The 56162-nt window shown below is 64.6% G+C and carries 55 protein-coding genes, 1 tRNA gene and 1 pseudogene (2 of these 57 only partly in view); 24 read left to right on the top strand and 33 right to left on the bottom strand.

Going from position 1 to position 56162, the window contains the following annotated elements; translation table 11 throughout:
- Nucleotides 1-350: the 5' end (the start) of a type I DNA topoisomerase gene (gene topA / locus KBX07_RS04220; RefSeq protein ID WP_256023140.1), read on the bottom strand. Its footprint begins 2566 nt before the window's first position; the window shows 350 of its 2916 coding nt (coding positions 1-350); its start codon is at nt 348-350; its stop codon lies off the left edge, out of view.
- A 124-nt stretch (nt 351-474) separates the two neighbouring features.
- On the opposite strand from topA, the gene KBX07_RS04225 reads away from it, so the two are divergent.
- Nucleotides 475-1110 carry a DedA family protein gene (locus tag KBX07_RS04225; RefSeq protein ID WP_370687267.1) on the top strand — a complete coding sequence of 212 codons (636 nt, stop codon included), beginning with the start codon at nt 475-477 and terminating at the stop codon, nt 1108-1110.
- A 62-nt stretch (nt 1111-1172) separates the two neighbouring features.
- Here KBX07_RS04225 and KBX07_RS04230 read toward each other — a convergent pair whose 3' ends face one another.
- A complete protein-coding gene (locus KBX07_RS04230; RefSeq protein WP_256002147.1) occupies nt 1173-1376 on the bottom strand; it encodes a cold-shock protein in 204 nt (67 codons plus the stop codon).
- A gap of 152 nt (nt 1377-1528) precedes the next feature.
- Between KBX07_RS04230 and KBX07_RS04235 the strand changes: the two genes are divergently transcribed.
- Nucleotides 1529-3895 (top strand): DEAD/DEAH box helicase, encoded by a 2367-nt coding sequence (locus KBX07_RS04235; protein ID WP_256023142.1) that lies wholly within the window; start codon nt 1529-1531, stop codon nt 3893-3895.
- A 34-nt stretch (nt 3896-3929) separates the two neighbouring features.
- Here the strand turns inward: KBX07_RS04235 and KBX07_RS04240 are convergent, their stop codons facing one another.
- The 7 genes from KBX07_RS04240 to ssd all read right to left on the bottom strand — a co-directional run bounded on the left by KBX07_RS04240 (nt 3930) and on the right by ssd (nt 8697).
- A complete protein-coding gene (locus tag KBX07_RS04240; protein WP_256023143.1) occupies nt 3930-4277 on the bottom strand; it encodes an Rv3654c family TadE-like protein in 348 nt (115 codons plus the stop codon).
- Nucleotides 4277-4585: a hypothetical protein gene (locus KBX07_RS04245; protein WP_255996235.1), complete on the bottom strand. Its 309-nt coding sequence runs from the start codon at nt 4583-4585 to the stop codon at nt 4277-4279. The genes KBX07_RS04240 and KBX07_RS04245 overlap by 1 nt, the downstream gene beginning before the upstream one ends.
- A gap of 16 nt (nt 4586-4601) precedes the next feature.
- On the bottom strand, nt 4602-4853 hold the full coding sequence (locus KBX07_RS04250) for a DUF4244 domain-containing protein (RefSeq protein WP_256018293.1): 252 nt from the start codon (nt 4851-4853) through the stop codon (nt 4602-4604).
- Between the two features lie 161 nt (nt 4854-5014).
- Nucleotides 5015-5692, bottom strand: a complete 678-nt coding sequence (locus KBX07_RS04255; RefSeq protein ID WP_256023145.1) for a type II secretion system F family protein — start codon at nt 5690-5692, stop codon at nt 5015-5017.
- The gene (locus tag KBX07_RS04260) at nt 5689-6150 is read right to left on the bottom strand and encodes a type II secretion system F family protein (protein ID WP_256023147.1); all 462 of its coding nucleotides are present in this window, start codon (nt 6148-6150) and stop codon (nt 5689-5691) included. The genes KBX07_RS04255 and KBX07_RS04260 overlap by 4 nt, the downstream gene beginning before the upstream one ends.
- Nucleotides 6151-6487: 337 nt before the next feature.
- Nucleotides 6488-7633: a TadA family conjugal transfer-associated ATPase gene (locus KBX07_RS04265; protein ID WP_256023148.1), complete on the bottom strand. Its 1146-nt coding sequence runs from the start codon at nt 7631-7633 to the stop codon at nt 6488-6490.
- Complete coding sequence (gene ssd, locus KBX07_RS04270; RefSeq protein ID WP_256023150.1) at nt 7633-8697, bottom strand: septum site-determining protein Ssd; 1065 nt, start codon at nt 8695-8697, stop codon at nt 7633-7635. Before ssd ends, KBX07_RS04265 begins: the two co-directional genes overlap by 1 nt.
- A 442-nt stretch (nt 8698-9139) precedes the next feature.
- Here ssd and KBX07_RS04275 point away from each other — a divergent pair, with 442 nt between their 5' ends.
- From KBX07_RS04275 to KBX07_RS04285, 3 genes are all read left to right on the top strand, one after another.
- Nucleotides 9140-9997: an HAD family phosphatase gene (locus KBX07_RS04275; protein ID WP_256023152.1), complete on the top strand. Its 858-nt coding sequence runs from the start codon at nt 9140-9142 to the stop codon at nt 9995-9997.
- Nucleotides 9998-10139: 142 nt separating this feature from the next.
- Nucleotides 10140-10718 carry a phage holin family protein gene (locus KBX07_RS04280; RefSeq protein ID WP_005287193.1) on the top strand — a complete coding sequence of 193 codons (579 nt, stop codon included), beginning with the start codon at nt 10140-10142 and terminating at the stop codon, nt 10716-10718.
- A gap of 68 nt (nt 10719-10786) precedes the next feature.
- On the top strand, nt 10787-11704 hold the full coding sequence (locus tag KBX07_RS04285) for an alpha/beta fold hydrolase (RefSeq protein ID WP_256023153.1): 918 nt from the start codon (nt 10787-10789) through the stop codon (nt 11702-11704).
- 3 nt (nt 11705-11707) lie between these two features.
- On the opposite strand, the gene KBX07_RS04290 is transcribed toward KBX07_RS04285, so the two are convergent.
- From KBX07_RS04290 to nth, 4 genes are read right to left on the bottom strand one after another with little or no spacing between them, the layout of a single operon-like run.
- Nucleotides 11708-12895, bottom strand: coding sequence for a MarP family serine protease (locus KBX07_RS04290; RefSeq protein WP_256023154.1), 1188 nt, complete (start codon nt 12893-12895; stop codon nt 11708-11710).
- Nucleotides 12895-13626 carry a CoA pyrophosphatase gene (locus tag KBX07_RS04295; RefSeq protein ID WP_256023156.1) on the bottom strand — a complete coding sequence of 244 codons (732 nt, stop codon included), beginning with the start codon at nt 13624-13626 and terminating at the stop codon, nt 12895-12897. The genes KBX07_RS04290 and KBX07_RS04295 overlap by 1 nt, the downstream gene beginning before the upstream one ends.
- A complete protein-coding gene (locus KBX07_RS04300) occupies nt 13627-14229 on the bottom strand; it encodes a TlpA disulfide reductase family protein (RefSeq protein WP_256023157.1) in 603 nt (200 codons plus the stop codon).
- Complete coding sequence (nth, locus tag KBX07_RS04305) at nt 14226-15053, bottom strand: endonuclease III (RefSeq protein ID WP_255996246.1); 828 nt, start codon at nt 15051-15053, stop codon at nt 14226-14228. Before nth ends, KBX07_RS04300 begins: the two co-directional genes overlap by 4 nt.
- A 366-nt stretch (nt 15054-15419) precedes the next feature.
- Between nth and glxR the strand changes: the two genes are divergently transcribed.
- Entirely contained in the window at nt 15420-16103 is a 684-nt protein-coding gene (glxR, locus tag KBX07_RS04310) for a CRP-like cAMP-activated global transcriptional regulator GlxR (RefSeq protein WP_256023159.1), read from the top strand.
- 33 nt (nt 16104-16136) lie between these two features.
- Here glxR and KBX07_RS04315 read toward each other — a convergent pair whose 3' ends face one another.
- The 4 genes from KBX07_RS04315 to KBX07_RS04330 form a co-directional block, all read right to left on the bottom strand.
- Nucleotides 16137-16958, bottom strand: coding sequence for an MBL fold metallo-hydrolase (locus KBX07_RS04315; RefSeq protein ID WP_256023160.1), 822 nt, complete (start codon nt 16956-16958; stop codon nt 16137-16139).
- A 10-nt stretch (nt 16959-16968) separates the two neighbouring features.
- A complete protein-coding gene (locus KBX07_RS04320; RefSeq protein WP_255996244.1) occupies nt 16969-17424 on the bottom strand; it encodes a RidA family protein in 456 nt (151 codons plus the stop codon).
- Between the two features lies 1 nt (nt 17425).
- Nucleotides 17426-17578 (bottom strand): DUF4177 domain-containing protein, encoded by a 153-nt coding sequence (locus KBX07_RS04325; RefSeq protein WP_005287216.1) that lies wholly within the window; start codon nt 17576-17578, stop codon nt 17426-17428.
- Between the two features lie 66 nt (nt 17579-17644).
- On the bottom strand, nt 17645-18004 hold the full coding sequence (locus tag KBX07_RS04330; protein WP_256023162.1) for a WhiB family transcriptional regulator: 360 nt from the start codon (nt 18002-18004) through the stop codon (nt 17645-17647).
- 207 nt (nt 18005-18211) lie between these two features.
- Between KBX07_RS04330 and KBX07_RS04335 the strand changes: the two genes are divergently transcribed.
- Complete coding sequence (locus tag KBX07_RS04335; RefSeq protein ID WP_256023163.1) at nt 18212-20617, top strand: transglycosylase domain-containing protein; 2406 nt, start codon at nt 18212-18214, stop codon at nt 20615-20617.
- Nucleotides 20618-20629: 12 nt separating this feature from the next.
- Here the strand turns inward: KBX07_RS04335 and KBX07_RS04340 are convergent, their stop codons facing one another.
- Nucleotides 20630-21079 (bottom strand): GatB/YqeY domain-containing protein, encoded by a 450-nt coding sequence (locus tag KBX07_RS04340; protein WP_255996242.1) that lies wholly within the window; start codon nt 21077-21079, stop codon nt 20630-20632.
- Nucleotides 21080-21103: 24 nt separating this feature from the next.
- Here KBX07_RS04340 and KBX07_RS04345 point away from each other — a divergent pair, with 24 nt between their 5' ends.
- Both KBX07_RS04345 and KBX07_RS04350 read left to right on the top strand, forming a co-directional pair.
- Nucleotides 21104-22000, top strand: coding sequence for a metallophosphoesterase (locus KBX07_RS04345; protein WP_256023165.1), 897 nt, complete (start codon nt 21104-21106; stop codon nt 21998-22000).
- A 117-nt stretch (nt 22001-22117) separates the two neighbouring features.
- Nucleotides 22118-22194, top strand: a tRNA-Pro gene (locus tag KBX07_RS04350).
- A gap of 167 nt (nt 22195-22361) precedes the next feature.
- Here KBX07_RS04350 and KBX07_RS04355 read toward each other — a convergent pair.
- From KBX07_RS04355 to KBX07_RS04365, 3 genes are all read right to left on the bottom strand, one after another.
- A complete protein-coding gene (locus KBX07_RS04355) occupies nt 22362-25496 on the bottom strand; it encodes an alkaline phosphatase (RefSeq protein WP_005287230.1) in 3135 nt (1044 codons plus the stop codon).
- Between the two features lie 248 nt (nt 25497-25744).
- Complete coding sequence (locus KBX07_RS04360; protein ID WP_256003913.1) at nt 25745-25969, bottom strand: hypothetical protein; 225 nt, start codon at nt 25967-25969, stop codon at nt 25745-25747.
- Nucleotides 25970-26060: 91 nt separating this feature from the next.
- Entirely contained in the window at nt 26061-27629 is a 1569-nt protein-coding gene (locus KBX07_RS04365) for a hypothetical protein (RefSeq protein WP_256023166.1), read from the bottom strand.
- 231 nt (nt 27630-27860) lie between these two features.
- Between KBX07_RS04365 and KBX07_RS04370 the strand changes: the two genes are divergently transcribed.
- From KBX07_RS04370 to KBX07_RS04395, 6 genes are read left to right on the top strand one after another with little or no spacing between them, the layout of a single operon-like run.
- Nucleotides 27861-30764 (top strand): DUF4040 family protein, encoded by a 2904-nt coding sequence (locus tag KBX07_RS04370; RefSeq protein WP_005287238.1) that lies wholly within the window; start codon nt 27861-27863, stop codon nt 30762-30764.
- The gene (locus tag KBX07_RS04375; RefSeq protein ID WP_005287241.1) at nt 30761-31150 is read left to right on the top strand and encodes a cation:proton antiporter subunit C; all 390 of its coding nucleotides are present in this window, start codon (nt 30761-30763) and stop codon (nt 31148-31150) included. The genes KBX07_RS04370 and KBX07_RS04375 overlap by 4 nt, the downstream gene beginning before the upstream one ends.
- Nucleotides 31150-32700, top strand: a complete 1551-nt coding sequence (locus KBX07_RS04380) for a monovalent cation/H+ antiporter subunit D family protein (RefSeq protein WP_256023168.1) — start codon at nt 31150-31152, stop codon at nt 32698-32700. The genes KBX07_RS04375 and KBX07_RS04380 overlap by 1 nt, the downstream gene beginning before the upstream one ends.
- Nucleotides 32700-33101, top strand: coding sequence for a monovalent cation/H+ antiporter subunit E (locus tag KBX07_RS04385; RefSeq protein ID WP_256023170.1), 402 nt, complete (start codon nt 32700-32702; stop codon nt 33099-33101). The genes KBX07_RS04380 and KBX07_RS04385 overlap by 1 nt, the downstream gene beginning before the upstream one ends.
- Entirely contained in the window at nt 33101-33367 is a 267-nt protein-coding gene (locus tag KBX07_RS04390; RefSeq protein ID WP_255995917.1) for a cation:proton antiporter, read from the top strand. Before KBX07_RS04385 ends, KBX07_RS04390 begins: the two co-directional genes overlap by 1 nt.
- Nucleotides 33367-33804: a Na+/H+ antiporter subunit G gene (locus KBX07_RS04395; protein ID WP_255995916.1), complete on the top strand. Its 438-nt coding sequence runs from the start codon at nt 33367-33369 to the stop codon at nt 33802-33804. Before KBX07_RS04390 ends, KBX07_RS04395 begins: the two co-directional genes overlap by 1 nt.
- A 129-nt stretch (nt 33805-33933) precedes the next feature.
- On the opposite strand, the gene KBX07_RS04400 is transcribed toward KBX07_RS04395, so the two are convergent.
- Complete coding sequence (locus tag KBX07_RS04400) at nt 33934-35502, bottom strand: catalase (protein ID WP_255995915.1); 1569 nt, start codon at nt 35500-35502, stop codon at nt 33934-33936.
- A gap of 202 nt (nt 35503-35704) precedes the next feature.
- Nucleotides 35705-35827: pseudogene (locus KBX07_RS04405) on the bottom strand (NYN domain-containing protein); the annotation flags it as partial.
- A 197-nt stretch (nt 35828-36024) separates the two neighbouring features.
- Between KBX07_RS04405 and KBX07_RS04410 the strand changes: the two are divergent.
- The gene (locus KBX07_RS04410) at nt 36025-36582 is read left to right on the top strand and encodes an RNA polymerase sigma factor (protein ID WP_256017996.1); all 558 of its coding nucleotides are present in this window, start codon (nt 36025-36027) and stop codon (nt 36580-36582) included.
- Here KBX07_RS04410 and KBX07_RS04415 read toward each other — a convergent pair.
- From KBX07_RS04415 to KBX07_RS04425, 3 genes are all read right to left on the bottom strand, one after another.
- On the bottom strand, nt 36579-37610 hold the full coding sequence (locus tag KBX07_RS04415) for an aspartate-semialdehyde dehydrogenase (protein WP_255997160.1): 1032 nt from the start codon (nt 37608-37610) through the stop codon (nt 36579-36581). The two genes, KBX07_RS04410 and KBX07_RS04415, sit on opposite strands and share 4 nt — an antisense overlap.
- Nucleotides 37611-37656: 46 nt before the next feature.
- On the bottom strand, nt 37657-38922 hold the full coding sequence (locus KBX07_RS04420; RefSeq protein ID WP_256023172.1) for an aspartate kinase: 1266 nt from the start codon (nt 38920-38922) through the stop codon (nt 37657-37659).
- Between the two features lie 131 nt (nt 38923-39053).
- The gene (locus KBX07_RS04425; protein WP_256023173.1) at nt 39054-39950 is read right to left on the bottom strand and encodes an acetamidase/formamidase family protein; all 897 of its coding nucleotides are present in this window, start codon (nt 39948-39950) and stop codon (nt 39054-39056) included.
- 133 nt (nt 39951-40083) lie between these two features.
- Between KBX07_RS04425 and KBX07_RS04430 the strand changes: the two genes are divergently transcribed.
- The 6 genes from KBX07_RS04430 to KBX07_RS04455 all read left to right on the top strand — a co-directional run bounded on the left by KBX07_RS04430 (nt 40084) and on the right by KBX07_RS04455 (nt 47237).
- The gene (locus tag KBX07_RS04430) at nt 40084-40965 is read left to right on the top strand and encodes a DMT family transporter (protein WP_255995908.1); all 882 of its coding nucleotides are present in this window, start codon (nt 40084-40086) and stop codon (nt 40963-40965) included.
- 197 nt (nt 40966-41162) lie between these two features.
- On the top strand, nt 41163-43001 hold the full coding sequence (leuA, locus tag KBX07_RS04435; RefSeq protein ID WP_256023175.1) for a 2-isopropylmalate synthase: 1839 nt from the start codon (nt 41163-41165) through the stop codon (nt 42999-43001).
- Between the two features lie 103 nt (nt 43002-43104).
- Nucleotides 43105-44199: a hypothetical protein gene (locus tag KBX07_RS04440; protein ID WP_256023177.1), complete on the top strand. Its 1095-nt coding sequence runs from the start codon at nt 43105-43107 to the stop codon at nt 44197-44199.
- On the top strand, nt 44193-45218 hold the full coding sequence (locus KBX07_RS04445) for a DNA polymerase III subunit epsilon (RefSeq protein WP_255995904.1): 1026 nt from the start codon (nt 44193-44195) through the stop codon (nt 45216-45218). Before KBX07_RS04440 ends, KBX07_RS04445 begins: the two co-directional genes overlap by 7 nt.
- An 11-nt stretch (nt 45219-45229) precedes the next feature.
- Nucleotides 45230-46510 carry a Mur ligase family protein gene (locus KBX07_RS04450; RefSeq protein WP_256023179.1) on the top strand — a complete coding sequence of 427 codons (1281 nt, stop codon included), beginning with the start codon at nt 45230-45232 and terminating at the stop codon, nt 46508-46510.
- Nucleotides 46503-47237, top strand: coding sequence for a glutamine amidotransferase (locus tag KBX07_RS04455; protein ID WP_256023181.1), 735 nt, complete (start codon nt 46503-46505; stop codon nt 47235-47237). The genes KBX07_RS04450 and KBX07_RS04455 overlap by 8 nt, the downstream gene beginning before the upstream one ends.
- Before the next feature lie 153 nt (nt 47238-47390).
- Here the strand turns inward: KBX07_RS04455 and recR are convergent, their stop codons facing one another.
- The 5 genes from recR to KBX07_RS04480 form a co-directional block, all read right to left on the bottom strand.
- A complete protein-coding gene (gene recR, locus KBX07_RS04460; RefSeq protein ID WP_005287289.1) occupies nt 47391-48026 on the bottom strand; it encodes a recombination mediator RecR in 636 nt (211 codons plus the stop codon).
- Nucleotides 48027-48160: 134 nt separating this feature from the next.
- On the bottom strand, nt 48161-48517 hold the full coding sequence (locus tag KBX07_RS04465) for a YbaB/EbfC family nucleoid-associated protein (protein ID WP_255995899.1): 357 nt from the start codon (nt 48515-48517) through the stop codon (nt 48161-48163).
- 60 nt (nt 48518-48577) lie between these two features.
- Complete coding sequence (locus KBX07_RS04470; RefSeq protein WP_256023183.1) at nt 48578-51061, bottom strand: DNA polymerase III subunit gamma and tau; 2484 nt, start codon at nt 51059-51061, stop codon at nt 48578-48580.
- A 48-nt stretch (nt 51062-51109) separates the two neighbouring features.
- Nucleotides 51110-52492, bottom strand: a complete 1383-nt coding sequence (locus KBX07_RS04475; RefSeq protein ID WP_256023185.1) for an FtsX-like permease family protein — start codon at nt 52490-52492, stop codon at nt 51110-51112.
- A gap of 5 nt (nt 52493-52497) precedes the next feature.
- Complete coding sequence (locus tag KBX07_RS04480; protein WP_256023187.1) at nt 52498-53172, bottom strand: ABC transporter ATP-binding protein; 675 nt, start codon at nt 53170-53172, stop codon at nt 52498-52500.
- Between the two features lie 83 nt (nt 53173-53255).
- Here KBX07_RS04480 and KBX07_RS04485 point away from each other — a divergent pair, with 83 nt between their 5' ends.
- Both KBX07_RS04485 and KBX07_RS04490 read left to right on the top strand, forming a co-directional pair.
- Nucleotides 53256-53942 (top strand): sensor histidine kinase, encoded by a 687-nt coding sequence (locus tag KBX07_RS04485; RefSeq protein WP_256023189.1) that lies wholly within the window; start codon nt 53256-53258, stop codon nt 53940-53942.
- Entirely contained in the window at nt 53930-54577 is a 648-nt protein-coding gene (locus KBX07_RS04490; protein ID WP_255997171.1) for a response regulator transcription factor, read from the top strand. The genes KBX07_RS04485 and KBX07_RS04490 overlap by 13 nt, the downstream gene beginning before the upstream one ends.
- A gap of 18 nt (nt 54578-54595) precedes the next feature.
- Here the strand turns inward: KBX07_RS04490 and KBX07_RS04495 are convergent, their stop codons facing one another.
- Together KBX07_RS04495 and KBX07_RS04500 are read right to left on the bottom strand one after the other, a co-directional pair.
- Nucleotides 54596-55117, bottom strand: a complete 522-nt coding sequence (locus KBX07_RS04495; protein WP_256003955.1) for a suppressor of fused domain protein — start codon at nt 55115-55117, stop codon at nt 54596-54598.
- Nucleotides 55117-56162: the 3' portion of an aminotransferase class I/II-fold pyridoxal phosphate-dependent enzyme gene (locus KBX07_RS04500; protein ID WP_256023191.1), read on the bottom strand. The gene runs 226 nt beyond the window's last position; the window shows 1046 of its 1272 coding nt (coding positions 227-1272); the start codon falls outside the window, past its right edge — the gene reads right to left on this strand; the stop codon is at nt 55117-55119. The genes KBX07_RS04495 and KBX07_RS04500 overlap by 1 nt, the downstream gene beginning before the upstream one ends.

Here is a 56162-nt window from a genome sequence, read left to right on the forward strand (position 1 = left end):
GGCTTGAGCACCTCGAGCAGGTGCCAGGCAATGGCCTCACCCTCACGGTCCGGGTCTGTTGCCAGCAACAGTTTGTCGGAGCGCTTCAGCTTGTCTTTGAGGTCCGTGACCTTTTTCTTCTTGTCGGGGCTGACCACGTAGATCGGCTGGAAGCCGTCCTCGGGGTTCACTCCGAGCTTGGCCCACGTTTCCTTCTTGTACTTGGCGGGAATGTCAGCGGCGCGGCCGGGCAGGTCGCGGATGTGGCCCACAGATGCTTCAACGAAGTAGTTGTCGCCCAAGTATTTTTGGATCTTCTTCGCCTTGGTCTGTGACTCCACAATGACCAGTGTTTTGCCGTTATCCGTCACGCCGGGTGACTCCTTAAACCTCTCGAGCTGATTCTCTATGACAACTACCACGGAATATAAGGTCTTTGTGACTGATCATGAAAACTTCCCTGAATAAGTTCCACGCGAAGTACACTTTCCTGACATGGCTGAGATGATCGATTCGCTGATCCAATTCTTGGAGCAGTTGATGACCATGCCTATCTTCTATCCGCTGCTAGGCCTGCTCATCACTGTCGACGCTCTGTGCCCGCTCGTCCCCAGCGAAACCGTCCTCAACTTGGCGGGCGCCTTCTCCGCCTCCCAGGGTGTGCCGGACGTCAAATGGGTCATCGGGGCCGCCATGATCGGCGCGCTGATCGGCGACAACCTGTGCTTCATGCTGGGTGGGAAACTGATCCACTTTGTCAACCGCCTGGACCCAGACTCGAACGCCGGCCGCGCCATCGAATGGGTGCGGGACAATATGAACCAGCACGGTCCTGTCACCATCATCGTGGCACGGTTCATCCCGTGGGCGCGGTGGGTGGCCACGATTCTGCTGGGCTCGGTGCGCTTCAGCTGGTTCAAGTTCTTCTTGTACGACACCATCGGCGTGGTGCTGTGGGTCTTCATCGGCGTTGGCGTGGGGTACCTCGGCGGCACGATCCTGTCGGACTTCCCGCTGCTGGCCATGATCGTCGGTGTGATCCTCGGCTCGCTGGTTGGCCTGGGCATTCAGCGGCTGCAGTCGCATCTGTTGGACTGGCGCGATGTCCGACGCGGTGTCTCAGTGATCTAAGAGGCCCGCACACGCAAAAACGGCGCCCGAGTGGGGCGCCGTTTTTTGACCGTCGACAAGCGTTAAAGCGCGCGGACCTGCTGTGCCTGCGGACCCTTGGTGCCTTCGCCGATCTCGAACTCGACCTGCTGGTTCTCTTCGAGGGTGCGGAAGCCGCTGCCCTGGATCTCGGAGTAGTGGACAAAGACGTCAGAAGAGCCGTCATCAGGGGCGATGAAGCCGAAGCCCTTTTCGGCGTTGAACCATTTCACAGTTCCTGTTGCCATTGTGGTTAACCTTTCGTAGATGCTTGGAGCTCGCGAGCACCCGGTAAGGCGCACACAATCTGCGACCACCGACCAGTGTGCCATGACTTGGCCAATCACGCCGGGCGAGCCGAAAAGTTTTCCGTATCCTAATTACCGTTGGAGGGATCCGCATGGATGTGATGGCCCAAGAGCTGCTCGAAGGGCTCACTCGCGCATGCCCGCAGGGCACCATCACGCATGCGCGCACCGTCCCCGGACGCCCCGCGCGCCATGTTGAATGGCCGCAGTGGACAGATGAGGCGCTGCGCACGACGCTTATCGACGCTTCCATCACCCTCCCGTTTTCCCACCAGGCCGAATGCGCCCAACTCGCGTGGGACGGCCGCGATGTGGTGGTGGCTACTGGGACGTCGTCAGGCAAATCTTTGGGTTACCAACTGCCGGTGCTGACGACGCTGGCGGAGGATCCGACCGCGTGCGCGATCTACCTGACGCCGACGAAGGCGCTGGGATCCGATCAGCTGATGGCGGTGAATACCCTCATTAAGGGTCATCCGGTGTTGGGTGGGGCTGGTTCCGCCCCTATCAACCCCGCACCCTACGACGGAGACACACCTACCGAGGCTCGTCCCGTGGTGCGGGAGACCACCCGCTTCGTGTTCACCAACCCCGACATGCTGCACGCCGGCATCCTCTCCGGCCACCCGAAGTGGGCCCGGCTGCTGCGCCACCTGCGGTACGTCGTGGTGGACGAATGCCACTCCTACCGCGGCGTTTTCGGTGCCAACGTCGCGCTGGTGCTGCGTCGCCTAGACCGAATCGCCCGGGCCTATGGGTCGCGGCCAGTGTTCGTGTGTGCTTCTGCAACGGCCACTGACCCCGCCGTCCACGCGTCCCGTCTGACCGGCCGCGATGTGACCGCTGTGACAGAGGATGGCGCCCCCACCGGCGAACGCACCTTCGCCTTGTGGGAGCCCGGTTTCATCGAGGGTGCCGAGGGCGAGAACGGCGCCCCCGTCCGCCGCGCCGCCACCACAGAAGCAGCCACGATCATGGCGGACCTGGTCGGGGCCGGTGCCCGCACGCTGACGTTCGTGCGCTCCCGGCGCGCTGCCGAGATCGTGGCGATGCGCGCGGCTGAGGATTTGGTTGCCGCCGGCCGGGCCGACTTCGCCCAGCGGATCGCCTCCTACCGCGCTGGGTACCTTGCTGAGGACCGTCGCGCGTTGGAGCGGGATCTCGACAACGGTGACGTGCTCGGCATGGCCACGACGAACGCGCTGGAACTCGGCATCGACGTCGGCGGGCTCGACGCCGTGGTCATGGCGGGGTTCCCCGGCACCGTGGCCTCCTTCCGGCAGCAGGCGGGCCGGTCGGGCCGGCGCGGGCAGTCGTCCCTGGTGGTCATGGTTGCCCGCGACGAGCCGATGGACACCTACCTGGTCCACCACCCTGAGGCCTTGTTGGACCGGCCGGTGGAGAATAGCGTGTTCAACCCGTGGAACCCGTTCATTCTGCGGGGGCATGTGTATTGCGCGGCCGTCGAGAAGCCGCTCACGCCCGATGAGGTGGCAGCCAGCGACAGCATCGCCCGCACCGTCGCCGAGCTGGAAGAGCAGGGTTTCCTGCGTCGCCGCGCCAAGGGCTGGTTCGCCGTGCCGCAGTTGGACGGACCCATCACGCCGGAGTCGGCGCATGCCTCGGTGAGCCTGCGCGGCGGCACTGGTGAAGAGGTCATGATTGTCGATGTCACCGACGGCCGCCTGCTGGGCACCGTCGATTCCGCCCGCGCCATGTCGCAGGTGCACGACGGGGCTGTCTACGTCCACCAGGGCGAATTCTTCGTCATTGAAGAGCTCGACCTGGAGGGCTACGTCGCGCTCGCCCGCCCGGAGATGCCCGACTACTCCACGATGGCGCGGTCCACCACGGACATCGCTGTCATCGGCACGGTGGACAAGGTCAACCCCTCGCCTGGGTTGTGGGTGGCCAGCGTGGATGTGGAGGTCACGGACCGGGTGACGGGGTACGTCGTCAAGCTTTCCGACGGCACCACCTCCGAGCACATCCCCCTCGACTTCCCACCGCAAACCCTGGTCACACGGGCGGTGGCCTACACGATCGACCCGGTCGTGCTCGACGAGCTGGGTATCGCCGCGGGCGACGTCCCCGGCACCTTGCACGCCGCAGAGCACGCCGCGATCGGCCTGCTGCCTCTGCTGGCCACCTGCGACCGGTGGGACATCGGCGGCGTATCCACCGCCCTGCACCCGGACACGATGCTGCCCACCGTGTTCGTGTACGACGGCCACCCTGGCGGCGCCGGCTTCGCCGACGAGGGCTACGCCCGCTTCCACGAGTGGATCGCCGCGACCTACGATGCCGTGAAGTCCTGCGGATGCGCTACTGGTTGCCCGTCGTGCGTGCAATCGCCGAAGTGCGGCAACGGAAACCAGCCGCTGGATAAAGCGGGCGCGCTGAAGTTGTTAGGCGCGCTGGTCACCATGACAGCTGGGTTGAGCGACCGCGTGCGCTGAGCCCCTGGCTACCGGTGGCCCGGCAGCACCGCGGTCACAGCGGCCCGGCACGCGCCGTCGCTTCGGCATGTCTCGCCCCACCCGCCGTGCGCACGGCAGCGGTGACGATCACGTCCGCACCGTCGATCGTGCAGGTGCGTACCTCCGCGTCGTTCAAGCTCGCGGTTTTCTCCGCAGTGGAGCACACCTGCGACGCGGTATGTCCCGTGTAGAGCGCAGTTGCCCCGGCGACGGCAGCGAGGTCCGCCGCCACCTGCGCCCGGTGCGTGCCGGCGGTGTGGCTGACCAGGCTGGCCACCACCATTGCCAAGCTGACCACGGCAGCGACGATGGAGGCGGAGAGGATGGTGGCGTGGCCGCGGTCGTCGATAAGCGTGCGCATCAGCGGAACTCCACCGGATACACCGCGGTAGCGCGCATCGGGCGGATAGTCGCGGGGACCTCCGCCGTCACGCGCACGACCTCGGCATCCTCGGTGACAGTGACGCTGATCCCGTCCCGCGGCGGGGTGTAGGTGATGCCGATGGCGTGGGAGCGCGCCGCCGCACCCGCGACGTCCACAGCCGTGATGTAAGAGGCCATGGTGGAGATCCCCGCCACGATCGCCGCAGCCACCGTGACCAACACGGCGAGCGACAGCGCGGCCTCGATCGTGACGGAACCGCGGTCAGCGACGAGCACCTTTCTCATCAGCGCCACCCTCTACCTAACTCGGTGTGTTGGACAGCGCGTCGGTGATGATGCCCTCGATCGCGCTGACCACCCCGTCGCCGTTGATCACCATGTACAGCACCGCGGCGAGAGCGGCTGCGGCGAGACTGCCCATGGCGTATTCGATGGTGGACATTCCGCGCTCGTTGCGCAGGGCAGCGGCACCTGAGGCTGCACGTTGGGATGCTCGTGCGTAGGCGCGCAGCGTGGCGGCGTTGAGCTTATCGACGGCCCCACGCAGGCCCATCGGCGCGGACTGGATGTTGTTCTCGGTGGGATTGATGATGGCTGCAGTCATGATCGTGTCTCCTTTTCTGATGACGGTGTGTCTTGAGAGTTGTTTGCTTGGTTCGTGCTGGTTTTTCTGGTTCCTGGGTTGTGCGCTGGTTATCTCCGTTCTCTGGTCTTTCATCCACCCCCGAACATGTCTGACCCCAACCCGATGACCACGGGCGCGAGCCCGAGGACGAAGAACGCCGGGAGGAAGAACGCGGCGAGCGGAATGCTGATGAGCACTCCGGCGCGTTCTGCGGCCGCCGTTGCGTCGTCGGCTGCGTCAGCGCGCAGGGACTCGGCGATGCGGTCGCAGGAATCGGCTACCGCTGATCCTGAGGCGTGCGACAACGTGACCGTCGACGCCAGCTCTTCGCATCCTGGGACGCCGTGCATGACGGCCCATGCGCGTTCGGGTTCAATCCCGAGTTCGCTGTAGGCCACAACGCGGCGCCAGAGCTGCCCCAGCTGCGTGAGCTGACCCGATTCCCCCGTGTCCCCCACGTTTTCCCCCTCGTTGCGTGCTTCATCCTGGCCACCCTGTTGGTAGCTTTCTGCCACTGCGGCGGCTGCCGCGGCGGCCGGTAACCCCGCGCGGAAGCAGGCGGCGAACAATTCAATGTCGCTGGCGATGCGGTGCTTGTCCCACCGCTTTTGCTGCTTCCCCCATCGACTGGTGTTGCCGGGCCCGTCGCGCGGGGCCTTCGGGTCCCGGGTGGACTCACCAATCCGGCCCGCTGGTCCCACCCCAGGCAGAGCAAGTGCCCCGGCGAGGAAGGCTGTCGCCAGCACCGTGCTTATCGACGCACTCATCCCGCCGCCCTCCCGATGATCGCCTGCGACGTAGCGAACCCGGCGCAGACGAGCGCTGTTCCCACCAGCAGCAACAGGCCGCCGAGCCCTCCGCCGGTGAGTAAGGCCACCGGACGGGCACCCATTGCTTGCCCCATGAGGATCCCCGCCAGCGGCAGCACGGACAGGACCACTGCAGTTGCCCGAGGACCCGCCAGCGCCGCCGTAGTGGCGTTGCGGTGCCGCACAGCGTTGTCCAGGCGGGACCGCGCGCTGCCGAGCAGGTCCGCAACGGGAATGCCCAGCTTGGCCGATAATCCCCACAGGACACCGACATCCCGCAGCTCAGGCAGGGGTGACGCCGCCAGGATCGCCGCACCCGATCCGCCGCTTCTCGTGTGGGCGGCCACGCGGCGCAACTCGCTGGCAAGATCCGCTGGAGCGTTGTCGGCAGTCTGCTCTCGGCGGCCCGGGCGCATGCCTCGGCTACGCTCGATCCAGCGCGTAAGGCTGCGACCAAGTGGCCGAGGTAACCGGCAGCGGCAACGGCACGGTCGTGGTGGGCGCGGCGCCGGCGGGCCGCCACCACCGAGTGGATGGCTGTCGCCCCGGCGACACACACGCTGAGCAGCAGCGTCGCCCGGTCCGTCGCGAGCACTGCAAGCACAGCCACCACACCACCGATCCCCACCAAGGGACGCAGGGCCGCCTGAGTCATCGGGGCGGATCTTTGACCGATGCGCAGTGCAGGACGCGCAGGCGGCACGCACAGGGCCAGGGCGAGCAGCAGCGCAGCCGGCCACGAAATCACTGAGATCACGGCTGCACCCCCAGTTCCGTGCAAAGCTCCCGGTACCCGTCGCGCTGCCCGGCGCGCGAATCCCACACGACCCGCGGCACCACCGGGTTGCCTTCCAGCACACCGATCTGGTGGACAATGCGTCGGCCGTCGCTCTCCCGGCGCATCACGATCACCACATCCACCGCCGCTGCCAGCTGCGAGTGCAGCGCTTCCCGGTCGAGCCCGCCGAGCACCGCCAGAGCTTCCAACCGGGCGGGCACCTCATCGATGGAGTTGGCGTGAACAGTCCCCGCACCCCCGTCATGGCCTGTGTTCAGCGCGGCGAGAAGATCGACAACCTCCGCACCACGGATCTCCCCCACCACGATCCGGTCGGGCCGCATGCGCAGCGCCTGTCGCAGCAAGTCGGCAATAGTGATCTCACCTGCGCCTTCCGTGTTCTTCCCGCGCGAGGTCAGGTTGACCACGTGCGGGTGCGCCGGAGTCAGCTCCACAGTGTCCTCGATCACGACGATGCGCTCGTGCTGCGCGACCTGCGCGAGCATGGCCGCCAGCAGCGTCGTCTTGCCTGTCCCGGTGCCACCGACAACCAGAAAAGCTTTTCGCTTATCGACGACTCCCCTCAGCACCGCCTCCCTTTCCCCATCCACAGCCCCAGAGGAACGCAGCTGGTCCAACGTGGCCGTCTTGCTGCGCAACACGCGCAGGGAAATGCAGGTGCCGCCCGCGGAGGTGGGGGCGAGGATGGCGTGGAAGCGTAAGACGGTGCCGTCGATACGTGAAAGGTGTCCGTCGGCGTACGGCTTCGCGCTGTCGAGGCGGCACCCGCAACTGGCGGCTAGGCGCGTGGCTAGGCGGCGCACAGCATCGTCGGAACCCAAGCTCATGTCCGCGCGCTCCAGCCCACTGCCGCGGTCGAAGAAGATGTCATCGGGGCCGTTGACGCAGATGTCGGTGACCCCGTCCATGGCGAGCAACGTCTCGAGCGGCCCTGCTCCGGTTGTTTCGTCGCGCAGAGCACGCATGATGTCCAGCACGTCGAGGTCACTGATGACCACTGCCTCTTCACGGATGAGACCCGCGAGTTCAGCCGGTGACGTGAGAGACGGGTCGTCAGCAAGGCGGCGTTGCACGGCGGCGATGATGTCTGCGCGCTCCATTAGCTCGCCGCCTTCAAAATCGTTCGAGCTGCCGCGGTGAGTGATCGCGGCAGGCGCACCGGCAACCCGCCGACTTCGACTGCGCGGACGAGCTTCGGAACGTGCTTGACTTCCGCCACCACCTCCGTGCTGGTCACGTTCTCCATCTCCTCGGCGGTCATTCCGGACCAGCCTCGGTGCCGCAGCACAATGGACACGGGAATGTTCGCGCCCCGGCATTCCGCGGTTATGAGCGCGGTGGCAGCGGCCGCTCGGACCTCTGCCGGCGCAAGGATGAATGCGTGGTCGCACCGGTTGGGCAGCCCGTCTGCAGGCGCGTCAACGACGGTCAGTCCGCCCGTGCCCAGCGCTGTGACGACCCGGTCGAGGTCCCCCGCGGCCACGCGGCTAATCCCCGCCGCTTCGGGCACCACCGTCCGGGCCCCGGTGAGCACCCCGATCCCGTCCTTCGTCACCGGCAGTGCCTGGCGCAGTTGTGACCGGTCCACACTGCCTTGGCCGATGTCGAGGTCACCCCAGCGCGCACCGACAACGTCCTCGACGCCGAGCAACAGGTCGATCCCGCCGGAGTAACGGTGGGCGTCGACGATAACGGGTTGTACCTCCGTCGACGCTGTGCGGGCAACGGCCGCCGCGAAGGTGGACGTTCCCGCACCACCAGCCGCGCCGATGAACGTCAGTACTGTGCCCGTCGTCGCAGTGCGGGCACTGGCAACCCCGGTTGCCGCGCGCAGTGCTAACTTCCCAATCGCTCCGAGGAGGTCGGCAGCCTCCGCCGGCAGCGCGAATGAATCGGCCGCGCCCGGTGGAGCCTTGTCGGTTGTTCCACCGGTGGTGTCGCTGCGCAGGTGGAACACTCCGTGGCGCTCGGGAAGGCCGGTGAGGGCGGGGAGGTTCTCGTCGTCGATAAGCACGGCGAAGGCGCGGGAGTGGTGGCGGGTGATGTCGGCGGGACTGTGGGCGTCGATCAATGGGCGGCCCGTTGCGGCCGCGAGGTGCGTTGCCTCGGGGTGCACGATCGGGTCGCCGACGGCGATGAGGATGGGTGCTGTGTCGCTGCGCATGGCTTCACTGTGAGCGCTGCCAACCCCCAGCTCAAGCGGTTGCTTTCGGCCCTGTGGACAACCCCCGTTTTCGCGGACGTGTCACCATTTTTCTGTGGATAGATCTGGCGCTTACCGCGCATTGTGCGCACTGCAGTGACCACAACTAAGGGGCCAGGGAACCGGCCGCTGCGGCGACAGCATGCGGAGAGAATAAGAGACGGCCCGCGCTATCGGGGGGGGTGCGCGGGCCGTCTTACCCGGCCACAGGGGGGGATCGGGCCGGGGCCGGCCACACTGTATATCGGGGCCGTGCAGATCTGATTATGGCATATAAATTCGATTCTGCACAAGACCCAAACTCAGATAGTTCGAAAAATATTTCGAAGCCCCCGTACAAACGCATGTGAGCTGGCTGTTTTCCGCGGCAAGTTGGGCAGTTTGTGGATGTAGAATCATTCGCATGACAGATACTGGCCCGGATCACAGCGCCGCAGCGTCACCAGCGTCACCGCAACGCGTCGGCGAAGGCACGGGTGAGCGCGTGGCCGCGTTCTTCGACTTGGACAAAACAATCATCGCCACCTCGTCGGCCTACGCCTTCGGTCGCGGGTTCATGGACAACGGGTTGATCACACGCCAGGAGGCGTTAGAGCTCTACCTGTCCAAGACGTCGTATATGTTCTCCGGCCACTCCAGTGCGAAGATGGATGCGACCCGCGACCGCATGGCGGCGATGGTGAAGGGCTGGCCAGTCGAGCAAGTGCGCGACGTCGTTGCCGACACCATGGTGAGCGTGGTCACCCCAGCGATTTACTCCGAGGCCCGGGAACTCATCGACTACCACCGCGCGCAGGGCCACGACCTAGTCATCCTGTCCGCATCCGCGTCCATCCTGGTGGAGCCGATCGCGGCAGAGTTGGGCATCGAGACAATTGTGGCAACAGAGGCGGAGGTCAAAGACGGAAAGCTCACCGGCGAGATCACCCACTATCTCAAGGGCGACGCGAAGGCGGATGCGGTGCGGCGCCTCGCCGACGAGCGCGGGTATGACCTTGCGCGCAGCTACGCGTACTCCGATTCGCTTACCGACGTCCCCATGCTCGCGATGGTCGGCCACCCCGTCGCCGTGAACCCCGACCGGGGGCTGCGCAAGCATGCGGCAGCAAACGGCTGGGACATCCGCAGCTTCAAGAACCCGGAGCCCCTCTTCCCCTCCCCCGGCGCGAAGGAGATCGGTATCGGCGCCGGAATGGTCGCCAGCGTCGCCGCCCTGACTGCTTTCGGCGTGTGGCTAGCCCAGCGCCGCAAGAGCGCTTAAGGCCCAGCGTTACCTACGTCACGCATTCAGCGGGAATGTCATATACAGTAGACTTCCGTTGAGATAGGTTGAAAAAGGCTCAAAGCAAGGTTGAGAATCTGCCTGCAATGGGCGGGGCCCACCCGAGGAAGGTTTTAGAACAGTGAGCAACGACGGGATGTACACCAGCGGATCGACCAGCTACAAGGCGAAGATCGATTCCATCCCCCTGCGCGACACGGACGTGACGCAGCCGGGCGCGGACTCTTTGGGCACCCTGGTGTCCAACGCCACCGAGCAGGTTTCCAGCCTTGTCCGCAACGAGATTGAACTGGCTAAGACCGAGGTTGTCGGTGAGGCTAAGAAGGCAGCGATCGGCAGCGGCATGCTCGTCGCCGCCGGTGTGATTGCACTGTTTTCCACCTTCTTCTTTTTCTTCTTCCTGGCCAAGCTGATTGCCATCTGGACGAATGACGCATGGGGCTTCGGCATCGTCTTCCTGCTCATGCTCATCACCGCAGGCATCCTCGCCCTGGTGGGCGTGAAGCGCTTCCAGGCGATGAAGAAGCCGGAGAAGACCATCCAGTCCGTCAACGAGCTCAAGGGCCTCGTCCCGGGCCAGGCACAGAAGAACCTGGAGAAGGACACCTCCGAGCTGTACACCTCCTACGGCACCGGCACCACTGTTCCGGCTGGCTACCCCACCGCGCAGGGCACCGGCTCCACCAAGGTGACCGACTAAGTACCGCTTAATTTTTAGCTGTTTAGCCCGCGCATTGTCGCGGGCTTTTCGCTTATCGACGCACCCCCATGAAACAACCCATCTCCCCGAACACTGTCGCCCTTCCCGGCCCGTTTGAGCACGTCATGCTGCACACCCGCGGCATTCGTCTGCACGCAGTTGTCGCCGGGGATCCGCGCGACCCGCTCGTGTTGCTCATTCACGGCACATTCGGAGCGTGGCTGGACTTCCGCCACGTGATTGAACCGTTAGCTCAGGAGGGGTTCCACGTCGCGGCCGTGGACATGCGCGGTTACGGGATGTCGGACAAGCCCCCGTCGCGCCCCGGCGACGATACGTTGTTGGCCGTCGGGGACATCGACGGCATGATCACCGCCCTCGGGCACGAGCGCGCGCACCTTGTCGGCCATGACACTGGAGGGGCGTTGAGCTGGGTGTATTCGGCCGCTTACCCACACCGCGTCGACAGTCTCGTCGCCGTGTCGGCAGCCCACCCCTACGATCTGCGCAGCTACATGCGCCGGCGGCCATGGCAGCTGATCTACATGACCACGCGCGTGGCTATCGGATGCCTCCCCAGCTGGTTCCTGCGCTGGTTCGCAGGAGCGATTCCGCAGGTGTGGCGCAGCGAGCTGACCATCAACACCCAGCCGGGTTTCCACCGGTCCGACGCGTTCACTGAGACCCTCGCTCTGCGCGTGCAGGCCGCCAGCATCCACAACGCACTGCGCGGGATCATTCACAACTCCCGCATGCTCACACCGAAACTCATCTCGCTGCCGAACAAAGCCAACGCCAACGCGCCAACCCTCGCTCCTGTGCTGCTCATCCACCCGCCCCAAGACGTGTGGACGCGTATCGACGAACTCTCCAGCGCCCGCACCCGCGGCCCCCTGGCCCGCACGAGCATCCCCGGGGCGAAGAACGTGCCCCACGTGGAGAACCCACAGGGCTTCGTTGAGGCCCTCACGAACTTTCTCTCGTGAGCGTCATGCCACGCATGCTTGCGTATCGACGGCCGCGGTCAACCCCACGTACTCCCCCACCACACGCTGCACCTGGTCCATGGTGAGCGCGAAACCAGTCTCGGAGCCGTCGACAGCCGTGCCGAAAATGACCCCGACCACGGCGCCGTCGGGCGCGATCACCGGGCCGCCGGAGTTGCCGGGGCGTACGTCCCCGCGCAGCGTGTAGGCCTCCCGCTCCGTGCGCCCGGTGGCGTAAATGTCCGGGCCGGACACCATGATGCGGTCCCGCACGCGCGCCGGGGACGCTGTGAACGGGTTGGTGCCGGGATAGCCCAGGACGACGACATCATCGCCGGTATGGGCTGGGTCCTGCGCGATCCGCACCGGCTCAATGCCTAAGTTCGGGATGTGGAGGACCGCGAGATCCACCTCCGGGTCGAAGAACACCACGGTGGCCTGTTTGACCCCTACCACGGTGTCCAATTCGACCTCGTCGGTGCCGGCAACGACGTGGGCGTTGGTGATCACGTAGTCCGGTGCGGCCACGAACCCGGACCCCGACATGTGCCTGCTGCAGCTCGTCGAGTCCCCGAGGACATGCACCACTCCGGCGCGCGCCGCGTCAATGATGGCCGGGACGACCGCCTCCGGATTCACGGCCTCAACGTCTGCGCCCGCTCCTTGGAAGGGGGAGACTAAGGGAGGCAGGCCGGTGACGTCGATAAGCGCGGCGATATGCTCAGGCACCTTGTTGGCCCAGCTCGGTGCGACGCTGTCGATGGCGGTGAGCACGCGGGATTCCCGCACGCCTTTACCCAGCGAGCCACCGGCGTTGGCGGCCACCGGGATGGCCACGAGCCACACCATCACTACCGCGATGACCAGCTGCAACAATGCGCCCACTGCGGAGTCCCACCGCTGGGTCGTTTTGGAGCGCATCCGTTCCCGCAGCCCTGAGCCGACTGTTGTGCCCACGATGTTTCCCAGCGCGACGAAGAGCACCACCGTGGCCAGCAAAAGGAGCACGCGAATGCTGGTGACATCCGCAAGGTCCACGACGAAGGCCGACACCACGATGCCCACGACCAGACCCGCGGCAATTCCCAGCGCGGCGAATCCGGCCGAGAAGGCACCATGCCGCCAGCCGCTGCGGAGCGACGCTAGGAAAATGACGCCAAGGAACACGTCTACAAGGATCGCTGCGGTCACTAGAAACCGTGCCCTTCACCGTTGCGCGACGAGCGCAGGGCATGCCGCAGGTCGACAGCATCCTTGTGCTCCCAGGGTTCCTCCCACCCGGCCTCGCGGATCATGACCGACAGCAGCGAGGCCGTGAACCCCCACACCACGTAGCCGTGGAGCTCGAAGGCGGGCCCGGACCAGCCCAACCGGGCGACACGGAAGCGGTTGTCGGGGTTGATGAGGTTGCTGAGCGGGACGAAGAAGACATCGTCATTCTCATTGGGGCTTGCAGACCACACCTCCCCCGGCTCCTGCGCATACGCCAACACGGGGTTCACTGGGTTGCCCGATGGGCCCACTGCGATGGTCTCAAGGACCGCCAGCGGCACGACGCGCTCGGGCTGCAGGCCCGTTTCCTCCCGGGCCTCACGCAGTGCCGCGTCGATCGGGCCGGAGTCCTGCCGGTCCACCTTCCCGCCAGGGAAGGCCATTTGGCCGGAGTGGTTCCGCAACGACGGCGTGCGGTGCGTGATGAGGATCTCTGCGTCATCCGGCAACGTCGCCGCCTCGGGATCACCCGTGAAGCACATGAGCACGGCTGCCCGCTTCGATTTCTGGGACGCAAACCGCATGTGGCCCTGCATCTTCGTGACCAAGCTGGCACTGCCCGGCGCGGACAGCTTGTGGGTCAGCGGGTCCAGCCACTGGGGCGCACGCTCCGGCTGCAGCATCGCGGACATCTCGGGAGTCTCAGACATTTAGAGCACCTCCTCGACGGCCGCGGCAATGTCATCGGCGTCGGTAAACGGCGTGGGCACCACGCCAGCAGTCTCCTGCCCGCGCAACACCACCAGCACCGGCACGACCGGGGGCAGCTTCAGCTGGGCAGCGAAAAGGTTCTCGGTGTCCTGGTAGCTCGGAAGGGTCACGCCAAGCTCGTCGAGAAGCGCGGCGCCGGCCTGCGCGTCCCCGTCCGCGTGCACGCCGACAACGCTGTATTCGGGGTGTGCGTCCGCGAATTCCTGCAGCGCAGGTAGCTCCTCACGGCACGGTTCGCACCACCACGCCCACAGACTGACCACCGTAACCTGGTCATCGGCCACAGCCCCGTCCGCTGAAGTCGCCCCCAAGCAGGGCAGCTCCACCCCACCGACAGTCCCGGTCGGGCAATCAGGTCGGCTGCCGGCTTCTATTTCGCTCACAGTGTTGGTCACGGTGCTGCGCTCCCCCGCGCCCTCCTCACCTTCGGGCGCTGCGCTGTTCGAGCCCAGCTGCCCCCTCAGCATCGACACCGCGCCGACCACCACCAGCGCCGTTGCGGCGAGGATGGCGAGCACGCTGATCAGCACACTGCGCTTCACTCGCTCTCACCCCGCCCCATCATGTCCAGGATGTGCTCGCGCTCCGGCCCGGTCACCAACTTCTCAGCCTCGTCCCACTCAACAGGGCCCGTTCCGAAACTCGGGCAGTCAAACGCCACCGGGCACGCCCCGCACGCTGGTTTGCGGGCATGGCACACGCGCCGGCCGTGGAAAATGATCCTGTGCGAGAACATCGTCCACTCACGCTTCTCAATCACGCTGGCAATCGCGTGCTCGATGGCGACGGGGTCGGTGATAGATGCGTCGATAAGCATCATGCGGTGCACCAGGCGCTGAAAATGCGTGTCCACGGTGAGTCCCGGCATCCCGAACGCATTGCCGCGGACCACGTGCGCTGTCTTGCGGCCAACGCCGGGCAGCTTCACCAGATCCTCGATCGCGGTAGGCACGTCGCCGCCATGCTTATCGACGAGCGCCTCCCCGATCCCCTTCAGATGCCCCGCCTTCGCGCGGAAGAACCCTGTCGGTCGGATGATCTCTGCGATCTCGTCGACGTTGGCCGCCGCGTAGCTCGCCGCGTCGGGGTAGCGCCGAAACAGCTCCGGTGTGACAGAGTTGACGCGCACGTCCGTCGTTTGCGCACTGAGTACGGTGGCAATGAGCAGCTCGAGCGGATTGGTGAAGTCCAGCTCCGCGTGCGCATCCGGGTAGGTCGCGGCCAGCGTGCGGTTGATTCGCCTTGCGCGACGGGTGCGCCCCAGCTCAGTCTCTGTACCTTTTGACGCGGGGTGCGCGCCGGGGCGGCGGAAGCGCACTGGCGTGACGGAGCCTGCTGGACTTCCTGCTGCATCTGGGGCGGACATGCACACAACTATAGCGATGGGTGCCACCGGCTCCGCTCCGAGGAACTACCATAGGGAACCATGATGAGTGTTCTCTTCGCGCTTTTGGCCCCGCTGTTCCTCGCCGTGTTCGTTGTGGCCATGGAACGTCTCGAAGTCGCTGTCGTGCACCCTGCCTAGAAGCGGACTAAACACGGCCTCAACGCGGTCTAAATGCGCATTTTTTATTTTGGGGTAGGAGTAAACCCGCATGATTCTCCGCCTGTGCCCCAGTGCGCGTGATAGAGTCGCACAGTGTGACGTGGCGCGTCTGCCGGGGTCGCGGTGACTGATTCCACATCCTGGAACGCTCGGCTCGCGGGTAAGCGCCAAGTAGAAGGAGCGCACATGGACGACGTACAGGAGACACTGGCACGCGCCGGCATTTTCCAAGGCGTGGACCCCGCTGCAGTGACCAACCTCATCGGTGACATGCAGACGGAGACGTTTCCCCGCGGAACCACCATCTTCGACGAAGGTGAGCCGGGCGACACCCTGTACATCATCATCGAGGGCAAGGTGAAACTTGCCCGCCACGCCCCCGACGGCCGCGAGAACTTGCTGTCCGTCATGGGGCCGTCCGACATGTTCGGCGAGCTGTCCATCTTCGACCCCGGCCCGCGCACCTCCTCCGCAGTGTGCGTGACCGAGGTCCAGGCAGCCACGATGGATTCCGAGATGCTCAAGACATGGATCAACGAGCACCCGGAGATTTCTCAGCAGCTGCTGCGCGTTCTTGCGCGCCGTCTGCGCCGGACCAACGCGTCCTTGGCGGACCTCATCTTCACTGATGTCCCGGGCCGCGTGGCCAAGACGCTGCTTCAGTTGGCCAACCGCTTTGGCACCCAAGAGGGAAGCACCCTGCGCGTCAACCACGACCTGACTCAGGAAGAGATCGCCCAGCTTGTCGGTGCCTCCCGCGAGACAGTGAACAAGGCGCTGGCCACCTTCGCGCAGCGCGGCTGGATCCGCCTGGAAGGCAAGTCCGTCGTCATCGTGGACACGGAGCACCTCGCCCGCCGCGCGCGCTAGCCTCCCGGGGGGGCTTGCGCCGCGTGAGCCTATTTAGGCTTCCTTGCCCTCGAGGTAGCGCAGGGCCACACGGGTGGACTGTTCTGCGGCACCGCGCAGGACCGGATCAACATCGTCATACATCGCATCAACCAGCTCGTTGATGCTCACATCTGCACCGCGCTCGGCGCGCACCTTGCGGATCTGGTCCAAGCGGTACTCGCGGCGGTCAATGTACTTGCGGGCGAATGCGGACAGGTCCTCGCCTTCCGGGCCGTGGCCCGGCAGAAGCTTAATGCCTGCGCCGTCTTCCTCGAGCTTGCTCAAGGAATCCAGGTATCCACCCAAGTCACCGTCCGTCTCCGAGATCATCGTGGTGTGGCGGCCGGCGATCGTGTCACCGGTGCAGATGCCCTCCAGCGTCGAGTCCGGGGAGTCCGGGTCGCCGGAGTAGATGTAGAAGCACACCGAGTCACCCGTGTGGCCGGGGGTGTGCACGACCTTGATGCGCGGAGTGATGCCGTCGACGGCGATGATTTCGCCGTCTTGGAGGGGCTCGCCACCGTTGCAGTAACGCTCGTCGAAAGCGCGGACCGGAGCGCCCGTGAGCTGACGGAACCGGTGAGCGCCGTCAGCGTGGTCGTGGTGGCGGTGCGTCAACAGCACCAGAGCGACCTTGTCGGCCGACGACTGGAGCACGTTGAGGTGGCCTTCATCTTCCGGGCCCGGATCGATGACAATGCTGTACTCATCCTCCGGGTCGCGGATAACCCACGAGTTCGTGCCCTCCAGTGCTGCGTAGCTGGGGTTCATCGCCAGCACGACGGCGGCAGACGGGGTGACAGGACGCAGTTGGCTATAAGCGGGATGCTGCATGTTTCCCACCCTACGCCACCTCGACTATGAGCTCGAGCTCCACTGGGGCGTCAAGCGGCAGAACCGCGACACCGACAGCCGAGCGAACGTGCGCGCCGGCATCGCCGAAGATCTCCCCGATCAACTCCGATGCCCCGTTGATCACACCGGGCTGGCCGGTGAAATCAGGTGCGGAAGCTACGTAGCCAACCACCTTCACCACGCGCGTGACGGCATCCAGCCCCACTTCCGCATCGACCGCGGCGAGAGCATTGAGCAGGCATGTCCGAGCGTATTCGTAGGCATCCTCGGCAGAGACCTCCGCGCCGACCTTGCCGGTCGCAGGAAGCGCGCCATCAACGAACGGCAGCTGGCCCGAGGTCCAGACCTGGTTGCCCACCCGCGTTGCGGGCACGTACGCCGCAACGGGGGCGGCGACGTCGGGGAGGCGGAGACCCAAAGCGCTGATACGCGAAAGGGCACTCACCTTAGAGCTCCCGCTTCATGTAGGCGACGACATTCTCCGGGTTCGGGCCGGGCGTGACAGCGACAAGCTCCCAGCCATCCTCACCCCAGGTGTCCAGGATCTGCTTGGTGGCGTGCGTCAGCAGCGGAACGGTGGCGTATTCCCATTTAGTCATGCCGCCACTCTAGCCGTTCGCCTCCGTTGCAGCGACGATGTGGCATCGCTGGAGCGACGTCAGGAGTTACAGCCCGACGATCTCCTCGCCCGCTGCGAGGTGCGCAGCCCAGTCGGTCACGTGCGGGTTCTTACGCAGCACGGCGCGGCGTTGACGCTCGGTCAGGCCACCCCACACGCCGAACTCGACCTTGTTGTCCAGGGCATCTGCGCGGCATTCCATCTGGACCGGGCAACGGCGGCAGATCGCGGCGGCTTTGCGCTGTTCAGCACCGCGAACGAAAAGGGCATCCGGGTCGCCGGCGCGGCAGACGGCGAGTGTGACCCACTCGCCACGCTCAAAAGAATCGACCTTGGGCGGAGAAGTTCGTGCGGAAGCGGATAGTACCGGCTTATCAAGCGAGCGATTGCGAATCGTTGCGGTCACGAAAATCTCCTTCCCATAGCCCCAGTTTTCGGGACATAGAAACAACCCTGGCAAATTCCTCTTTGCCTGCTTTAGGAAAGACAATCGAATTCATTGCGCTTTCCGAATGTAAGTGTATTCACCCCCTGGGATTATTGTCGAATAGATCACACGAGCGGGGGTAGGCACCGATTCCCCTGTGGGGGTCTAGGCCGTAGTGTATGAAAGGTGTCTTCACTAGGTTCCCTGGGAAAACTGCTCCTCGGCGTCGTTGCCGCGGGTCTCGCAGTGGTGCTGTGTCTTGCCCCCGTCGTGGGGATCAGCGGGGCTGCTGTCGCTCGCGTCGATGAGACGATGCAGTCCAATCTCGCCGACTTAACCGACGGGTCCGCCCCCGGCGTGACCACGATCACCGATAAGAACGGTGAGCCCATAGCGTGGATCTACAACCAGCGCCGTTATGACTTGAAGCCGGAGCAGATCAGCCAGTCCGCCAAAGACGCGTTGGTCGCCATCGAGGACCGCCGCTTCTACGAGCACGACGGCGTGGACATGCAGGGTTTTGCCCGCGCGATGGTCACGAACGTGCTGGCAGGCGGCGTGGAGGAAGGTGCCTCCACAATCAACCAGCAGTACGTGAAGAACTATCTTTTGCTTGTCGACGCTGAGAATCCCGAAGAGCAAACGGCCGCCGTCGAACAGTCGATTCCGCGCAAGTTGCGCGAGATGCGCATGGCATCCGACCTGGACAAGCAGTTGCCCAAGGAAGAAATTTTGGCGCGGTATATGAACATCGTCCCCTTCGGCAACCACGCGTACGGCATTGAGGCCGCCGCGCGCACTTACTTCGGCATCTCTGCCGCCGAGCTCAACGTCCCGCAGTCTGCACTGCTCGTCGGCATGCTGCAGTCCGCTGAGATGCTCAACCCGTACACGAACCCCGACGGGGCGAAGGAGCGCCGCAACACGGTGCTGCAGGCAATGGTCACCTCCGGCTACCTCGCGCAGGATGAGGCCGACCGTTTCAAAGGCGAGCCCCTCGGAGTCCTCGAAGAACCCGCCTTGTTGCCGGAAGGCTGCATCTCTGCGGGTTCCGCGGGCTTCCTGTGCGATTACGCGTTGGAGTACCTCGCAGGCAAGGGTCTGCCCATGGAGGAGCTGGAACGCGGCGGCTACATCATTACGACCACGCTGGACCCGGGAGTTCAAGAGGTCGCGCACAACGCCGCCGCAAGCGCAGTTAGCCCGGGCCAGCATGGCGTCGCCGAGGTGATCAATGTCATCGAGCCCGGCGAAAACTCCCGCAACATCTTGGCAATGACCTCCTCGCGCACCTACGGCCTGGATGCCGACGAAAGCCAAACCGTTCTGCCGCAGACATCCAGCATGGTGGGCAATGGTGCTGGGTCTGTGTTCAAGATCTTCACCGCCGCAGCAGCCCTGGAGCAGGGATACAACCTCGACGCCAAGCTGCCGGTGCCAAAGCGTTCCGTGAAATACGGCATGGGAACCGGCGGTGCTACCGGGTGTCCGTCTGGCGCGTACTGCGTGGAAAACGCAGGATCCTATCCCAGCGAGCTGACGCTTCGCGACGCCCTTGCAAAATCCCCCAACACCACGTTCATCGAGCTTCTCGAGGAAGTCGGCGTGGAAGCGACCGTCGACATGGCCGTGCGCTTGGGGCTGCGTTCCTACGAGGATCCGGGCAGCTTCGACGAGGACCATTCCATCGGGGACTACTTCCGCCAGAACAACCTCGGCGCCTTCACACTTGGCCCCACCGCCGTGAACCCGTTGGAGCTGTCCAACGTTGGGGCAACGCTGGCGTCCGGCGGTAAGTGGTGCGAGCCTAACCCGGTGGCCAAGGTGGAGGACCGGCTCGGCCAGGAAGTGTTCATCGAGCGCCCCGACTGCGAGGAGGCTGTCTCCCCCGAGCTCGCCTCCGGCCTGGCCAACGGCATGGCCCAGGACACTATTAGCGGCACCGCGAAAGACGCGGCTGCGGCATACGGTTGGAGCGGCCCCGTTGCCGCCAAGACGGGAACGACGGAATCGCACCAGTCCTCGGCATTCCTCGGCTTCAACAACGCTTTCGCTGCCGCCACCTACATCTACAACGACGGCACCCAGACCACCCCGCTGTGCTCAGGTCCGGTCCGCCAGTGCAACTACGGCGATCTCTTCGGCGGTAAGGAAGCGGCCCGTTCGTGGTTCCAGATGGCCACGCAGATTCCGGGCGTGCAAGGAGCTGGGCTCCCCACCCCGAGCCCGCTGTATGACCCTGCTTCGCGCAACGACCTGTTCGACAGCGTCGTCGGCCTCCAAGCCGCCGAGGCTCGCTCCCAGCTAGAGGCAGCTGGGTTCAAGGTCCGGGAGACGAAGGGCACCGCCACCGGCAAACCCGAAGGCGAAGTCGTCGAGGCCCGCACTCCTGAAAACGCAGGCGAAGGCGCTGTGGTCACTCTCGTCGTCTCGGACGGCTCCCCAGCGCGGAACAACCCGCCCAACCGCAGGGACACCCGCGATGACCGCAGCCGCGACGATGACGACGAAGCCTCCCGCTACCGCGACGACCTCGAAGACGAAATCGGCCGTTTCGCCGACGATCTTGCGGACCTGTTCGGCGACCTATAGCGCCCGCTTCGGCTACGACAGTCGCGCCTTGACTGCCGCAGACAGCCGCTTGCCGTCGGCGCGGCCAGCAGCCTTCTCGGTGGCGGCCTTCATAACCTGCCCCATCTCTTTCATGGAGGTGGCGCCGGTGTCGGCGACTGCTTCGTCGATAAGCGCTGCGAGCTCGTCGTCATCGAGCTGCTTGGGCTGGTATGCCTCGAGCACGGCGACCTCGGCGAGCTCAGCGTCGGCGAGGTCCTGACGATCATTCTGCTGGTAGATCTCCGCCGACTCGCGGCGCTTCTTGATTTCACGGGCGACGACCTTGAGCACAGCAGCGTCGTCAAGCTCGTGCTTGGCGCCCTCCGTCTCCTCGGTCTGGATCGCGGCGAGCAGCATGCGGATCGCACCCGTGCGCTCCTTCTCCTTCGCCTTCATGGCTTCTTTGAGGTCGGCGCGGATCTGATCTTTCAATTCACTCATGGCTGCCAGGGTAGCCTTGTTCCAATGAAGAAGATCGCACAAGCGCTCGGCGCGGTGACAGCCCTTGGCTTATCGACGCTCGCCTTCGGCCACAGCGAACTGACCAAATTCCGCCTGAAAACCTACGAGCTGCCCATCCTTCCCCCGGGCGTGGATGACTTGCGCATTCTCCATGTCTCCGACCTGCACATGATCCCCGGGCAGAAGACGAAGATCGCGTGGGTCTCCGCACTCGACGCACTCGACCCCGACCTGGTGGTCAACACCGGCGACAACCTCTCGGACGAGCATGCCGTGCCTGACGTGCTGGCCGCTCTCGAGCCGCTGCTCAACCGCCCCGGCGTGTTCGTCTTCGGCACGAACGACTACTGGGCACCGCGACCCGTCAACCCAGTCAAATACCTTCTGGACGCCAAGCGCGAGCCCAGCTACGTGGACCTGCCGTGGAAGGGCATGCGCGCCGCATTCATCGAGCGCGGCTGGCAGGACGCCACCCACAAACGCCTCGAATTCAAGGTTGGGGATGTGCGCCTGGCCATTGCAGGTACCGACGACCCCCACCACGACCTCGACGACTACTCCCTCATCGAAGGCGCCCCCAACCCCGATGCCGACCTCGCCCTTGGCGTCACCCACGCGCCCTACAGGCGGGTACTGGACCAGTTCGATGCCGACGGCTACCAGCTCGTCCTCGCCGGCCACACCCACGGCGGGCAGATCTGCCTGCCCGGCGAACGCGCAATCGTGACCAACGCCGACATCGACCGCGAACGCGCCTCCGGCCTCCACCGCTACCGCGACATGTGGCTCGAAGTCTCCAACGGACTGGGCACCTCCAAATTCGCCCCCGTGCGTATTTTCTGCCGGCCGTCCGCGGCGCTGTTGACGCTCACCGCTCGGGAGGATGCTCGGGACGACTAGTGGCCCGTCCGCCGCTCGAATCAGGCGCAGATCAGGGCCGCAACAGCCGTAACCAACAGGCGTTTTGGAGCTTGCCGGATGGTGGACTAAAGTACCCCGGGTACTCATTAAGTGCACCGGGATATGGCGCAGCTTGGTAGCGCGCTTCGTTCGGGACGAAGAGGTCGCAGGTTCAAATCCTGTTATCCCGACCAAATTGAGAAAGAAGCCGCTGGATTTCAGCGGCTTCTTTTTTCGTTCTGCCCAGGCACCGCAATACAGAAGCTCCCCGCTAGTCGGGATCTGCGTTCACAGTCCGACCAGCGGGGAGCAGGTCTGCGGCTCGGGGCCGCATATCAGCGGAGGTGCTACCCGCGCAGCGTTAGAACGGCAGGGTCTTACGGAAGTTCTCAAACATCTCGCGTGCCTGCGGGAACAGCGGACTCAGAAGAGCAACCACCCCCAGCAGAGCGGCAAGAACGCCGAAGAACACACCAATGGAAGAACCAGCCGAGTTAGCCGAAGAGCTCGAGGAGCTAGACGAGCCGGAGGAGCCAGAAGAGCTGCCGTCGATAGGCTGATCAGTGTCGACGCCCACGGCGTTCATCGCGCCGAAGAAGATGTCGGTCTCGTCGATCTGGCCGGTGAAGTTCGCCGCCCCCGGGCCGGAAGCCGCAACGCGGACCTGAGCACCGGTGTGCTGCTGGCCGCCGAGGGCGTCCTTCGGGTCGTTCGACTCCGCGGTGGAGTACAGCAGGGACATGTCAGCGTCGTCCGCGGTCTTCAGTTTGGTGGTCAAGCCGGCGGTCGGTTTCTGGTTGTAGGTGATCATCGGGGTCTGGGCGTGGTCGGCAGTGGCGACGATCAGGGTCGGCTCACCGGTCTCCTCCACCCAGTCTTGGACGACCTTGATGGACTCGTCCCACTGGCGGATCTCGCCGATCATGCCGCAGGCGTCGGCACCGTGGCTGGCCTTGTCCGGGGACGCCGCCTCAATGTGGAGGACGAACCCCTTGTCGTTCTGAAGCAGTTCCAGGGATTTGCGGGTCATGGCCGCAAGCGTCGGGATATCGTCGGTGTACTCGGGGTTAGCCTCGCAGCGCTGTGCTTCCTTCATCGCGCCATCTTCCGTCGGAACGGTCTCCTTGTAGATGCGCGGCATGTGGCTCGGGGAGAAGAGGCCCAGGACTGGCTTGTCGGAGTTCTTCACTGCGTCGAGGCTCTTAGCGTCGTTGACGATTTCGAAGCCGTTGTCGCGCGCATTGTCCAGAACGGTCTTGCCCTTGGTCCAGGTGGTGTCGCCGTTCTTGCCGTCGACCATCACCTCGGTGTCGAAGTACTCGGCACCGCCGCCGAGGGTGACGTCGGCGCGGACGTCGACAAGCTGCTCGGAGATGGAGCCGAGACCACCGTTTTCGCGGCGCTGTGCGTCTTGCGCTACCTTCTTCTCGCCGGATGGCGCGTAGTCCGCGCGGTCCAGGGCGTGGACGGCGAATGCCGCCGGGGTGGCGTCCTGAATCTCCGCGGTGGAAACGTTGCCGACCTTCATGCCGGCAGCCTTTGCAAGCTCAGCCATGGTCGGAACCGGCTTGCCGTTGTTGTCGATGCCCAAACCGCCGTTGTAGGTCTTGATGCCGGAGTAGAGGGCGGAACCGGACGCAGCGGAGTCGGTGACGTAATCCGGCTTGCCGGTCTCCCTATTCAGGGAGTACGTGGTGTGGTAACCGGTGTACTCGAGGTTGTCCACGGCCTCGAAACGGCCGTTAGCGCCGTGCAGGTAGTTGCGGGCGGCGGTGATGTCGGCGTCGGCGGTGCCGTCGGCAAGCATGATCACGACGTTCTTCGCCTTGGAGTCGTCGAGGCCTTGGCCCTTCTTGCCGAACTTCGTGCAGTCACCGACCTGCGGAGCCTCACCTGGTTCGAGCTGGTAGCAGAGTTCCCCGTTAGCCTCGTTGCGGGCAGTGAAGTCGCGCGCCACCGGGTTCGTGTTGACCTCCCAATCGCCGAGGCCGAGCGCGTTGGCCATGACGTAGAAAGCGTCGGTCTGGTCGATCTGGCCGAAGACGTTCTCGGACGCCGGGCCGTACGCGGCGATGCGCACCTGGGCACCGGTGTGCTGCATGGAGAAGTCGCCCTCCTCGACCTTCGGGACGGGAACGGTGCCGAATGCGACGGACATGTTGGTGTCGTCGTGGGTGTGAAGGCGGGTGGTCACAGCCGGGGAATCCTGGCCGTCGGGCACGATCTGCGCAGTGTGGGCGTGGTCCGCGGTGACGACGACTAGGGTGTCGCCGTCCTTCTTGGCGAAATCGACAGCGGTGGCCACCGTGTCCTCGAGGCGCTTGAGCTCACCGATAAAGCCGCAGGCGTCGCCGTCGTGGTCGGCCTTGTCGATCGAAGCGGACTCGACCTGGAGGAAGAAGCCCTTCTCCTCGTTCGGCTTGTCCAGCAGCTCGATGGCCTTAGTGGTCATGTCCGCCAACTCCGGCTCGTTGCCGATATTGGCTTCCTTACAGGTTGTGGGCTCAGCGGTCGCGCCACCCTTGGCCGGCGTAGAAGACTCGAAGCGGCGGGTCATGTTCTTGTCATGGAACAGGCCCAGAACCGGCTGATCCTGGTTCGCTTCAGTGACTGCTGCGAGCTCGTCGCGGGTACGCACGATCTTGTAGCCGTTGGCTTCGGCGTTCTCTGCGACGGTCTTGTCTTTCTCCCACTTGGTGTTGAACTTCGCGTCACCTTCGAGGAACGGGTTGGTATTGTCGCTGTCCGCCATCACCTTGGTGTCGAAGTACTTGGCGCCGCCGCCGAGAGTGACGTCCGCGCGGGTGTCGATGAGCTGCTCGGAGATGGAGCCGATGCCGCCGTTCTCGCGGGCCTCATCGCCCTTGACCGGCTTCGAGTCACCGGACGGCGCGTAGTAACTGCGCTGCGAAATGTGGGACCCCATGGAGGCCGGGGTGGCGTCCTGGATCTCGGAGGTGGTCACGTTACCGGTGCGCATGCCGGCGTTCTTAGCCATCTCGAGGAGGTTGACGTGGGCGTCCTTCTTGATGTCCACGCCAAGAGCACCGTTGTAGCTCTTGGTGCCGGTCGCCCAACCGGTAGCGGAAGCCGCGGAGTCGGTGACGTAGTTCTTCTTGCCGTCTTCGTCGATGGCGAAGGTGGTGTAGGCACCGGTAGCGGTGAGGTTGTCCAGACCGTCGAAGCGGCCGCCGGCACCGAGCAGGTAGTTACGGGCCGCGGTGATTTCCTGGTGCCCCATGCCGTCGCCGACGATCATGATGACGTTCTTGGCTTTTTCGTCGGAACGGCCCTGGCCGCCTTTGCCGAACTGGGCGCATTCGCCAGGCTGCGGAGCCTTGACGTTGCCGTTGCCGTCGATGGAGATACACGACGGCTTGCCGTTGTAGCCCTCGTAATCGAGATCAATCGCTGCTTGAGATGTAGGTGTCGTGGCAACGGTGAGAGCAATGACGCCCACACTCGCGGCCACGGATTTCCATGTTGCTGCGCTCATGAAGTCTTCCTGTTCGCTGTAGTCGCTGCTGATCCGGGAAGGTGCCGGTGACTGGGAAAATAAGAACTAGATGGATTGGAAGCCATCCAATTCCCCACTTAAACACAGCTGCAATACAGTAAGGTGACATTCAGGCGAACAGTTGATTGCTAGATCCTTGGAGGCCTTACGGGCTCGGGATTGGCTTTGTGCATGGTCACGTGCAACCGTGCACAAAGCGATTCTCGTCCGGGATTTTTACGCCTGTCCTAGCGGGCGCAGGTGGCGGTGTTCTCGGCGTCGAGGCAGTCGTGCTCGAGCGATTCGGCGTGGAGCCAGCCGAACCGGCCGTGGAGGATGATCTCGTCGTAGCACTTCGAGCATCGGCGCACGGAGTTGGGCGAATGGCGGTAGCCGTTGACGGGCCCGAGCACGTCGGCGGTGAGCGCTCGACCTTCCCGCTCGAGGATCTGGCGGGCGTTGATGGTGGTCATGCGCGACTCCTTTGTTCAGTTATGCGGCGTCCACCCGGTTTCGGGGAACAGCAGGAGCCTACTTAATGGCCTCGACGAAGAGGGGCGCACGTTAGCGCTTGTGTTCGATAGCTTCGTCGACGTCGAGGACGGCGGTGTCATCGTCGAGCTCGTCGAAGTCGGATTCTTCGTAGTCCGCGCCATCGTCGTAGTCGTCGTCCGCGTAGCCGGCGTCGGCGGCGTCATAGGCGGACACGACGGCGGGGCGGCTCGCGCGCATCGCCACGAGCCCAAGCACAGCGAGCAGCGCGGACAGCCCGATGCCGGTCCACATGGCGGTGGCGGATCCGCCGTTACCCGCCGCAGAGATGGCGGCTGTGGACCAGTGCATCGGGAGCGCCTGCGAAGCGGCGCTCCACAGCAAAGAGACCTCACCGGTGGCAGCGGTGGACCACACCCAGCCGACCACACCCACCTGCAGCAGAGCCAATACGCCGGCGGCACCACCGCCGCCAATGGTGCCGAACGCAGAGCGGAGAATCCAGGTCAGCCCTGCCGAAGCCAGGGTGCCAAGGACCAGGGCGGAACCGGCGATCGCCAGCGCGGCTGCGGACAAGTTCGTGCCCAGGATGGCCACGAGAATGAGCCCGGCCGACGCACTGAAGGCGGTGCCCAGGCCCAGGATGATCCACCGCGCGCGGGGGCGGGATCCCGCGTAGGCCGCTAAAGCGGTGACAACTCCGCCGAGGATCGCCAGAGCCGAGACAAGCATCGCGGCCAGCGGAGCTAGAGCGGATGCCGGTGCGGGTGCTGCTTGCCCGTCCGCGCCAGCCGCGGTGCCGGTCGCCGTACCAGCTGCCCCGGCAACGGGAACAGGTGCCGGCAGGGCGCGCTGGATCGCCCCGATGTTGTCTTTGGTGGTGTTGGCCATCTCGTCGACCTTGGTGCCGCCGTCGGCAAGCTGGTTCACGCCGTCGGTCGCCTCCTTGACCTTGCCGTTCATCTCGTTGAGGCCCTTGGACAGTTCGGAAGCTCCGTTGGTCGCAGAGTAGATGCCGTCGTGGTAGGCGTAGCCGGGGGTGGACAGTTGGTTGGCCAGCTCGCGGGAGCCGTCGCGAAGCTCGGTGAGCTGCGTGTTCATGTCTTCCGGCAGCTCAGCGGTCTCGACCTGGCCGCGCAGGTCTTTGAGTTGCTTCCGGAGGTCGACGACTTGCGGGTCGCGGTTGTTCGCGGTGGCCTTGATGGTGTCGTCGATGGCCCCGAGGATCTGGCCGCGCACGGCTTCGAATCCAACTACCTGGTCCACGGCACCGCCGACGGAGTCAGCGACGCGGGTGGCGCCGTCAGCGAGTTGGCCGGTACCGGCCTGAATTTCCACCATGCCCTTCGATAGCTGGTCCGCGCCGTCGCTCGCGCTGCGCACGGCTTCCGCGAGCTCGCCGGAGCCATCCTTGAGCTGGTCCGTACCTTCTTTGAGTTGCTTTGTGCCCTGAGTGAGGAAACCGGCTTCGGCGGAGGCGTCACCGGCGGCGCGGCGGGCATCGACAAGCTGATCGGGCCCGGCGTAGGCAGCCGGGGCACCAGACGTGTCGTCCCCCGTGGCCCACGTGGATGCCGGATTCATTGGGGTGAATGCGGCGACCAACAGCACAGCAAAAGCCAGGACAACGTTCCATTTCATAGAGAGAAAGGTAACTGTTGTGGCTACTGGGGTGCGCGTGACACGCGGGAATAGGCAGTCCCCGCCATTTCCGGCCCCACCCCCTCGCATTCACTCGACATGTTGATCCCGCCCATCCCTGTTACCCTATGAACTGTTTTGTCCTGGCTGAGGGTTTCTTAGCGTGGATTCCCGCCAGCGCCACGACACTGCATGACCCCCTGCCGCTCCAACAAAACGGAAATACAGCCTATGGCTTTGCTAATCGCCCTCGGGATTGTCGCCGCGACAGTGGTGGCCTCCCCCGTGCTCGTGCGCGTGATGGATCGCCGCGTCGGGTGGGTCGCCGGACCCGCCATGTTCGCTGCGGCGGCCGTGATAGCCAACGCGTTGCGCGCCGGCACCCCTGTGACCTACAACCTTGTCTGGGCTAATGACCTTCTCGGGGAGGGCACTGCGGTGTCCTTCGCCTTGCGCGCCGACGGCCTGAGCGCCTTCTTCGCCCTGCTTGCCCTTATCATCGGCGGTATCGTGCTGATCTACTCGGCCGCGTACCTGCCAGAGAAGGACGGCAACACCAGCTTCTACACCATCATGACGGCATTCACGCTGTCCGTGTTGCTGCTCGTGCTTGCAGACGATGTCGTGCTCCTCTTCATCGGGTGGGAGCTCGTCTCCATTGCGTCGTTCCTGCTTATCGCCCGCTCTGGATCGTCGGGTGAGGCCGGCTCGTTCCGCACCCTCGCCCTGACGTTCTTCGGCGGGTTGACGCTGCTGGCGGGCCTGGCCCTGGCTGCGACCTCGACGGGCACAACGCGCCTGCACGAGATCCTCGCCTCCGACGTGTGGGCCGACAACCCGCGCCTGACCACCATTGTCGCAGTGCTCATCGCGTGCTCCGGCTTCACCAAGGCCGCGCAGTTCCCGTTCCACTTCTGGCTCCCGGAGGCCATGGCGGCCGCGACACCCGTGTCGGCGTTCCTGCACGCCGCTGCCGTGGTCAAGGCCGGTATCTACCTGCTGGTGCGGTTCTCCACGATCTTCCACGACACCCCGACGTGGAACATCCTGCTCACCGTCACTGGCCTGGGCACGGCACTCATGTCGGCGATCTTCGCCATCACGAAGACGGACCTGAAGCACCTCACGGCGTACTCGACGGTGTCCCACCTGGGCTGGATTGTCGCGGCGATCGGCATCGGCACCCCGCTTGCGCTTGCGGCCGCATTGACGCACACGCTCGCGCACGCGCTGTTCAAGTCCTCGCTGTTCATGCTTATCGGTGTCATCGACCACGAGACGGGCACGCGCGACATGCGCCGCCTGGGCAAGCTCTACGACAAGATGCCGTGGACCTTCGGTTCCGTCATCGTTGCCGCCGCGTCCATGGCCGCTGTCCCGCCGCTGTTCGGCTTCGTGTCCAAGGAATCCATCCTGGAGGCCTTCCACGAATCGCCCTACGGCACCGTGCTGCTCATCCTCGCTGGTCTCGCCGCCTTCCTCACCTTCGTCTACTCCGCGAAGATCGTCTTCGGCGCCTTCGTCGACGGCGAGCGCGACATGAGCGAGGTCCACGAAGCACCGGTCAGCTTCTGGCTGCCAGCCGCCTTCCCGGGACTGATGTCTGTTCCCGCGGTGTTCGTGCTTTCGCTTATCGACGGCCCCATCACCGCCGGCGTCAACGCCATCATCCCGGATGCGGACTACCACTCCCACCTGGCACTGTGGCACGGCATCACCGCGCCGTTCATCGTGTCCATGCTGGTTCTCATCGCAGGTGTGGCCTTCATCTTCTTCCGCAAGCCAGTGTGGAAGGCCCTGGAGAACAAGCAGCTGCTGCCGTTCACCGGTAACGATGTCTTGGCTGGCATCGTGGACCGCTCCCGCGACCTGGGCATGTTCTTCGGCAAGATGGCCGGCACCTTCAACCCGTCGAAGCACCTCGTGTGGCTCATTGTCACCACGCTGGGGTTGGGCGTGGTCACGCTGCTGCTTACCGACGGTATCGACGGCGTGCCGCTCGCACCGCGCACCGAAGGCCTGGACAACTACTGGGACATCCTGCCGCTGGCCATCATCGGTATCTCCGTCCTCGGCCTGGTCCTGACGAAGAAGCGCATGACGGCCGCGGTCTTCCTGGGCACCGCCGGCGTGGGTATGAGCCTGCAGATGATGCTGCTCGGCGCCCCCGATGTGGCTCTGACCCAGTTCACGGTGGAATCGCTCACCGTCGTGGTCATCATGATGGTGCTGCGCTACCAGCCGCGGCTGTTCCCGCCGGTCCCGGCGCGCCGCAAGGCATGGGCCGGGGCACTGGCAGTTCTCACCGGCATTATCACCTTCGCCGCTGTCTACTCACTGACGGGTCGCCGCGACCGTTCCGAGTTGGCCAACTGGTACCTCACCGAAGGCGTCGAGGTGACCAGTGCCGACAACATCGTCGCCGTGATCATCGTTGAGTTCCGTGGCTTCGATACCTTGGGCGAGCTCTCCGTGCTGGGCATGGCCGCCGTGGTCATCGCGGCGGTGACCAACTCGGTACCGCGCTACCGGTTCGAGGCCGGAACCCGCCCCGCACCGTTTGGCCAGTCGCAGCTCAACACGATGCCGCTGCGCAAGGTGGTCACGCTCACCATGCCGATCTTGGTGATCCTCAGCGTGCTCATCTTCTTCCGCGGCCACACCGCCCCAGGCGGCGGCTTCATCGCCGCGCTGGTGCTGGCCACCGCGTTCGTGCTCAGCTACATGTCCAAGGGCCGTGATGAGAACGTGGTCAAGCCGATGACCCCGGTCTATCTCACCGGCATCGGCATCATCGTCGCTATTAGCTCCGGCTTCCTCGGCTTCATCGAGGGCGGCTTCATGTACGCCATCCACGGTGAGATCGCCGGGGAGCACATGACCACCTCCCTCATCTTCGACGCCGGTATCTACCTGGCCGTCCTCGGCATGCTCACCATGGCGATCAATGACCTTGGCGGGTACCTGCGCCCAGGCACCGACAGGGAGAATCTGGACTACCGCCGCGACGAGCACAACCCGCTGCCGGATATCCCCGAGCCGGAGGAACCGGAGCACCCGACAGAGTCGTATCCGGCGCCGCTGTATCCGTCGACAAGCGAGCGTGAGGCACGCGAGGAAAGGGCACGAGCATGATTTACGCACTGACAATCGCAATCCTCATGGCCGGGGCGGTCTACCTGGTGCTGCAACGCGGCATGGTGCGCATCGTCTTCGGCATGTCGCTGTTCGGCCACGCGTCGAACCTGACCATTCTCGCCGCCGGCAACGGCGCATGGCGAGGGGAGGCGTTTCCTTCCTCCACCGGTCTCGAAGACATGTCGGACCCGTTGCCGCAGGCGTTCGTGCTGACCGCCATCGTCATCGCGATGGCCACCACGACGATCCTGCTCATGCTCGCAGCACTCGGCCGCGACGACGACACCCTGGACAACATTCTCGACGCTGAACAGGCAGAAAAGATCGGCCCCGGTGCGCTCACCACCACCGGCCGCACCGCTTACAGGGGGGTGCGCAAGTAATGGAGATCAACGCAATCCTGCCGGTCTTTGTCGCGCTGCCGCTGATCGTCGCGGCCATCGCGGCGCTGTCGCCGTTCAAGCCGCTGAACGACGCCCTGGGCATCATCATCCCCACCATCAACCTGATCGGCGGACTGTGGCTGTTCGGTTACACGGCCGAGCACGGCGCTATCGGCCACGTCATCGGCCTCTACCAAGGCGGGGCGGGCATCTCGTTCGCCGCCGACCAGTTCTCGGCGATCATGCTGATCACAACCATGACGGTGGCCGTGATCTCCAACTGGTTCGCCATCGTTTCCGGCGACACCAAGCCGCGGTACTACGTCCCGTTGGCGCTGGTGCTGATCACCGGTGTCTCTGGCGCCCTGCTCACAGCGGATCTGTTCAACTTCTTCGTCATGATCGAGGTCATGCTGCTGCCGTCCTACGGCCTGATCGCGATGACGGGAACGCGTTTCCGTCTGTCCTCGGCTCGCCTGTTCGTGCTGGTGAACCTGGCTGCGTCCACCCTGCTGGTGATGGGCGTCGGTTATGTCTACGCCGTCACCGGCGCGGTGAACATCGGTGCTTTGCAGGGCGCGGCGGCCGGCAACGGCCCGGTCACTGTCGCGATGGGGCTGATTGTCATCGCGATCAGCGCCAAGGCAGCTGTGTTCCCGCTACACACGTGGCTGCCGCGGACATATACGTCGACAAGCGCTGCGGTGATGGGCTTGTTCTCCGGACTGCACACCAAGGTCGCGGTGTACATGCTGTTCCGCATCTGGGTGGTCATCTTCGACATGGACCCGCGCTGGAACTGGCTGATCATCGCCGTCATGGTCGTATCCATGCTCGTCGGCGCCTTCGCCGGTCTGGGCGAAGCCACCATCCGCCAGGTGCTGGGCTACCAGATGGTCAACGGCATGCCGTTCATCCTCATCATGCTTGCATTTACCGGCGGCCCGGGCATCGGCCCGGACGCCGCCCGGTACGCGCTGGCCGCCGGCCTGATGTACACGCTGCACCACATGATCACCATTGGTGCGCTGACACTGAACTCCGGTGCGATCGAGGAGACCTACGGCACCGGCACTCTGTCAAAGCTGTCGGGTCTCATGCGCCGCGACTCATGGACCGCCGCGATCTTCGCAGCGGGCGCATTCTCGGTGATCGGCTTCCCACCGTTTTCCGGGCTATGGGGCAAGCTCACACTCATCTTCGCCGCCGCGGCTGCCGGAGATGCTCGGTCCTGGGTGGCCATCGGCGCAATCATCATCGCCTCGTTTGCAGCGATGCTCGCAATGTTCCGCGTCTGGCGCGAGGTCTTCTGGGGCCAGCCCATGCAGCACTACCCCGACACACTCCGGGTGCGTTGGGCGCTGCTTGCGCCGTCCGCCGTGCTCATGGGGATCTCGCTGGCGATGTTCTTCGGTGCCGGCCCGCTGTGGGACGCAGCGACGGGTTCCGCCGACGCGCTTCTCGACGTCCCGTCCTACACCTCCGCCGTCCTCGGCGAGGACCCGCTCGGCGTACCCGATACTGATTCCCTGCAAGGAGGCCAGCGCTAATGAACAAGATCATCCACGGCATCGGCTACTTCTTCTGGATTGTCAAAGAGATCATCGTCTCCGGTTTCAACACCGCCTTCACGGCGTTCAAACCGGACGCCGGTCTCAAGCCGATAGTCATTCACTACCCACTGCGGCTCACCACCGACTGGGAACTGTTCTGGTTCTCCACCTCGATTACCGCCACACCGTCGACTTTGGCCATGGGATTCCGTGAACCAGCCGCACCGGGCAAGCCCCGGACCCTGCTGGTCCAGTCCGCCTTCGGCGACGATGCCCATGACGTGATCGAGGGCCTGATCGACATGGAAGAGCACGTCTCCCCCGCCGTGAAGTCCACACCCCTGGACGTCGCGGATGTGGCCTGGGAGCCCTACGTACCCGAAGGAGATCTCACCTAATGTTCGAGACAATCCTGACCGTCTGCATAGCCATCATGGCCGTCAGCTTGCTGGTCGGCCTCGTGGCCATCCTCCGGGAGCGTGATGAGCTCTCCCGCGCCGTCATGGCCGACTACATCTTCTACGCCATGGTCTGCATCTTCTTCGTGTGGTCGCTGTTCAACGACACGTTCATCGCCTACGAAGTAGCCATCCTGGCCGCCCTTGTGTGCGGTGCGATCCCGACCCTGTCCATGGCCCGCGTGATCTCGAGGGGGCGCCGCTAATGACCGCACTGACCATCTGGCAGATCATTGTCTTGCTGTTCGTCTTCGTGGCGGTGTTCATGACCGTCGCCACTGTCGTCCTGCAGCTGCGCGCCCCGAATGCGCTAACCCGCGCCAACCTCATGGGCCCGCTGGTCGGTGTCGCCTTCCCGGCACTGATCATCGCGATGCTCATCCACGAATGGTCGACAGAAGGCTTCGACCTGAACAACTTTCTTCGCGCCATCATCGCCATTCTCGGCGTGTGGATTGTCGCCTCTGTTGGTTCCTTCATCATCGGCCGCTCCATCTACGGTGTGACCGTCACCGACGCGATCGGCCCCGGCGGGCGGCGTGAACCCAGCCGTGACCACGCAGACAGCGAGCTGCGCGAGACACCCACAGAGCAGGCCCCGGAACCAGAGCCGGAGCCGCAAGCTCCCCCTGAACGCTGGTAACACCGCGCGCGTTCGCGTCGCCTATCCACGCCATAGCGAAACCCCGCCGCACTCACCACATTCCGTGAGCTCGCGGCGGGGTTCACGCTTAAGCGCCGGCAGCTGCTAGCCGTTGAAGGAAACGCCCTCCTAGAAGTCCTTAGCCGCATCGGCGCGCTTCTGAGCGAGCACCTCACGCAGCTTCGGCTCGAGATCAGCGTCGACCTTGCCCCAGTAGGCGAAGGTGCGCTCTTCGACGTCCTTGTTCTCGATCGGCAGCATCTTGTTGGTCACGTTGTGGATGAAGCGCTCCTTGGCAGCATCATCAAAGACCTCGCGGTAGAGAATGCCGGCCTGCATGAAGTCATCGTCATCGGCGTGCTTGACGTAAGCAGCGCGGACCAGGTCGGTGCCGTGCGGGTCCGGGTTGACGTAGAGGTCCTGAGCTTGACCGAAGGAGGTGTGGTTGGAGGCGGAGTCCTCACCGTTGTCCAGGTAGCCTGCACCCTTCTCCGTGTTGTTCGGGGAGTAGTTCGGCTCGCCCTCGTTGTTGAAGAAGTACTGCATCGGGCCACGCTCGGCGTAGGTGTTCACCGGCACGATCGGCTGGTTCACCGGCAGGTCCTTGTAGTTCGGTCCAATACGGTAGCGGTGCTGGTCAGCGTAAGCGAACACGCGGCCCTGGAGCATGCGGTCCGGGGACAGGCCGACACCGGGGACGATGTTGGACGGGTCGAGTGCGATCTGCTCGATCTGTGCGTGGAAGTTCTTCGGGTTGCGGTTGAGGATGAAGTAGCCCACGTCCACCAGCGGGTAGTCCTTCTGGGACCAGGTCTTGGTCAAGTCGAACGGGTTCCAGCGGTAGTTCTCTGCGTCCTCGAACGGCATGATCTGCACCTTGACGTCCCAGATCGGGTAGTCACCGCGCTCGATCGCCTTGAAGAGGTCTTCGCGGTGGTGGTCAGCGTTGTCGCCAGCCATCTTGCCTGCCTCTTCGTCGGTGAAGGTCTCCCAGCCCTGACGGGTCTTGAAGTGGTACTTGATCCACACGGCGTCACCAGCCTCGTTGACCCACTGGAACGTGTGGGAGCCAAAGCCGTCCTGGTGGCGGGAGGTCTTCGGGGTGCCGCGGTCACCGAGCAGGTAGGTCACCTGGTGAGCGGACTCCGGGGTACGGGTCCAGAAGTCCCACTGCATCTCGTCGGAGCGCAGGCCGGTGCGCGGGTCGCGCTTCTGGGAGTGGATGAAGTCTGGGAACTTCACAGCGTCACGCAGGAAGAACGTCGGGGTGTTGTTACCGACGATGTCGTAGTTGCCGTCCTCGGTGTAGAAACGCAACGCGAAACCGTGCACGTCACGCCAGGTGTCGGGGGATCCAGCCTCACCGGCAACCGTGGAGAAGCGGATTGCCATCGGGGTAACAGTGCCCGGCTGGAACAGCTTCGCCTTGGTGTACTGGGAGACATCCTCGGTGACGTGCAGCTCACCGAATGCACCGTGGCCCTTTGCGTGCGGGATGCGCTCCGGAACGTTTTCGCGGTTGAAGTGCGCGAGCTTCTCCACCAAGTGGATGTCCGTCAGCGGGTTCGGGCCCTGCGGACCGGCGGTGACAGAAATGTTCTCGGATGCGACCGGCTGGCCGCCAAGACGAGTGGTCTTGCCGTTGCCGGCGTCACGCTCGCCCTTGTTCAGGATGTTGTCAGGGGTGTTGTCAGCCATGAAATGGCCCTCCTCGAAGTCAGGTTTATCCGGTGGGGATACCCGCGAGCTTACGTACGCTCTGACAGGCCTTCAAGGAAGCTCGCCCTAACTCAATCGTTTGTTTGACCTGCGGATGAGGGGCAGGGTCTAGAGATCCCCATCAAACTCGCTATCGGTGATTGCGGCCGCTTCGAAAAGCGGATCTTCCTGGTGCGTAGGCTCCGGAGGTCATTACGATCTGGTTCACTAGGGATCGCTCCGCCAGTGAAGCTATGTCCAAGCCGATCCTCATATCGACACCCTTCTGAGTGATGTCGAGCTTGAAATCCTTCTCACCCAAGTCAGTTCGGTAAAAGCCGCCGTCGACCAGAATGGCAGTAGTTATCGGTCGGCGCGGATAATCGGCTGTCGGCCTACCTGAATGAGCCCAGTCATCGGCGCGCTCCTTATTGGCGGAGGGTCAACGGCTGGGCTGGTACGTAAACGATATCAGAACAGGCCCAATAATCAACACCGACTCGGCTGGTAACGTCGGCAAGCGTGAATAAAAAGGACGACGCGTACGTCACGGATCTGGCGCTCAAAGCCGGCCGCGGCGACAAGCAAGCGTTGTCCGAATTCATCCGCCTCACGCATGACGATGTCTGGCGTCTACTGGCCCACCTCGCCGGCCGTGAACAGGCCGACGACCTGACCCAGGAAACCTATCTGCGAGTGTTGGGCTCGCTCCCCCGGTTCGCGGCGCGCTCCAGCGCGCGCACGTGGTTGCTCTCGCTTGCCCGCCGCGCGTGGGTCGACTCGGTGCGCCACGACATGGCCCGCCCCCGCAAAGCCGCGGCAGAGTACGAAGATGTTGCTGCCCAGCAGCCGAGCCGCGACAACCCCAACACCTGGTCAGAGGTCATGGATGCCCGCTCGCTTCTCGACGCGCTTTCTCCCGAGCGCCGCGAAGCCCTCATCCTCACACAAGTGCTGGGGTACACCTACGAAGAGGCCGCGAAGATCACCGGGGTACGCATCGGCACGATCCGGTCGCGTGTGGCGCGTGCGCGGCGCGACCTCGTCACCGGCATCGAGGCCGGCGGCCAAGGAAGTTAGACCAGCAGCTCGGCGATCTGGATCGTGTTCAGTGCTGCGCCTTTGCGCAGGTTGTCGCCGGAGACGACGAAGATCAGGCCGCGGTTGCCGTCGACAGTTTGGTCTTGGCGGATGCGGCCGACAAAGGAGTCGTCCTGCCCGGCGGCCATCAGCGGGGTGGGCACGTCGACGACGGTGACGCCTGGAGCGTCGTCAAGCACGCGCCGTGCATCCTCAGGCGTGATGGCCTCGTCAAATTCGGCGTGCACGACCATGGTGTGGCCGGTGAACACCGGAACGCGCACGCAGGTGCCGGACACCTTCAGCTCCGGCAGGCCGAGGATTTTGCGCGATTCGTTGCGCAGTTTTTGTTCCTCGTCAGTCTCCAGAGTGCCGTCATCGACTAAGTTGCCCGCCAGCGGCAGCGCGTTGAACGCGATCGGTGCGACGTAGGGCCCCAGGTCATCGGCCTGCAGCGCGGAGCCGTCGTGTGTGAGCTCGGTGTTGCGCTCGCCGATGCCCGCGACCTGCGCCGCAAGCGTGTCGACGCCCGCAAGCCCCGACCCAGACACCGCCTGGTACGACGCAACGCGCATGGTGTTCAACCCGGCAGCGTTGTGCAGCGCTTTGATGACAGGCATGATTGCCATGGTCGTGCAGTTCGGGTTGGCGATGATGCCTTTCGGCAGGTCCTTGAGGTCGTCCGGGTTGACCTCGGACACGACCAGCGGGACCTCATCGTCCTTGCGCCACGCCGAGGAATTGTCCACAACCTTGGCGCCAGCTTCAGCGAACACGCGCGCCCACTCACGCGACGTGGAACCGCCCGCGGAGAACAACGCAATGTCGACATCCGCGACAGAGTCAGCGGTGACCTGGGTGAGATCCTCGACCTCAATCTCCTCGCCGCGGAACTCGATCTTCTTGCCCGCAGAGCGCGGGGATGCGAAAAAGCGCACAGTGTCTGCGGGGAAGTTGCGCTGCTCCAGAATGTCGCGCATGACACGGCCGACTTGGCCGGTTGCGCCGACGACGGCGACGGTGGTCATTTCTGTTCTCCTTTGATTATTGGGCAGTTGGCGAGCGTTGCGCGTGTTAGCGCCCGGTACCTGCGTAGACGACGGCCGCTTCGCCGCCGCCGAGGTTGAACTTCTCGTGGATGGCGCGGGCAGCGTCTTCCATCTTCTCCTGCTCGATGACAGCGGTGATGCGGATCTCGGACGTGTTCATCATGCCGATGTTGATGCCGTTGTCGCGCAGAGCCTGCGTGAAGTCTGCGGTCACACCCGGGTGGGACTTCATGCCTGCGCCGACAAGGGTCACCTTGGCGATCTTGTCGTTGTAGGCGATGTCACCCCACCCCTCCTTCTTCGCCAGTTCGCGCAGCGCCTCGAGGCCGCGGGGGCCGTCGGCCTTCGGCAGGGTGAAGGTGATGTCAGTGATGTTGTCGTGCAGCGACGAGGGGTTCTGCAGCACCATGTCGATGTTGATCTCGGCGTCCGCCAGCACACGGAACAGCTTCGCTGCCTCACCGGGAACGTCCGTGATGCCCGAGACGGTGATCTTTGCTTCAGAGTCGTCGGTGGCGACGCCTGCCAAGACTGCTTCTTCCATGGGGATATCCTCCATCGCTCCGGTCACGAGGGTACCGGGATCGTTGCTGTAAGACGAGCGTACTCGCATAGGAACGTTGAATGCGCGGGCATACTCCACGCTGCGCAGAACGAGAATCTTCGAACCAGAGGCTGCCAGTTCGAGCATTTCCTCGAAGCAGAGCTTGTCCAGTTTCTTCGCGTCGGGGACGATGCGCGGATCAGCGCTGTAGACGCCGTCGACATCCGAGTAGATTTCGCACACGTCGGCACCGAGGGCTGCAGCCAGCGCGACCGCAGTCGTGTCGGACCCGCCGCGCCCGAGCGTGGTCACGTCCTTGGAGTCGCGGTTGACGCCTTGGAAGCCGGCGACGATGGCAACCTTGCCGGCGTCGATAGCCTCCTTGACGCGGCCGGGGGTGACCTCGATAATACGGGCGTTGCCGTGACGCTCGGTAGTGATCACACCCGCCTGGGAACCGGTAAAGGACCGCGCGTCCACGCCGTGTGAGGCGACTGCCATAGCGACGAGCGAGTTAGAGATCCTCTCCCCCGCCGACAGCAACATGTCCATCTCGCGCGGCGGCGGAGTCGGGTTCACTTGCGCCGCAAGGTCAAGCAGCTCATCGGTGGTGTCCCCCATTGCGGAGCAAACCACAACGACATCGTTGCCCGCTTTACGCGTTTCGACGACACGCTTCGCCACCGCACGGATTCTCTCCGCGGTCTCCAGCGACGAGCCGCCATACTTCTGGACGATGAGTGCCACGGTGCGTTCTCCTTACTTGTTTTCTGTGCAGACCGGCCACGGCCTGCACATGCGGTGCCCACTTTACGTACGTCGTGGCGCGTTCGCGCTTTGTGATCGCATACTTGTTCTTACTAGCGCTTAATCAGTGCTTAAGGAAGCCGCACGCCGTATTGGTGGAGAATATAAACCGGTAAACGGAATCGCGCCGTATTCCACTCCCCGACGATCTGACTGATTTGGGTGTCCCCGACGAGCGAGAACAACATCAGCGAGTCCGTTCTATCCAGACCGCTGGCGGCAGCGAACCAGTCCCGCATCATCCGGGTCGATTCACTGACAGCATCGTAGAGGTCGATCTCCGAAGAGATGGCGTACACGGAATCGCCCGCAGCAAGGAACGGCAGCGGCAGTGGCCGGCCGGGGATCACCGTGACCCGGATCTTCACTTCCGCGTCGATTTCTGCACCACACACAGCGACTTCACCGTCACCCATCACTGCGTGCACGTCGCCAAGGCTGAGATTCCCACCCTCGACCTCGACGGGCAGGTAGAGGGTCGAACCCGCCACGATTTCTTTGGTGTCCATGTTTCCGCCGTGCTCACGCGATTCACTCGTGGGCACGGCACGCTTAGCCGGTGCGGTCCCGATGACACCGATCATCGGCCGAACAGGGATAGCGACCCGCTCGGAGAAGTAGACCTGACCGTCGCGCACAGGCAGAAGGCGCGTGCGTTCCTCGACGGTGCCGGGCAGCGCCCCGACCTCTGGGTGGGTCATGATGGTGGCCTGGCCTCCCACCTCGATGCTCAGGATCTCCACCTTCAACGTGTCACCGGGGCGGGCGCCCCTGACCGCAATGGGGCCCGTTGCCGGGTTCACCAATTCCTCACCAATGGAGTCGAACAGTTGGGACTCATCGGTGACGGTGTTAGAGAAGCAGTCCATCGTCTGCACCGCGACCTCGTCTCCACTGCTGATTTCCAACTGCGGTCTGTGCTTGCGCGACATCGACAGAACACAGTGGTGGGGCCGAATGGAATGCACGGATCAACCTCTTTTTCACAGCAATTGAGTGGTTGTCCATAGCTTAGTGAACTCCCCGCGTTGCAGATTGAAACCTGATGAGACGCATGGTTACAGCGGTTGTTACAGGGGTTTAGGCCCCCTACCTATTACCATGATCCGGGTGCACAACAACTTCCTCGCCGTGACTTTCGCGCTGCTGTCGGCGCTGACCATCGCGGCAGGAACAGTGTGGAGGCACCAGATAGTTCTCCGCCACCGCCGCCAAGTGGAGTCCGCGAGTACAGGCGCGGGTGCATCGAAAGTTTCCACGCTCGGCACGGTGAAGCGTCCTACGTGGTGGTTGTCGCTCATGTTGGCGTGGCTGGCCTACGGCTTCCAAGCGGTGGCGCTTGCCTACGGTTCCCTCCTGGTTGTGCAGCCGGTGCTAGTTCTCTCCTTATTAATGACGTTGCTGCTGGCCGCCCACGTAGAACGCCGCCCAATGGAAATCGACGAGACGTTCTGGGCAACGACGCTGACGGCGGCCGTCGGTGTGCTGGTCATTCTCGGCCGTCCTGTGCCCGGCACCCGCGAGGCTCCACCAGCGGAATGGCTCGTCGCGGTGGGGATCGGCGCAGTGATCATGGCGGTGGTGTTTGCCGTGGCCGTGGGCCACGACGCGTCGATAAGCACATTTGCGTTGGGGGCGGTGTGCGGCGCCATCTTCGGCTATCTCGCGGTGTTTTCAAAGAAGGCAGTGGACACCTTCGTTGCCGGCGGCGTGGAAGGCCTGCTGACGGCGTGGCCGCTCTACGCTCTGCTGGCGGCCGCAGTGCTGGGCACGATTGTGCAGCAGTACGCGTTCAGCGCCGGCAACCTGGCGCAGTCGCTGCCTGCAATGAAGATCTTCGAGCCGCTGCTTGCATACGCGTTGGGGTTAACGCTGCTCGGAGAGACCTTCGACGTATCCACGCCGCTTGGGTGGGCGTTGATGGCGCTGGCGGTTCTGATGATGTTCGCAGCAACGTTCATGCTCTCCCGGAAATCGGTGTGAGCCCGCAGACGCGTGGTAGGGTGTGAGCCATGTCATTGGCAACCGCGCGTGTGCAGGCGCTCCCACGTCAGGGAACTGCCCTACTTCTACGCCGCGGCGGGTTCTAGGCCACATTCATTCACGGCCGGCGCCCCGTCGCGGAGTTCGCCATGCCGGCCGTACCCTGACGACTTAACTCTCACACAAGGACGTTCGCCATGACCCCCTCTGACTCCCAGATCAGCGCACCTTCTGAAATCCGCAAACCGAACGGCCCCCGCAACGAAGGCCAGCCCGCCTGGAACATGCAGCGCGGCTCCCAGATGCCAGCCGACCGTTACCTGAGCTTCGCCCAGGAAGTCGAAGACATCACCCTGCCGGACCGCACCTGGCCGGACAAGAAGATCACGGTCGCACCGCAGTGGTGCGCGGTCGACCTCCGCGACGGCAACCAAGCCCTGATCGATCCGATGAGCCCCGAGCGCAAGCGTCGCATGTTCAAGCTGCTGGTGGAGATGGGCTACAAAGAAATCGAGGTCGGCTTCCCGTCCGCCTCCCAGACCGACTTCAACTTCGTGCGCGAGATCATCGAAGAAGGCATGATCCCGGAGGATGTGACCATCCAGGTTCTCGTTCAGGCGCGCGAGCACCTCATCCGCCGCACCTTCGAGGCCTGCGCAGGCGCGCCACGCGTGATCGTCCACTTCTACAACTCCACCTCCAAGCTGCAGCGCGAGGTGGTGTTCCGCAAAGACCGCCCGGCGATTAAGAAGCTGGCTACCGACGCAGCTGAGCTGATCAAGACCATTGCTAAGGATTACCCGGACACCCAGTGGCGCTGGGAGTACTCCCCGGAGTCCTTCACCGGTACCGAGCTGGACTTCGCTGTGGAGGTCTGCGACGCCGTGGTGGACATCATGGAGGCCACCCCGGACAACCCGATGATCATCAACCTGCCCGCGACAGTGGAGATGATCACTCCGAACGTCTACGCAGACTCCATCGAGTGGATGCACCGCAATTTTGCCAAGCGCGACTCCATCATCATGTCGCTGCACCCGCACAATGACCGCGGCGAAGGTGTCGCAGCGGCAGAGCTGGGCTACATGGCCGGTGCGGACCGCATCGAAGGCTGCCTGTTCGGCAACGGCGAGCGTACCGGCAACGTCGACCTGATCACGCTGGGGTTGAACATGCTCACCCAGGGCGTAGACCCGCAGATCGACTTTTCCGACATCGCCGGCATCCGCGAAACTGTGGAGTACTGCAACCAGCTGCGTGTCCCGGAGCGCCACCCCTACGGCGGCGACTTGGTCTTCACCGCGTTTTCCGGCTCCCACCAAGACGCCATCAACAAAGGCCTGGATGCTCTGGCGCAGAAGGTGCGCCCCGGCGCCTCCTCCACCGAGGTGGCCTGGGAGGACCTGCGCGAAACCGTGTGGGAGGTGCCCTACCTGCCGATCGACCCGAAGGACGTGGGCCGCAACTACGAGGCCGTCATCCGCGTCAACTCCCAGTCCGGCAAGGGCGGTGTCGCCTACATCATGAAGACCGACCACGGCATCGACATGCCCAAGGAGATGCAGGCGGAGTTCTCCTCCGTCGTCCAGGCGATCACCGACTCCGAGGGCGGTGAGGTCAATTCCAAGAACATGTGGGACGTCTTCGCTGGCGAATACCTCGATGTGGACACGCCGCTCGAGCTGGTCAGCTTGCATGTGGACGCCGCTGAGTCCGACGACGATGAAGCCACCGTGACCGCCGGCGTTGTCTACAACGGCGAGACAAAAGAGATCACCGGCTCCGGCAACGGCCCGATCGCGGCCTTTGCCAGCGCACTGCGCTCCCTGGGCCTTGAATACGAGGTGCGCGACTACCGCCAACAGGCCCGCACCGCCGGCGGCGACGCCGACGCAGCTTGCTTCATCTACAGCGACGTCGACGGATCAGAGGCCTGGGGCGTGGGTATCGCCGGCTCCACCACCCGCGCATCCATCAAGGCGATGGTCTCTGCTGTCAACCGTGGTTTGAAGGTGCAGCAACCTCTGGGCCAGTAGAGGTCAGTAGTCCGCCGCTCCCGCCTGTTGGCTTGGACCCTTGTGGTCGTACTACTCTAGGGGCACGACTAGGCACCGTTCCACAGAGTAACCAGGGGAGGCGATGAGCTTGACCAAGCCAGACGGCGACGGTTTTGCCAAAGATCGCTCTGACCTGTCCCCGCAAACTCAGAGCGTATGGCTGCCCGCTGGCACACCGCGCGTGATCACGCTGGAGCCTGCCGCCGCAGAATGTGTCGGCGTCAGCAGTGACGGCGCCCGCGTGGCCGTGGAGATCGCCTTCGACGCCGCGGGCGATGTTGTCGCGCGTATCGACGGTGAAGTGCTCGGCGAATTCGACAGTGCTGCAAGCGCTGAGCTGAGTCCGTCTCTACGCATGATGGAAAGCCGCGGCCTGATCGCTCTGGCCCACGGCGTGTACTCCACCGCGGACGGCACCCCAACGGTGACCGTGTACGCGGACGCTCTCGGCGGCGGGCCCGTAACTGCGGTTGCCCCGGTGAACGCAGAAAATGACCTGCCCGAAGATGAAGACGGAGACGACGGTGCCGGTGCCGCCGTTGCTGCCGGCACTGCAACAGCTGCTGGTGCCAGCGCCGCGAACACGTACTTCGCGGCCGACGCCGAGGCGGAGGCAGCCGCTCTGGCCGCAGACCAGGAAGGCGATGCACCCCGGTCGAGTAGCCGGGTGCGGTTGCTCCCGGAGCGCATGGGCACCAACACCACCGCTGTCGTGGCGCTCGCGCTGGCCTTGGGCATAGTGGGCACCATTAGCTACTACGCCGGCATGGGCCAGCAGGGCCAAGAGATGAACGCCTTCATGGGGTCCGACAACACAACGGCATCCACTGGGCCGAGCCTGCCCACACGGGCATCCTCCGAGAAACCAGCACCGCCTGAATCCTCCAAACCCGAGGAGCCCTCCGAGGACCCGGACAAGGATCCCGCGACGGACGAGGGAGCTCACGTGCCCCCGGCTCCGCAGCCGGGCTCTCCTGCCCCGGTTCCGCAATCGCCGTCCGGCAACGATTACAACAACCAGTACGTCGCGCCGCCGCCTGCTCCTGCGCCGCCGCCCGCTCCTGCTCCCGCACCCGCACAACCTCCCGCACCGGCCCCTGCTCCACCGCCGCCCCCGCCTCGTGAACTGACGCCTGAGGAGCGCGGCGGCAAGCCCATTTTTGAGATTTCATGGTAGAAGGCACCCCTGAGGCCGAGGTGATCCCGCCGGCCGAGCAGTTCCCGTATGTCGCGCTCTACGTGCAAGCGACGAATATCCACCCGAGCACCGGGCGTTTGGTCACCCTCGATGCGGTGGCGTTCGACGACTCTGGGGTGGTCGGTGAGGAGTTCCACCGCATCTTCAACGTCGGCGGTGACCCGGGCCCCATGCACATGCACGGGGTGGAGCCGAACTTGTTCGAGCGCGCCGCGAAATTCTCCCGCCACCTTAAGGCGCTGGACAAATTCCTCGATGCGCGCACACTTGTGGTTCATGATGCCCCTATGACGTGGGGGTTCATCGTGTCCGAAGCCCGCCGCGCGATGAACGCCGCAGCCCGCGCGAACCGTTCCCGCAACCGCAGGCAAGGCCGCCGCAGGCAGCGGGTGGGGCATGTGCCGGCGCCGGAAGGCATCGTCGATACGCTCGCGACAGCACGCAAGCAGGGCGTGACGCTTATCGACGTCCGACTCGAATCCGTCGCCTCCGCCTCCGGCATCGATGCACCCGCGCCGGACGCGAGCCCGCAGCGCGCCGCGCGGCCGGAGGAGGAAACCTCCCGCGAACGCACACTCGTGCTGGTCAGCCTGTTCTTGAAGCAGTTGGAGAACGGTGAGGTCGTCTCGCGGACCCCTGATGAGCTCGCCCCGGACCGCTTCGGCCTGCAACGCTCGCGCATCCGCGTCGAGGCAGAGAAGAAACAGCCGAAACAGGGCAACCCCGGCCAGTTCACTGACAAGTCCGGCCTGCGCCCCGGTATGGAGGTCGTGGTCACGGACGACATTCAGGCCGACCACGACGAGGTGGTGCAGAAGATCCTGGACCTGGACCTGAACTACTCGGAGAAGCTGTCCCGGGAGACATCGCTCGTGGTCAGCAACATCACCGGCCCGCCGGAGCAGCTGCGCGGTAAGGCGATGCACGCGCAACGGAAGAACATCCCGCTCGTGACGGACACGGAATTCCTCGCGGCCGCCGCCGAGGCGCTGCGCTAAAGTTTCTACCCATGAGTTCAAGCACGAGCCGGAGCACCACCGGCGGCAGGAGCGCCTTTGCCCGCCTGCGTTCGCGGGCCGCAGTGTCCGCCGCAAAACTAGCCACCACTGCCTCGAGGGCGACCGGCCGCGGGGCCGGCGGCATGATCGGCGGCCTTGTCGCCGGTATGATCGACCCGAATATCCTCGAGGGGCTCGCGGGCCGGCCGACCATCCTAGTCACCGGTACCAACGGCAAGTCCACTACGACTGGCATGCTCGCGGCAGCGCTGCGCACGAAGTACACCGTGGCCACCAATGACGGCGGCGACAACATGGACGCGGGCATCATCTCCGCCCTGCTTGCCGACGGTGAAGCCTCCCACGTCGTCCTCGAAGTCGACGAGTTGCATGTGCCCGCGATCGCCGACCGGCTCAAGCCGGAGGCCCTCGTGCTGCTCAACCTGTCGCGGGACCAGCTCGACAGGGTGGGAGAGATCAATGCGATTGAACGGGCGTTGCGTGGGTGCGTCGAAAAGCATCCGGAGATGACCGTGATCGCGAACTGCGACGATGTCCTGATGACCTCGGTGGCTCTTGACGCACCGAATGTCGTGTGGGTTTCCGCTGGCGCAGGCTGGCTCGGTGATTCTGTGTCCAACCCCCGCGGGGCCGGCCACATCGTGCGCGATGAGGACGACTGGTACGCCACCACAGGCGACTTCCGCCGCCCCTCCCCCGACTGGGCTGTCGCCGACGAAGGCCTGACCGGACCCGACGGGACCTACCCGCTAGAGCTCACCCTGCCAGGGCGCGCGAACCGCGGCAACGCCGCCCAGGCTGTGGCCGCCGCTGTCGAGGCCTTCGGGGTCGACGTGGACGCCGCTATCGCCGCCACAGAGAGCATCGACGACGTCGCCGGCCGCTACACCACCATCACCGTCGGCGACCACCACGCGCGCCTGCTGCTGGCCAAGAACCCCGCGGGCTGGCAGGAGGCTCTGTCCATGGTCGACCGCGATGCTGACGGCCTGGTCATCGCTGTCAACGGCCAGCAGGGCGACGGTGAGGACTTGTCCTGGCTGTGGGACGTGAAGTTCGAGGACTTCGAAGGAATGTCCGTCAAGGCCGCCGGTGAGCGCGGAACCGACCTGGCCGTCCGCCTGCTCTACGCCGGCATCGAGCACGAGCTCATCCACGACCCGGTCAAGGCGATTCAAGCCTGCCCGCCCGGCCGCGTCGAGGTCCTGGCCAACTACACCGCGCTGCTCAACCTGAAGAACGCGCTGACGAAGGAGTCTGCCCGTGGATAACATCCGCATTGGCCTTGTCCTGTCTGACGTCCTAGGCACCTACGGCGACGACGGCAACGCGCTCGTCCTGCGTGGCCGCGCCCGCATGCGCGGCATGACCGCCGACATTGTGCCGATCAAGCTCGGCGAGCCGGTTCCCGACGACCTGTCCTGCTACACCATCGGCGGCGGTGAGGACGCAGCCCAGGTTCTCGCCGCGGAGCACCTGCGCACCGACGGCGGCCTCACCCGCGCCGCAGCTGCAGGCCGCCCCATCTTCGCCGTGTGCGCAGGGTTGCAAGTACTCGGCGTCTCCTTCTACGCGCAAGGCTCCGCCGTCGACGGCCTGTCGCTTATCGACGCCACAACCACCCCCCTTCCCACCCGCTCCATCGGCGAAGTTTCGTCGGCCCCGACCAAAGCCGGCATCACGCGCGAGCTGACCCAGCCGCTGACCGGGTTTGAGAACCACCTCGGAGGCACCGTCTTGGGCCCCGACGCCGAGCCGTTGGGCACCGTCCGGACCGGCAACGGCAACGGCAACGGCGGCAGTGCTGGCAGTGCCCGCGTCGAAGGGGTTGTCCAAGGCAGCGTGATCGCCACCTACATGCACGGTCCGGCGCTGGCCCGCAACCCCGAATTGGCGGACCTTATCCTCGCCCAGGCGCTAGACATGCCCTTGTCCGACCTCGAGCCGCTTGCACTTCCCGAGGTCGACCGCCTGCGCCTCGAGCGCCTGAAAGGCTAACCTCCCCCTTCCGCCTTTCCGCGCTGGAATACTACTGGCCCTTTTCCGGAATACTGCTCACACAGACACGCAGGTCAAAAGGGTGCGATCTGTCTTATATTCTCCAGCAGTATTCCAGGCGAGCGTGCTGCCGGGGCAAGGAGCCGTTGGCCGCTACAAAGTGAGGCGGCCGGACAACGCACGGGAGAGGGTGAGTTCGTCCACGAACTCCAAATCCCCGCCGAGCGGCATGCCCGATGCCAACCGCGACACAGTCAGTTCCGGGAAGTCTTTGAGCAGCCTCGCCAAGTAGGACGCTGTGGCCTCACCCTCTGTATCGGGGTCGGTGGCCAAGATGACCTCGTGAATCTCGGGGATGCTATCTGCGTCATCCGGATCGCGGTCCGGCAACACCCCGCCAATACGTTGCAACAGCGACGAGATGGACAGGTCCTTCGGCCCGACATTCGCCAGCGGGTCCAGTGCCCCGCCGAGCACATGGTAACGGCCCGTGTACTCCCCTGTGCGCTCGATGACCTGGATGTCCTTTGCGTCCTCGACAACGCAGATCAGTCCCGCGTCGCGCCCCGAGTCCGCACAGACTCGGCAGACTTCCTCGCGCGAGACGTTGCTGCAGATCCGGCAGAAGGTCACCCCGTCACGGACTGCCCCCAACGCCGCGCGGAGCCGGTCAATGTCCTCCGGATCGGTCTTGAGCAGGTGGAACGCAATCCGTTGCGCCGACTTCGGTCCGACACCGGGCAGGCGAGAAAATTCGTCAATCAGATCTTGCAGCGGGCCTTCAAACACCGTTGCAATACTAGTCACTCACCCGCCGTTCGGTTGCCACCGAGGACCCCGGAGTCGCCGACACCTCTCCGAAACGCAAACAGGGCCCCGAAAGGCCCTGTTTGATAGTGCTGACCTGTGTCGGCCGTCGGCTACTAGCCGCCGAACATCTGGGTGAAGTCATTACCTTCACCCGCGCCCGGCTGGGTCAGCGGGCCGAGCTTCTCTTGGGCGAGTTGGCCAGCCTTGGTGTGCGCATCGCGGTATGCGGCGAGGATCAGGTCCTGGAGGGTCTCCACATCTTCGGGATTAACAGCCTCCGGGTCGATCTTCAGGTCGGTGATGTCTGCGCCACCGGTCATCGTGATGGTCACCAGGCCGCCACCAGCGGTGCCCTGCACGTTGGTCGCGAGGATTTCCTCCTGCGCGCGCTGCATCTGCGCCTGAACCTCAGCCGCCTGGCGGATGAGTTCCTGCATATCGGGCATACCGGGCTGATCGGGCTGAGTCATGATTGTTGGCCTTTCCTTTGATTTCGTTTCACACCAGTGTAGCGAGAAGCGCCAGGGGGCTTACAGGGGACGGGCACCGAGCTCGTCGGCAAGCAACTCCATCGCCATTTCCGTCGGGTTGCGGCGATCGAGCTCTCCAGCCTCCTGGGACTGATCGACCATGTCGCGCTCTTCGTCCTCGCGCGAGTAGGCGGCGGGGTCCTCATCGGGCGCGTCGGGGAAATCGTCGGCAGGCTCAGGCGGCAACGGGGTGCCATCGCTGAAGCCCTGGAAGTCGCGGTTACGGGATCGACCACCTACCGCGGCAGCCGCCGCTGCCGCTGCGGCCGCTGCCCCGGTGAGCTCTTGGGTGGGTGCACTCTGGGCCGGGCCCTCTTGAGTCGCCGCGTGCTCGGTTGCAAGTGCCGACGTCTCCTCCGAGCCGTCCGGCACCGCATCCGGTTCGTCCGTCCCGGCGTCGGGCTGGCTCTCGTCGTCTTCCACAGGCGCGGGAGCGGGTTCCGGAGTCACCGACGGGTTGTCCTGCGCGGCGGAACCGTCAGCCGTATCTGTCGGATTCTCTGCGCGGACTTCGTCGGGGTTCTTCTCCTGCTCCTGGCTCGCCTCTGGCTGAGGCACCGCTGGCTGGCTCGGCGTTGGATTTGGTGGCGGGGTCGGGTTCCACTCGTTGCGTTTCGGTGGGGGTTGGGGCTCAAAGCCCGCGGCTTTTGGGTCCGTACCCACCACACAGCGCACGGCAACTTCAGTGCCCAGTTTCTCGGCGAACGCAGCAACGATGTCGACGTTGTTGTGCTCGGAATTGATGGCGTTGGCCAAAGCGCCGGTGTTGTGGCCGACAATGAGGGTGCCGTTTTCCATGCCCAGCGGCTTGGCCTCGGTCAACATGATCTCCGCGACCTTATTGCGCTCGCCTACGAACTGGCGCAGCGTGATCCATTCGCGGTGAATGCGGCCGATCAGTTCATCGCTGGCGCCAGCGTCACTACCGTCCGACGTTGCCTCTGAAACCGGTTCCGTCGGCTCCGGTTCGGCACGCTCTCGCGGTTCAGCATGCTCCTGAGGCTCGGGCCGGGAAGGCTCGCGCTCCGGTTGCCCCGGTTCCGGATGAGCGGGCTGAGCGGGCTGCTCCGGCTCCGGCTGAGCGGGCTGCGCAGTCTGTTCCTGCGGCTCCGGCGCCGATGGCTGGGCGGACGGGGCCGGCTGGGCAGTTTCCGGGGCTGGCTGTGCCGGACGCGACTGTTGGCTCTGCTGGGGTTGTGCAGGCTGCGCTTTGGGCGCTTCCCGCGGCGCCGGCGTGGATTGCGACACTACGTCGGCTGTGGCCTGCACCGCGGCAGCGGCCGCGAGCGCGGCGGCGGCACCGCGCGGCTGGTCGCCCATGCCGACGGCTTCGGCGGAGGCATCGCGGATCTCCTCCAGACCTGTAATGGCAGCTGGGGCCTGGGTGCCGGTAGACACGCCGAGCAGGTGCGCCATCATGATTTCCAGCAACAGGCGCGGGGAGGTGGCGCCGCGCAGCATCCCGAGTCGCTCGTTGACCTCTGTGGCCAGGTGCGCCAGCTGGGTGCCGGTGAAAGAGTCCGCTTCGGCGGCGAGGATCTGGGCGCGGTCCGTCGGTGCGTCGACAAGCCCCTGGTCGAAGGCGTCAGGCACTTCGCGCAGGATCATCAGGTCGCGCAAGCGATCGAGCAGGTCGATGGCGAAGCGGCGAGGTTCGTGGCCGGCTTCAATGACGTCATCCACCGTTTGGAAAAGTGCTGAGGGGTTGCGGTCGGCGAGGGCGTCCACTGTCGCGTCAATAAGCGAAAGATCCGTGACCCCCAGCAACGGCAACGCGAGATCGTAGGTCAACCCCTCTGGGCCTGCGCCTGCGAGCAGCTGGTCCAGAATGGACAGCGTGTCACGCGGGGAACCGCCGCCGGCACGGATGACCAGCGGATACACATCGTCGGAGACAGTCACGCCCTCGGCCGCGACTGTTCGTTCGAGCAGCGAGCGCATAGCGTTCGGCGTGAGCAGGCGGAATGGGTAGTGGTGGGTGCGCGACCGGATCGTGCCGATGATGTTCTCCGGCTCCGTCGTGGCGAAGATGAATACGAGATGCTCCGGCGGCTCCTCCACCACCTTGAGCAGGGCGTTCGCACCCTCGCGGGTGATCATGTGCGCCTCATCGACGATGAAGACGCGGTAGCGCGACTCCGCCGGCGCGAACATGGCGCTCTCGCGCAGCGCGCGCATGTCCTCCACGCCGCGGTGCGATGCGGCATCCAGCTCTGTCACATCGAGGTTGCCCGGCCCACCCGGCGCGAGCGACACGCACGAGGCGCACACCCCGCACGGTGTCGACGTCGGCCCCTCGACGCAGTTCAGCGACCGCGCCAAAATGCGTGCCGACGACGTCTTGCCAGTACCCCTCGGCCCCGAGAACAAATAAGCGTGGTTGATCCGCCCGTTGTCCAGCGCGGTCGACAGCGGACGGGTCACCTGGTCCTGCCCGATCATCTCGGCGAACGAGCCTGGGCGGTACTTCCTGTAGAGAGCCACGGAACTAACCCTACTATTCGCCCCAGACACTGTCGCCGACCTCAGTCTTTAGTCGTTGAGCCGCCCCGTCTCGGCGAGGACTTTGGCGCGCAGCGGCCCGGTTGCCGCCACTGCCGCGACGCAGCCGATGAACGCCAGCAGAATCAACGCGGCGAACAGAGCGAGACGCTTGCCGACGTCGGCGTAGAGCACCACGACGATCGACCCCATGAGAGCGCCCATGCAGAACCCCATCACCATGGCCAGGAGCATAGGCACGCCCACTTCGCGCACTGCGGTACGGGTGTGGAAGCTCGTCGGCGCACCGATGAAGTAGAGCGCCTGGGTCAGCTGCTTCTGCTCAACAACCGCCAGCGACTGGGTGAGCAGGGTCGAGGCGGCCAGCAACACGGCACCGAAGACTGCCGTGGTCGCCAGGCCTGTACCAATGTCCGTTGTCATCATCGCCGAAACCGGGTCGCCCTCAAGTTCTGGAACTGCGGAGATGAAGCTTCCGGAGCCGGCGATCATCGACACAAAGAACAACGCTGCCACACGTTTCCACGTGGTGCGCACCCCACGGCCGACCCTCCTGGTGGCCACGTAGGTGGCGCCACCTGGGATCCCGTAGCTCAGGCGCGAGATGAGTTGAATGATGCCGACCGCAATGAGCCCGTTGATCACCAGCATGGAGCCGACGATCATGAGCATCATGGCGAATTCCAGCGCGTCCGCACCGGGTGTGATAGTGAGACTGGAGAGCACACGGTACAGCGCGATGGCCGCAATCACCGACAGGATGAGAACAACGGCGCTTTGGCCCTTGGGCGGGACTTTCCGGGCCACACCCAGCGGAGTAATGGCCACGCGGCGCAACGCCAACCAGACAGACCCGGCGGCGAGAACCAGCACCAGCAACCACACCGCGGGCACGAGCCACCAGGTGACCATCTCCCATGTCCCGATGGGTTTGTCCTGAAAGGACAACAGTGACCATGCAGGCACAGTGGCCAGGTAGAGGGCCGTGCCAAGAACCAAACCGATGGCCGCCTGCCGCAGCGCATCGAGAGTCATCATCCCGCGCACCTGGCTGGCGGTCGCACCGATGAGGCGCAGCGCGGCCAATTGTTCTTCCCGCCCGCCGAGATTCGTGCGCGCGGCTTGGGTGAGCAAACCGAGCAACGTCGGCAGCAAGAGAAGGCCTGCGAACAGGGCGAGGAAGACATAACTTAAAGAGAACGGCGTGCCAAACTCCTCGGAGCCTGCGGTGAGCTCCGGGTGGGGGTTGCGGTGGCGCTCAAAGAACATCCACGTCCCGCCGGCGAGCGTGCACAGCATCCACGTGGATAGGGTGAACGCCACCAGAGACAATATTCCCACCCAGCGCTCACCGGTGTTGCGCTGCGAGCGGCTGTCGCGTGACTGGGACCGTGCAGCTGTCATCAACGTCATTGCGCTCATGCTGCAGCCTCCGAGTGAATCAAGCCGTCGCGGATTTCAATCCGCCGGTCGCACCACGCGGCGATATTCGGGTCGTGGGTGACCAGCACCAGCGTCACGCCGGCCTTCCGGGTGATCGCGGTGATCTGCTGCATGACCTCATGGCCGGTTGCCTGGTCGAGGGCTGCAGTCGGCTCGTCGGCGAACACGACCATCGGCGGACCGCCGAAAGCCCGGGCGATGGCCACGCGCTGCGCTTGGCCGCCGGAGAGCTGGCCGGGAAAACGGTCCACGAATTCACCCATGCCCAAGCGGCCGAGAATGTCAGCAGCAGCGGCGTGCGCTTCCTTCTGGGATGTGCCGCGCAGAATCTGCGGCAGCGCCACATTCTCCTTCGCGGTCAGTTCGGGAAGCAGTTGTCCGTCCTGAAAGATGAAGCCGAAGTGGTCGAGGCGGAGTTCGGAACGTGCGGCGTCGTTAAGCGCTGCGATATTGCGCCCGTTGAAAAGGATCTCGCCGGAATCCGGCACAAGCACCCCGGACATGCAGTGCAGCAGGGTCGACTTGCCCGAGCCGGACGGTCCCATGATGGCAACGGACTGGCCTGCCTCGACGGTGAGGCTGATGCCCTCAAGGACCCGTTGTTGAGTGAATGACTTCGTGATGTCGCGTAATTCAAGCATGCTTCCCATTCCACCTTCGGCTCTGCGCACAGACCATGGTGCGGACTCCCGAATAAGGGTAGTGCTAGCACTACCCCGCTACTGTGTGACACATGTGGCGCAAACAGAACCACGAAGCGGCCTCCGCCGCGGCGATCCACCAACTCACGGTGTCGCGGCGCAGAATCGCGGAGGCGTACGAAATCGAGCGGCTGCGCATCGAACGCGACCTGCACGACGGGGCGCAGCAGTACTTCGTCGCCGCCGCCATGAAGCTTGGTGAGGCGCGGCTTGAGGTGGATTCGCCGCTGCTTGACGACGCCGCACGCGACCTCACCGAAGGCCTGCAAGCCCTGCGGCGCACCGTGCGGGGAATTCACCCGCGCGAGCTCACCGACCGTGGCCTCGTTGCAGCGATCGAAACGGCGGCCGCCCAATACGGCCCGCACGTTACCGTCCGCGCCCCGCATGCCCTTCCGCGTATCGACGCCTCCGTCCTTGCCGCCGCCTACTTCTTCACCGCCGAAGCACTGACCAACGCGGCGAAGTACGCGCCCGGCGCGCCCGTGGACGTGCTGATCACCAGCGACCACACACTCAACGCCGTTGTCACCGATGGTGGTGACGGCGGTGCCCACTTCCGGGCGGGCGGCGGTTTGGAAGGCATGCGGGAACGAATCGCAGCTTTCGGCGGATCCGTCGAGCTCAACTCGCCGAGCGGCGGCCCCACGACTGTCATCGCGCGGATCCCGCTGCTTCTCTTCCGCGGTGAAAGCGGGGTGGCGCAATGCGGATCGTGATCGCGGATGACTCTGCGCTGCTGCGCGAAGGTGTCGCCGGGCTGCTCACCCGGCGCGGGCACGAGGTGGTCGGACAGGTCAGCGATGCGCCGTCGCTGGCAGGGGTCGTGGATGAGCAGCGCCCTGACCTCGTGATCACAGACGTGCGGATGCCGCCGGACATGCGTGACGACGGCCTGCGCGCCGCCCTCACCCTCCGCGAAACCTTCGGAGCCGTCAACGTGCTGGTGCTGTCTCAGTACGTCGCCGCGACGTACGCGCGCGAACTCTTCGCCGGCGGTGGCGGCGGCACCGGCTACCTGCTCAAAGACCGTGTGGCCGAGGTCAAGGACTTCGTTGCCGCCTGTGAGACTGTCGCCGCAGGGGGAGTCGTGATCGACCCGGACGTCGCCGGCGCGCTCATGGCCGCGAGCTCGCGGTGGCTGACTACCCTCACCCCACGGGAGCGTGAAGTTCTCGAGCTCATGGCGGAAGGCCTGTCCAACGCGGAGATCGCCGGCAAGCTCTACCTCTCCGGTGCTGCGGTGGCGAAGCATGTTTCGTCGATCTTCGCCAAGCTGGGCTTGCACCCCGACACGGAGAACCGGCGCGTGCGCGCGATCTTGATGTACCTGTCCGAACGCGGCGTGAGCTAGTGGTGGGCTAGACGTGAGCTAGTCGCGACCCCAGTCTGCAAGATCGGTCCGTCGGCGGCGCAAACGGCGCTCGAGCACCTCGAGGCCCTGCTCGGCGGCGATTTCGTACTCATCGTCGGTAAGCAACACCAATTCCAGCAACAGGGTCATCTGCCCCGGTTCCGTGAAGGTCGGTGTCCCCTGGTCAAACAGCTGGGGTTCGCGCAGGAGGCCGTGGTGGACGGTGAGGTCGGGATCGTCGATAAGCTGCGGCAACAGTTCCCCAGGCTGTGCGGGAATCGCGGCATCCCGCAGCGTGTTCCACGTCCCGGCGAGCGCCATCGCGCGCTGCTCTGGACTTCCTCCCCCGCACACCAGCTCGCACCGCACGGACGTGACCCCGTCGGAGTCGAGGGTCAGGCCCGTGTCCTCCGCGCTGAAACCCACCGTGGCGGCCAGCGGCATTGTCTGTGCTACCGCGATCGGGAATCCGGCGAGTTCGCGCACCTCAATCGGGCCGACAACATTCGTCAGCCACTCAATCGTCTCTTCAGGTGCCACTAGCGCTCGAGCTTCTCCAAAGCGGCGAGCAGGACGCAGGTGGCCACGCCGTCCATGGCGGTACGGACCTCATCCAGCGGAGGCAACGACGGCGCCAGGCGGATGTGGCGGTCATTGTCGTCCTTGCCGTGCGGGAAAGCGGAACCCGCCTTGGTCAGGCTGATACCGGCTTCCTTGGCCAGCTCCCAGACGCGGGTGGCGGTGCCGTCGACGACGTCGAGGGAGATGAAGTAACCGCCCTCCGGCTCCGTCCAGCGCGCCACGTTGTACTCTCCGAGGCGGTTCTGGAGGATCTCCAGCACGGCCTCGAACTTCGGGGCCAGCGACTGCGCGTGCTTGCGCATCACGTCGCGAACGCCGTCAACATCGCCGAAGAATTTCGCGTGGGCCAACTGGTTGATCTTGTTCGGGCCGATCCCGCGGATCCCTGCGATGGAGGCGTACCAGTCCAGGTTCTCCGTCGACGACGCGAAGAACGCGACACCGGCACCGGCGTGGGTGATCTTGGAGGTCGAGCTCATCACCCAGAAGCGGTTCGGGTTGCCGGCTTCCGCGGCAATGGACAAAACGTCGATGATCGGCGGGAAATCATCTTTGAACGTGTGCACGGCGTACGCGTTGTCCCACACGACGCGGAAGTCCGGCGCGGCCGTCTCCATCGTGGCAAGCTTGCGCGCGACCTCCTCCGAGACAGTCGCACCCGTCGGGTTGGAGTACATCGGCACGACCCACACACCCTTCACGGCAGGGTCTTTAGCCAGCTCAGCGATGGCGTCCGCGTCCGGGCCATCCTCCAGCATCGGCACGTTGACCATCTCGAAGCCGAACTTTTCCGTGATGGCGAACTGGCGGTCATAGCCGGGCACCGGGCAGATCCACTTCACTGTCTCCTCTTCACGCCACGGACGCTCCGAGTCATTGTTGCCGAAGGTGTAGGACCAGGAGATCAGGTCGAACATGATGTTCAGCGACGATGAATCACCCGCGTACAGGTTCTCCGGGTTGACCCCGATGAGCTCGCCCCAGATCTCGCGGATGTCCGCAA

This window comes from Corynebacterium sp. CCUG 70398 (genome assembly GCF_024454055.1).
Taxonomy (GTDB): domain Bacteria; phylum Actinomycetota; class Actinomycetes; order Mycobacteriales; family Mycobacteriaceae; genus Corynebacterium; species Corynebacterium genitalium.

Bases quoted from the DNA above. Each gene is read 5' to 3' on its own strand.
- KBX07_RS04360 (WP_256003913.1), bottom strand. From the start codon at position 25,969: ATGACCACCATCAACGCCCGCCAGATCCTCGAGCGGGAAGGTCGAGCG.
- glxR (WP_256023159.1), top strand. From the start codon at position 15,420: ATGGACGACGTACAGGAGACACTGGCACGCGCCGGCATTTTCCAAGGC.
- KBX07_RS04490 (WP_255997171.1), top strand. From the start codon at position 53,930: ATGCGGATCGTGATCGCGGATGACTCTGCGCTGCTGCGCGAAGGTGTC.
- KBX07_RS04315 (WP_256023160.1), bottom strand. From the start codon at position 16,958: ATGCAGCATCCCGCTTATAGCCAACTGCGTCCTGTCACCCCGTCTGCC.
- KBX07_RS04230 (WP_256002147.1), bottom strand. From the start codon at position 1,376: ATGGCAACAGGAACTGTGAAATGGTTCAACGCCGAAAAGGGCTTCGGC.
- nth (WP_255996246.1), bottom strand. From the start codon at position 15,053: ATGTCCGCCCCAGATGCAGCAGGAAGTCCAGCAGGCTCCGTCACGCCA.
- KBX07_RS04260 (WP_256023147.1), bottom strand. From the start codon at position 6,150: ATGCGCCCGGGCCGCCGAGAGCAGACTGCCGACAACGCTCCAGCGGAT.
- KBX07_RS04445 (WP_255995904.1), top strand. From the start codon at position 44,193: ATGGTAGAAGGCACCCCTGAGGCCGAGGTGATCCCGCCGGCCGAGCAG.
- KBX07_RS04430 (WP_255995908.1), top strand. From the start codon at position 40,084: ATGATCCGGGTGCACAACAACTTCCTCGCCGTGACTTTCGCGCTGCTG.
- KBX07_RS04325 (WP_005287216.1), bottom strand. From the start codon at position 17,578: ATGACTAAATGGGAATACGCCACCGTTCCGCTGCTGACGCACGCCACC.
- KBX07_RS04225 (WP_370687267.1), top strand. From the start codon at position 475: ATGGCTGAGATGATCGATTCGCTGATCCAATTCTTGGAGCAGTTGATG.
- KBX07_RS04415 (WP_255997160.1), bottom strand. From the start codon at position 37,610: ATGACCACCGTCGCCGTCGTCGGCGCAACCGGCCAAGTCGGCCGTGTC.
- KBX07_RS04400 (WP_255995915.1), bottom strand. From the start codon at position 35,502: ATGGCTGACAACACCCCTGACAACATCCTGAACAAGGGCGAGCGTGAC.
- KBX07_RS04245 (WP_255996235.1), bottom strand. From the start codon at position 4,585: ATGAGAAAGGTGCTCGTCGCTGACCGCGGTTCCGTCACGATCGAGGCC.
- KBX07_RS04250 (WP_256018293.1), bottom strand. From the start codon at position 4,853: ATGGGCCTGCGTGGGGCCGTCGATAAGCTCAACGCCGCCACGCTGCGC.
- KBX07_RS04355 (WP_005287230.1), bottom strand. From the start codon at position 25,496: ATGAGCGCAGCAACATGGAAATCCGTGGCCGCGAGTGTGGGCGTCATT.
- KBX07_RS04390 (WP_255995917.1), top strand. From the start codon at position 33,101: ATGTTCGAGACAATCCTGACCGTCTGCATAGCCATCATGGCCGTCAGC.
- KBX07_RS04370 (WP_005287238.1), top strand. From the start codon at position 27,861: ATGGCTTTGCTAATCGCCCTCGGGATTGTCGCCGCGACAGTGGTGGCC.
- KBX07_RS04450 (WP_256023179.1), top strand. From the start codon at position 45,230: ATGAGTTCAAGCACGAGCCGGAGCACCACCGGCGGCAGGAGCGCCTTT.
- KBX07_RS04265 (WP_256023148.1), bottom strand. From the start codon at position 7,633: ATGGAGCGCGCAGACATCATCGCCGCCGTGCAACGCCGCCTTGCTGAC.
- KBX07_RS04345 (WP_256023165.1), top strand. From the start codon at position 21,104: ATGAAGAAGATCGCACAAGCGCTCGGCGCGGTGACAGCCCTTGGCTTA.
- KBX07_RS04275 (WP_256023152.1), top strand. From the start codon at position 9,140: ATGACAGATACTGGCCCGGATCACAGCGCCGCAGCGTCACCAGCGTCA.
- ssd (WP_256023150.1), bottom strand. From the start codon at position 8,697: ATGCGCAGCGACACAGCACCCATCCTCATCGCCGTCGGCGACCCGATC.
- KBX07_RS04475 (WP_256023185.1), bottom strand. From the start codon at position 52,492: ATGACGTTGATGACAGCTGCACGGTCCCAGTCACGCGACAGCCGCTCG.
- KBX07_RS04465 (WP_255995899.1), bottom strand. From the start codon at position 48,517: ATGACTCAGCCCGATCAGCCCGGTATGCCCGATATGCAGGAACTCATC.
- KBX07_RS04440 (WP_256023177.1), top strand. From the start codon at position 43,105: ATGAGCTTGACCAAGCCAGACGGCGACGGTTTTGCCAAAGATCGCTCT.
- leuA (WP_256023175.1), top strand. From the start codon at position 41,163: ATGACCCCCTCTGACTCCCAGATCAGCGCACCTTCTGAAATCCGCAAA.
- KBX07_RS04375 (WP_005287241.1), top strand. From the start codon at position 30,761: ATGATTTACGCACTGACAATCGCAATCCTCATGGCCGGGGCGGTCTAC.
- KBX07_RS04365 (WP_256023166.1), bottom strand. From the start codon at position 27,629: ATGAAATGGAACGTTGTCCTGGCTTTTGCTGTGCTGTTGGTCGCCGCA.
- KBX07_RS04340 (WP_255996242.1), bottom strand. From the start codon at position 21,079: ATGAGTGAATTGAAAGATCAGATCCGCGCCGACCTCAAAGAAGCCATG.
- KBX07_RS04380 (WP_256023168.1), top strand. From the start codon at position 31,150: ATGGAGATCAACGCAATCCTGCCGGTCTTTGTCGCGCTGCCGCTGATC.
- KBX07_RS04385 (WP_256023170.1), top strand. From the start codon at position 32,700: ATGAACAAGATCATCCACGGCATCGGCTACTTCTTCTGGATTGTCAAA.
- KBX07_RS04285 (WP_256023153.1), top strand. From the start codon at position 10,787: ATGAAACAACCCATCTCCCCGAACACTGTCGCCCTTCCCGGCCCGTTT.
- KBX07_RS04485 (WP_256023189.1), top strand. From the start codon at position 53,256: ATGTGGCGCAAACAGAACCACGAAGCGGCCTCCGCCGCGGCGATCCAC.
- KBX07_RS04480 (WP_256023187.1), bottom strand. From the start codon at position 53,172: ATGGGAAGCATGCTTGAATTACGCGACATCACGAAGTCATTCACTCAA.
- KBX07_RS04235 (WP_256023142.1), top strand. From the start codon at position 1,529: ATGGATGTGATGGCCCAAGAGCTGCTCGAAGGGCTCACTCGCGCATGC.
- KBX07_RS04240 (WP_256023143.1), bottom strand. From the start codon at position 4,277: ATGCGCACGCTTATCGACGACCGCGGCCACGCCACCATCCTCTCCGCC.
- KBX07_RS04295 (WP_256023156.1), bottom strand. From the start codon at position 13,626: ATGTCTGAGACTCCCGAGATGTCCGCGATGCTGCAGCCGGAGCGTGCG.
- KBX07_RS04395 (WP_255995916.1), top strand. From the start codon at position 33,367: ATGACCGCACTGACCATCTGGCAGATCATTGTCTTGCTGTTCGTCTTC.
- KBX07_RS04255 (WP_256023145.1), bottom strand. From the start codon at position 5,692: ATGAGTGCGTCGATAAGCACGGTGCTGGCGACAGCCTTCCTCGCCGGG.